Origin of the sequence: Pyrodictium occultum, from assembly GCF_001462395.1 — an archaeon.
In the GTDB taxonomy this organism is placed as follows: domain Archaea; phylum Thermoproteota; class Thermoprotei_A; order Sulfolobales; family Pyrodictiaceae; genus Pyrodictium; species Pyrodictium occultum.
The window spans coordinates 165,828-222,420 of record NZ_LNTB01000001.1 but is presented as its reverse complement, the minus strand read 5'-3'; the positions used below and the strand labels follow the sequence as shown (position 1 = coordinate 222,420).

Here is a 56,593-nt window from a genome sequence, read left to right as displayed (position 1 = left end):
GGCCAAACTCTTATACAGGGTCCCGGGTCCCGGTCACCGATAGGGATCCCCCGGGGACCTAGGAGGCTGTACCCGCCATGCCGCGTGGGTGGTGGAAGGGCTGGCGGCACGGCTGGGGGCGCTGGCCAGGCTGGGCCTGGTGGAGCCCGCCGGCCCCGCCCCTGGAGGCTAAGCCGAAGGCCAGGCCCGAAGAGGCTCTGCCCACGCCGCCTGTCTGGCCCGTGTGGCCCGGCCGGGGGCCGTGGAGCGGCCTGCCGCCCTGGATGAGGCCGGGCTGGGTGCTGGGCAAGGGCTGGTGCCGCTGGCTGGCCTGGCAGGCCTGGCTACGCGCCGTGAGCAGCGGTGAGGGCGGGAAGCGGGCCTAGCGCCACGGTGGCCTAGGCTATCCTCCTCCCGCAAGCCATCTTTTCACTCGCCACTGCCCCCGGGGCTATCCTGGCAGCACCCCTAGTAGTACTGGTCCCCGCCGGGACCCCGGATCCGGTAGAGGATGGGCTGGCGGAGCCCCGCCGCCTCCTCGGCGAGGAGCCTGGCGTTGCAGGTGTAGAACTCCTCGGCCAGCCTGAGCACGTTCTCGAGTGTAGGGCTGCGGCGGACGCGGTGGACCAGGCGGCGCAGCCCCGGGTTGGCCTCCTGGAGCACCCGGGCGAGCCTCTCGAAGAGCCTGCGGCCGTCGCTGTTCAGCTCCTCCCGGTGGAAGTAGCTGGGGTAGCCGCGGAGGAGGGCCTCGAGGAGCAGGCAGGCCTCGGCGGGATAGCCCTGCCTGCAGCAGCGTGTCATGGCTGCTCCTCCCCGGGCAGCTCGCCAGCTATCTCCACGCGGCGCAGCCTCTTGTAGCTAGCCACCCTGCTGTTGACCCAGTCGAGCAGCTCCTCCCTGGTCGCGGATGCGCCGCGGCGGAGCCAGACCCGGGCCACCGGCACCTGGCCGAGGTCGCCGGCGGGCTCGCCCTCGACGACCGCGCGGGCCACGGCGGGGTGCTGCTCGAGCAGTATCTCCAGGTCCCTGGGGAATATCGGGTAGCCCTTGTACTTGAGCATCCTCTTGCGCACCCCGCGGAAGTAGTAGTGGCCCTCCTCGTCCACGGCGAGTATGTCCCCGGTCCGGAGCCAGCCGCCGGGGAGGATAGCGCGCCTCGTCTCCTCCTCGTCCATGTAGCCTTTCATCACCATGGGGCCGCGGGCCAGCAGCTCCCCCTCGCGCTCCGCCCGCCTCGAGGGGTCGCCCGGGTCGGCGAGCCTCGCCTCGACCCCGGGCATCGGCCTGCCTATGCTGCCGGGCGGGTTGTCGCCGGGGAGGGTGGCCGTGAGGGGGGCCGCCTCCGTCATGCCGTAGAGCTGGAGCAGCTCCACCCCGGTGGCGCGGCCCCACTCCTCCTGCGTCTCCCTCGGCAGGGGGGCGCCGGCGCTCACCGCGTAGCGCAGCCCCTCGTGGCCCCGGTAGCCCGCGGAGAGGATTGCCTGGTAGAAGCCGGGGGCCCCGAGCACCATCGTGGCCCTGCTGGAGGCGAGCGCTGAGGCCGCGTGGCCTGGGTCGAGCCTGCCCCTCTTCGTGTAGAGCACCGCTGTGCCGCCGGCGTAGAGGGCGGAGAGCAGGGAGAGCTGGAGGCCGAGGGCGTGGCTTATGGGGGCGGAGGCGAACACCCGGTCGTCCCGGCTCAGGCCGTAGTGGGCCACGAGCGTGTGGGCTGAGGCCGCTATCCCGGAGTGGCTGTGGAGGACCGGCAGCGTCCGCCCCGCTATGCCCGCGTAGAAGTATATGATGGCCGTGTCCCAGGCCCTGGGCCTGGTGTAGCCCTCCCATGGGGCGCCGTGCCCGGCCTCCTCGACCAGCATCTCGGCCGGGAGGCAGCGGGCCCCCAGGCGCTCCGCCACGCCGCAGTGCAGCTCCTCCATCCCCCGGTGGGTTATCATGACGCGCGGGGGTTTCTGCCTCAGCTGCATCTCCAGGTCCATGCTGTGGCTCAGGGGGTCCAGGACCTCGGCGGCCGCGCCGGCGAGCCAGACAGCGTAGAGGGCCACCACAGCCTCTGCCTTGTTTACCGGGGCTATGGCGGCTACGCCGCCCTCGCCGAGCCCGTAGCGCTCGGTGAGGACGCGGGCGGCCCTGGAGGAGAGGGAGAGGAGCCGCTCGTAGGTGAGGCCGGCCCCCTCCGTATCCACCACCGCCTCGCGCTCGCCCTGGCCGCCGGCGTGGCAGAGGAGCACGTCAACCATCGTGCCCGGGTAGCCGCAGGCCACAGCCCGCCACACCTCCCCGGGGCCCTACTGGGGCCGCGGCCACCTTTGTGTACTGTCCAGCCACAACTAGAATGATAAAAAGATGCTTAAAAGGGCGTGTGCAACACGGGGACGCTGGAGCGGCACTACTCCGGCTGGGGTGCGGCGAGATGGTGCGTTTTGTTCTCCGCTGCTAAGGAGCATGGGAGGGTGATGGGCTTCGATTACCGCTCCCTCTGGCAGGAGGGCAGCCTGTACCGGGAGAAGCCCCAGGCTGGCATAGACTACATACTGGAAGTCGAGGACGTGAGGGTAGAGTTCGGCGGCGTAGTGGCTGTCGACGGAGCCGGCTTCAGGCTCCGCCCAGGCGAGATACTCGCGGTTATAGGCCCCAACGGGGCGGGGAAGACCAGTCTCCTCAACGTGGTCTCGGGCTTCTACAAGCCGAGGAAGGGCAGGGTGGTGTTCGAGGGCAGGGACATCACGAGGCTCCCGCCCCACGCGAGGGCCAGGCTGGGGCTCGCCAGGACCTTCCAGCACAGCGAGCTGTTCCGCCACATGACCGTCGTGGAGAACATAATGGCCGGGCTGGAGCCGTGGAGGAGCTACAGCATCATCGACGCCGCCTTCTGGACGCCGAGGGCGCAGCGCTGGGAGGAGTGGGCCAGGGAGAAGGCCGAGAGGGTCATAGACCTCCTCGAGCTCCACGAGTACCGTGACCGGGTTGTGGAGGGGCTCCCGCCGGGCGTGCAGAAGCGCGTCGACCTGGCGAGGGCGCTGGCCCAGGACCCGAAGGTAGTCCTCATGGACGAGCCCATGGCTGGGCTGAGCAGGGAGGAGAAGGAGGACCTGGCACGGGCCATAGTGGAGGTCAACGAGACCAGGGGCATCTCCTTCGTGCTCGTAGAGCACGACCTGGAGGTTGTCATGGACCTCTGCGACCGCGTCGTGGTGATGGACTCCGGCCGCGTTATAGCCGAGGGCCCGCCCTCCAAGGTGGCGAACGATCCCCGCGTGATAGAGGCCTACATAGGTGGCTGAGCCGTGGCGGAGGTGGGTAGGGGGGCGAAACCCTACGAGACGACCTTCCCCTGGCTCCTGGAGGCCAGGGCCAGAGAGTGGCCCGGCAGGGTGGCGTTCCGCTGGAAGCGGTACGGCGTCTGGCGCCGCTTCACCTGGAGCGACTACTACCGGCTCGTCCGCTGGGCGGCCCTGGGGCTCTACAGCCTCGGGATAGGGAGGGGCGAGAAGGCCGCCTTCATAATGGGCAACAGGCCCGCCTGGCCGATCTACGAGGTGGGGGCGCAGAGCATCGGAGCAGCCACCGTCGGGATCTATAAGGATAGCCTGAGCGACGAGGTAGCCTACATCCTCCAGCTTAGCGACGCCAGGGTGGTGCTCGTCGAGGGCCAGGAGCAGCTCGACAGGGTGCTGGAGGTCATAGACAAGACTAAGGTGGAGAAGATAATCGTCGACGAGGCCAAGGGCCTCCACATGTACAGGGACAAGCTGGGAGACCTCATAATCACCTTCGCGGACCTGCTTGGCATGGGGAGGAGGCTGGAGGAGCAGAGCCCGGGGCTCTACGACAAGCTCACCGGTGACCTGGACCCCGAGGATGTGGCCGGCCTGTTCACCACGAGCGGCACCACTGGGAGGCCCAAGCTGGCTATGCTGAGCCACCGGAACCTGCTGGCGATGGCTTACCAGCTGAACCAGCTGGACCCTGTGGAGAGGAGCTGGGAGTACGTCTCCTTCCTGCCGCCGGCCTGGGTCGGGGAGCAGATGATGAGCATAGCGCTCCACTTCATGGCCGGGTTCCGGTTGAATTTCCCGGAGAGCCCGGAGACGCTGTGGAGGGACTTCAGGGAGATAGCACCCCACTTCCTCTTCGCGCCGCCCAGGATATGGGAGAGAATAGCCAAGGACGTAATGGCCAGGATGGAGGACAGTGACCCGGTTAAGAAGGCGTTCTACCGGCTCGCCATGTGGGTGGGCTGGAGGGCGGCCCGGTCGAGGCTCCGCCCCGGCAGGAGGAGGCCCAGCCTCGGCTGGAGGCTGGCCTGGTACCTCGCCTACTGGCTGGCGCTCCGCGGCATACTCGACAAGACCGGGCTGAAGAGGGTGAAGAGAGCCTACACCGGCGGCGCCATGCTGGGCCCCGACTACGTGGAGTACTTCCACGCGCTGGGGGTCAACCTGAAGCAGATCTACGGCCAGACGGAGGTGGCCGGCATAGCAGTGGTCCACCCCGACGACGATGTTAGGCTGGACACTGTCGGGAAGCCCCTGCCGGAGACGGAGATCCGGATAGCCGAGGACGGGGAGATACTGCTACGCAGCCCGGCAGTGATGAAGGGCTACTACCGCAACCCAGAGGCGACCAGGAAGACCCTCGACCCCGACGGCTGGCTCCACACCGGGGACGTGGGGGAGCTGACCCCCGACGGCCACCTGGTGATACACGACCGCGCCAAGGAGATTATAACGCTGAGCGATGGCACAAGGGTGGCGCCGCAGGTGGTGCAGAACAAGCTGAAGTTCAGCCCCTACATAGCCGAGGCTGCCGTGGTCGGCGAGAGGAGGCCCTACCTGGCTGCGCTCCTCAACATAGACTACACCACTGTCTCCAGGTGGGCGGAGAGGAGAGGCATACCCTTCACCAGCTACAGCGACCTGAGCCAGAAGCCGCAGGTGCTCGAGCTGCTGAAGAGGGAGGTGGCCAGGGCTAACTCCAGGCTGCCGGAGCGGCTGCGTGTGAAGAGGTTCGTAAGCCTCTTCAAGGAGTTCCACCCCGACGACGGGGAGATGACGCGGACTAGGAAGCTGAGGCGCAGGGTGATAGAGCAGCGCTACGCCGGCCTAATAGAAGCCATCTACAGGGGCGAGGAGTGGTACGAGCTTACCGTGGAGATGAGGCTGGAGGACGGGAGGAGGGTGAAGGCCACGAGGAGGGTGAGGATACTCACAGCCGAGTAGCCCATCCCCCAGGGTTTCTCGCCCACCAGGGGCCATGCCGCAGCCCTGCCTAGCGGTGACCGGGTCCACGCGGGAGGGTGCATGCCTTGAGCGTGCTGGGGCAGCTCGCATCATATGCGGTGTCGGGCATAGTGATAGGCGTGGTCTACGCGGCGCTGGCGCTAGGCTACAATATAGTCTACCGTGTGAGCAAGTCGATAAACTTCGCCCACCCGGCGCTGGTCCTGCTCACAGCCGTAACCGCCTACCTCGCCGCGGTGAAGGCCGGGCTAGGGCTGGCGGCAGGAGCCCTCGTGGCGGCGGCGGTGGGCTTCGCCGTCGGCGCTGCGGTGGAGAGGCTAGTGGCCAGGCCCCTCCGCGGCAGGCCGCCGGCGGCGCTGATAGCAGCCACGCTCGGCGTCTACTACGTGCTCAAGGGCGTCTCGATGTACCTCGGCGGGGGTAGCGTGCCGCAGGCGAGCCTGCTCAACAGCAGCTTCAGGGTAGCGGCCGGCTCGGTGGTGCTCTCCGCCTCCGACCTGGCAGCCCTCGCCGCGGGGGCTGGCGTGGTCGCGCTGGTGGCCGCTGTACACAGGTTCACCAGGCTAGGGGTTGCAATGAGGGCTGCCTCGGAGGATGCCTACGGGGCCGCCGCCTACGGGATCCCAGTGAAGGCGTTGACCATGCTGAGCTGGGGGCTGGCCGGCGCGGCGGGGGGCCTGGCGGCGGTCGCGGTGGCCCTGGAGGCCAACCTGAGCCCCGTGCTGGAGGTCTACGCGATCAAGGCGCTGGCCGCCAGCCTGCTCGCTGGCCTCGACACCGTGGCCGGGATAATAGTCGGCGGCCTGGCGCTCGGGCTGTCGGAGCAGCTGGTCATGTTCCTCGAGCCCTACCTGCGGGCCGCCGGCCTGGACCTGGTGGGGGTCCACGAGGCCGCAGCGTACCTCATCATGCTGCTCGTGCTCCTGGCCAAGCCTTACGGGATCTTCGGCACTGAGAGGATAGAGCGCGTCTAGAGGGCGGGTGGCCGTGCCTGCCGGAGTGTTCAAGGAGACGTACCGCGGCCTCATGGCCCACCTCCGGTACCCGATCCACGTCTACTCCACAGCCGCGGCGTTGGCGCTGCTGCTGGCCCTGCCGTTCATCGCGGGCAGCTTCATAGTGGACAAGCTGGTGCTCTACATGGCGTTCCTGGTGGCGGCGATAGGGCTCAACATAACCACCGGGCTGGCCGGCCAGATATCCCTGGCGCAGGCCGCGCTGATGGGCGCCGGCGCCTTCACGGCCGCGTGGTTGACGCTCCACGGGGTGAACATCCTCCTAGCGATACCCGCGGGGGCCCTCGTGGCGGCGGCGGTGGGCACGGTGCTGGGCCTGCCGTCCTTCAGGCTGAAGGGCTACTACCTGGCGATGGCCAGCATAGCGGCGCAGGAGCTGCTCTACTACATCTACCAGCGCTGGGTAGCCTCCAACCAGTACATGCCGGTCAACGACTCCGCGAAGACCCTGCTGGGCGTCTACCTGGGCGGCGGGAAGCCCCTCTACTACACAGCGCTCCTCATCACGATAGCGGCGGCGTGGGCGGCGGCCAATATTGGGAGAAGCAGCCTGGGCAGGGCTATGAAGGCCGTACGCGACAACGACATATCGGCGGAGATAATCGGGATAAACGTGGCCAAGACCAAGGCCATCGCCTTCGCCCTCGGGAGCTTCTACGCCGGGCTCGCCGGCGGCCTGCTGGCACTCCAGCTCGTAGCCATAGACTACGGCAACTTCTCGCTGGAGCAGTCAATAAACCTCCTAGCAATGGTGCTGGTGGGCGGCGCCGGCCGGGTAATATGGGGCAGCGTGCTCGGCCTAATAGCGATAATGGCTACGCACAGCATCCTGGAGATGGTGTTCCAGGGCAACCCGGTATACGACTACCTGGTGCTCGGAGCAATCATAGCGTTCTTCGTGGTCGAGGAGCCGGAGGGCCTCATAGCAGTGCTGAGGAGGGTGAAGGAGTACTTCAGGCTATGGCCCTACAGCTACTGACAACCCTACGGTGCCGGGCCCCCAGGGCTCTTTTCCACGCTCTCAATCCGTATAAACAATATGTTGAAAAGATTTAAGTATGGCCGTAAAGGTTCGGAGGTGGGCCGGAGGTGAGCCTGATGTCCAGGAGCGCCGCGATAGCCGTAGGAATAGTAGTGATAATAATAGTGATAGCCGCGGCGGCCGTTCTCATGAAGGGTGGCGGGGGAGCCAAGCCCGCCCCAGCCGCGGCCAGCCCGTCCACCACGGCAGCCCCGGCGACCACGCAGACCACATCCACGACCACCGCGGCAACCACGGCCACAACGGGCACGGCAGCCGCGACCGCTACGGCCGGGAAGACCATGAAGATAAACGTGGGCCTCCTGGTGGACCTAAGCGGCCCCACCAGCGACGTCGGCAAGGACTATGCTAGGGGTGCAGAGCTGGCGTTCAAGTACTTCAACGAGAAGGGGATATACACGAAGGACGGGGTAAGGGTGGTGATAAACTACATCAAGAGGGACTACGGCTATCAGCCGCCCAAGGCCGCTGAGTTCTACAAGGAGTTCCGCGACCGCTACCATGTGATAGCCATAGTGGGCTGGGGCACCGCTGACACCGAGTTCCTCTCCAGCCAGGTGGCCAAGGACCGGATATTCTACGTGTCCGCCAGCTACTCCGCCAAGCTGGTGCCGCAGCCCTACAACTTCTTCCCGGCGCCCGACTACAGCACGCAGGCCTGCGCCGCGGTAGCCTGGATGGCCCAGAGGAAGCCCAATGCAACCCTGGTGCTGCTCTACGACCACAAGGTGGCCTACAGCAAGAGCCCGATACCCGCCATAAAGGCTATGGCCGAGAAGCTGGGCATGAAGGTGTACGATGTGGACCTACCGCTGAAGGCTAGCGAGGCCGACGCCACCAACGCCGTGAAGCAGGCCATGACCTACAACCCCGACTTCCTGTGGTGCGGCAACACTATAGGCAGCTGCAGCCTAGCCGCCCGCGCCATGGCCAAGCTCGGGCTGAACGCTGTGATGGTTGCCAACGTGTGGGGCTTCGACGAGAGGTTCCCGGAGCTCGCGGCCGCCGACATAAGGGGCAAGGCGGCGGGAGTGTCGCCCTGGATATGGCCGGAGTACGCTAAGGACAAGCCCGGCTACCAGGAGCTGTACGAGGCCGTGAAGCTCTACGGCAAGGACCTGGGCATCAGTGAGAAGGACGTCAACCTGAGGATAATGCAGGGCTTCATAAACGTGTGGCTCCTGGTGAAGGCGATAACAATGACCACCTCTAAGGACCTGCAGGAGAAGGGCGGCGAGGCGCTGAAGATGGCGATAGAGTCCAGCTGCAATGGCGAGCCCATAAAGCTTGGCGACATAACGCCGCCGATGAGGTACTGCCCCGGCAGCCACCTGCCCTTCAGAACGGCGTACATAGTGGTCTACGGCGAGGACGGGCAGTTCCACTTCGAGGGCCCGATAGAGGCTAAGGGAGTAGACTGCGTGAAGGCCACCCTTCAGGGCGGAGGCTAGGAGCCGAGCACCCCCGGGCCTCTTTTTCGCCCACCCGTGGGCCGTGCTGCCCACTCACCAGGCCCCTGGGGCGCGTAGCCTTGCCCGCAATGCTGGAGGTCAACAACATAGAGGTGGTGTATCACCCCTACATACTGGTGCTCAAGGGGATAAGCATAGAGGTTCCGGAGAAAAGCATAGTAGCGGTCCTCGGCCCCAACGGGGCCGGGAAGACCACGCTCCTCAAGGCGGTCTCGGGCCTCGTCAAGCTGGACCGTGGCAGGGTGACGAAGGGCTACATCAGCTACATGGGGGAGCGCATAGAGAACCGGGACCCCGAGGACGTGTCCCGCCGCGGCATAATCTACGTGGTTGAGGGCAGGAGGATATTCCGGGAGCTCACTGTCGAGGAGAACATAGAGGCCGTGGCCTACGCGTGGAGGAGCCGCCGGCCCGACCCGGAGCTTGTGTACAAGTACTTCCCGAGGCTCCGGGCGAAGAGAGGGACCAGGGCCGGCTACCTCAGCGGCGGCGAGCAGCAGATGCTGGCCATAGGCCTGGCGCTGCTCGCAAGGCCCAGGCTGCTCCTCCTCGACGAGCCGAGCCTCGGCCTAGCCCCCAAGGTGGTGAGCGAGGTCTACGAGTCAGTTAAGAGGATGCACGAGGAGGAGGGGGTCACCATTCTCCTCGCCGAGCAGAACGCCAGGAAGGCGCTGGAGATAGCGGACTACGGCTACATAATAGAGAATGGGAGGATAGTGCTCGAGGGGCCGGCGGAGAGGCTCCGGGAGGACAAGGACGTGAAGGAGTTCTACCTGGGCGTCAAGGGCGCCGAGGCCGGGGGCTACAGGAGGGCGAAATGGTACCGGAGGAAGAAGCGCTGGGTCTAGCCCCTCTTCCCCTCCTCCTTTCCCCCGGCCTCCGGGCCCCTCCTCTCCCCCAGCCTGGACGCCTTCTCCACTATTATCCAGTCGCGCAGCAGCGTCACAGCCGCCGCCGTGAAGGTGAAGCCTGCGAGCCCCGCCATCAGCCCCGCCGTCACCCTGGGAGGCTCCTCCGCCAGGTAGCCTATGCTGTAGAGGAAGAACCTGTAGCCCAGGTAGGCCATGGCCAGGCCCACGCCGAGGGATACTATTATCCTGGCCAGCTCCTTCACCGCCTGCACGCGCTGCAAGTCCCCGGCTCACCCCCACAGCAGCTCGGAGAGGAGCCTTAGAATGTACTCGGCCCGGTCAAGGTCCCTGCCGAGGAGCCTGTCGAGCTCCCGGGCTGCCGAGGCAAGCATATCCTCCCCGGGCAGCGGCGGAGGCTCCCTGCCCGTGGCTGTGCCGGCTGCAGCGCCCAGGAGCCTCTGGAGCGCCCCGTGGACGCCTGCGCCCTGGTGGATGAGGAGGAGCATGTAGGCCGCGAGGAGGGCTGCGAGCGCCGCGGCGGAGCCTAGGGCGAGCCTTCTCCACTCGATCCTGCCTGTTGCGAGGGCCTCTAGGAGGCGGCGGGCTGCCAGGTAGCCTGGGGTGGAGGCCGCTAGCCCCGGGAGGGTGCGGGCCAGGGCGGCCGCCCACCAGGGGGCGGCCTGGGGGAGCCTGGAGGCGAGCGGCTGGGCCGCGTGCGCGGCCAGGTAGCCTATAGCCGCTGCCGGCGCCGCGCCGGCCGCGGAGAGGCCGCAGCGGAGCATCCTGTGGTACCACTTCCTCATCGCCAGGGTCTCGCGGGCCTCCTGCTCCAGGAGCCTCTCCAGGCTCCGCGACAGCTCCTCCGGGGCGGCGGCGAGCGCGTAGACCATCGGGGCAGCCAGCCTCTCCACAGCGTAGTAGAGGACGTAGACCAGCACCGCGAGCACCGCCGCCCTCACAGCCAGCATGCCGCGGGCGGTGCTCCAGACGCCTGCAAGGGGCTCGGGGAGCCCGGGCCTGGGGCTGAGAAGGTACCGGTAGACGCTGGACGCCAGCAGCCCCCCGTAGACCGAGAGGGGTACGAGCAGCGTGTAGCCCGCCAGCAGCGAGACAGCCGTGGCGGCCACGCAGCGCCTGCCACACTCAAGCCTGCGCGACGCAGCACCCTCAGCCTCCAGGCTGTAGCGGAGGGAGAGCGTGTAGAGGGCGCTGGACGCCAGCAGCGAGACAGCCGGCCCGAGGGGGCCGAGGCCGAGGACGCCGGCGACCCCCACCGCTATGCCTGCGAGCGTGTAGGCCTGCTGAGCCCAGCCAGCCATAACCATGGCCGCGACCAGCACGGGGCCCAGGACGGCCAGCAGCCCGGAGGCCGGCACGCCGAGCCAGGGGGCCTGGGCCAGCGCCGGGGCCAGGCTGCCGGCTATAAGGTGGAACGCCGGGATAACGGCAAGGGCGGCCGCCAGGGCCGCCGCCGTGCGGACAGCTATGTATAGGGCCGCTGCCCTGGTCAAGACACGACTCCCCGCAGCCTCTCCAGCCTATCCAGCAGCGCCGAGACCGGGTCCCTGGGGCCCAGCTCCACCACCTCGACGCCGCCGCCCCGGAGCAGGGAGAGGGCGCTCCTAAGGGCCCTCAGCCTCTCCAGGGAGAGCAGCAGGTAGGCCGAGGCCCTGGAGCCCTCCAGGGCCGTGGACTCGAAGAGGACGGGGGAGAGGTGCACGAGGTAGACCCTAAGCCCCCTCAGGGCCGGGCGGAGCCCGGCCAAGGCCCCCGCGTAGGCCCTTGCAGCGCCGGGGTCCCCGCCCAGGTCGCTCACCAGTATCAGGGCGGCGCCTCCCCTGGGCAGGGCTGAGAGTAGCCCATTGCGGAGCGCTGAGGCCCTGGAGCCCGGGTCCGGCGCCCCCAGCCGCCCCCGGGGCCACGAGAGCCGCTCCGCTATGAAGCGGCGTGCGGTCGCCCCGCTCCCCCGCCCCCTGAGCCACGGGCTCAGGCTGGAGCCGCCGTCGGGGCCCAGGATGTAGAGCCGGTAGGCGTCGCCGCGGCGGGCCAGGTACTCCGCCAGCGTGGCGGCCAGCCTGGCTGCGTGCTCTATCCTTGTCCTGCCGAGCACGCCGGTGAACATAGAGGGCCAGGCGTCGATCACGAGCAGGACTCGGAGCGAGGACTCTTGCTCGAACACCTTGACCACGAGCCTGCCCCGCCTCGCCGAGGCCTTCCAGTCCACGAGCCTTATGTCGTCGTCGGGCGTGTACTCGCGTAGCTCGAGGAACTCGACGCCGAGCCCGCGGCGCCTCAGCCTCTCCACCCCACCCGGCTGGAGCACCGTGGGGAGCAGGGCGCGGCGGAGCAGGGCCTCCAGCACCCTGGGCTGCACCGCCACCTCCGGGAGCCCCTCGTAGACAAGCCTCTCCGCCCTGAAGAAGCCGAGGAAGTCCTCCGCGGCCAGGCGCAGCGGGCCGCCCCACCCGTGCCTGCCCACAACCGGGACGAGGGTGTACTCCACCACGGCCCTGCCCAGGGCCGGGAGGCTGACCACCGCCCTCGGGGGCTCCCTCCAGCGGAAGAGCCGGGGAGGCGAGTCGTAGACCTCCACGTGCTCCAGGGCCACCAGCGACCGGTTCTCGAGCACCAGCCTCACCCTCGAGGGCCTGCCCTCGGCCATCGGCGTCTCCAGCTCCCAGCGCACCCCGAGCCTCTGGAGCGCCGCCGCCTTGGCGAGGAAGAGGCTCCGCTCAGCCAGCACCAGGGCGAGAAGCGCCAGCCCCGCGGCCACCAGGGCCTCCGCGGCGCCGGGCCCCGCGAGGAGCCCCGCGGCCACCAGGGCGGCGGAGAGGAAGAGCGCCGCGTGCCCCCGCGGGGTGAGGGGGGCGGCCTCCGCGGCTATCTTCTCGAGCGGGCTCTCCCCGGGCAAGCTGGACCCCACGGCCTCCAGAGGCTAGGGGACGGGGACCCTCACGCGGCGTATGATCTCCTCCACCACCTCCTCGGGCCGGCGGCCCTCAGCCTCGGCCTCGGGGCTGAGGATGAGCCGGTGGGGGAGCACGTGGCGGGCAGCCCTTTTCACGTCGTCGGGTATAACGTAGTCCCTCCCCTCCATCGCGGCCAGGGCGCGGGAGAGCTGCTGCAGCGCTATAGCCGCCCTGGGGCTCGCGCCGAGCCTCACGTCCGGGTGCTGGTGGCTGGCCTCCACGATGTCTATTATGTAGTCGAGCACCGGGTCGCTCACCTCGACACCCCATATCGCTTTCCTCGCCTCGATCAGCTCCTCCCGGCCCGCCACCGGCTCCACCGGCCACCTCTCTATAGTCTCGAGGCCCCGGAGGATGCGGCGGAGCACCTCCCGGCCTGGCAGGGGGATCGAGACCTTCACGAGGAAGCGGTCCAGCTGGGCCTCGGGGAGCGGGAATGTGCCCTCGAGCTCCACCGGGTTCTGGGTGGCTATAACCAGGAAGGGCTCGGGGAGGGGGAGCGTCTCGCCCTCCACCGTCACCTGCCTCTCCTGCATCGCCTCCAGCAGCGCGCTCTGCGTCCTGGGCGAGGCCCTGTTGATCTCGTCGGCGAGAAGCACGTTGGTGAATATGGGGCCGCGGCGGAGCCGGAACTCGCCGCTCCTCTGGTCGTACACCATGGTGCCTATGATGTCGCTGGGGAGCAGGTCGGGGGTGAACTGGATCCTCCTGAACCCCAGCCGGAGGCTCGAGGCAAGCGCCTTGGCGAGCGTTGTCTTAGCCACGCCCGGGACTCCCTCGAGGAGCACATGGCCCCCCACGAGGAGGGCCGCCAGGATTATCCTGAGCTCCTCCTCCAGCCCGTAGACTACCTTCGAAACCTCCCCCGCCACCCTGTCAGCTATATCGGCCACCAGCCTGACCGACCGTCCCGCGGTCAATGCGCGTAGCCTCTCCGGGAGCCACTATGGCCTCGAGTAGGGGGCCCAGCCGCTCCAGCAAGTAGTATAGTCTACGCCTCCATGGCACGAGGCGGCTGAGGAGCCTGCTCCCCGCGAGCCTGTGGAGCCTCTCAAGCTCCGCCAGCAGCTCACGCAGCTCGCCCTGCCCGAGCCCCAGGGAGCGGGCCGCCTCCTCGAGGAGGGCGGGGTCGCCGAGGGCCTCTCTAACACCCCCGCCGAGGCGGCGGAGGGCCTCGTCCAGGAGCAGGTAGAGAGCCTCCAGGGCCTGGGCTGCCTCACGCCTCGTTAGATCGCCGGAGGCTATCCGTTGGAGGAGGGGGCTGGAGCCTACCGCCACAGGGGGCCTGGGCTGCCTGGGGGGCTTCTCGGAGGCCCACCGGCCGCCCGAGGCCTGGACGAGGGCGAGATAGAGGAGGGACGAGAGCGCGGTGGCTAGCAGCACCACGCCCAGGGGGTTGGAGAGGAGTGGTGCCAGCGCGCTCTTCTCCAGCTCGGCGAGCCACTCCACGAGGATGGATGCGATCAGGCCGGGCTGGAGGTACACCACCAGGGGCACCGAGGCGTTTACAGGCCTGTAAACCATGGGCGGGATCAGCACCAGGGGCTCGCCGCCGAGCCTCTCGGCAAGCACCGCCGCCAGCTCCGAGTTGCCCAGCCCGGTCTCGTTGGCGGCGCCCAGCACCCTGTTGCTGAACACATGGCTGTCGGGTATATAGACCACGTCCACCCGGCCCCGCCACTCGAGCGCCGCCGGGAGCCCCGGCGGGTATAGCGTGGCTGCCAGCGTCCTCCAGCCCTCGCCGGGGCTCACCAGGGCAACCGTGCTCATGGCGTAGAGGATGGGCTTCCCGCCCCGGTAGAGGGCTATAGCAGGGCCGCTCAGGGACCCCGGCTGGAGGCGCAGCGGGGGAGCACCGAGAGCCTCCAGCAGGCTGCTAGCGCAGCCGCTCTCATCAGCCACTACTACTCCCACCCGGTAGCCCTGGGAGGCGAGGCCCTGGACAAGCCCCGCAAGGCCACTCATTATGCTCGCGTTGCACTCCGTGGGCCCAGCGACAAGGTAGACTATGCTGGAGCCGTTCCATCCCCCCGGCGGGGCGGCGGCGTAGTAGACGGGGAGCCCGCTGCGGGAGAGGGCCTCCGCGAGCAGGCTGTGGCCCTGGGGCCCCTTGTCGAGCGGGGAGCCCTGGCGGGGGAGGAGCAGGGAGCCCAGCTTAACGGCCTTGGGGGCGGCGAGTATCGCCGCTACAAGCGCCACAAGGGCCAGGCCCGCCAGGAACGCCCTGAACCCTATCACCGCCCTCCACCCAGTAGCCTCGAGAGCCTTGAGGCCAGGCGGCGGCCCGCGCCGCCCAGGCCCCTCCTCGCCTCCTCCACGGCGCGCCGGAGCCTCTCCACGTCCTCCCCCGTCACCGGCTTGCTGCTGAACCTGGCCTTCTCGTATACGGCGGCCGCGGGGTTGTAGCGGCTCCTCTCAGCCTCCGGGAGCCTCCCGCCGTACTCCCGGTGGGTCTCGCTAGGCCTCCTGGCGCCGTAGACTGCCTCGTAGAGGTGGAGGAGCCTGCTGAACGCCTCCACCACGAGGCCCCGGGCCCCCTCGGGCCCAGGAGCCCGGCCCGCGAGCCTGCGCTCGGCGGCCACGAGCCGCGCCCTAGCCACCATAGCCTCTATCTCCCTGCCCCGGAGGACCAGGAGCGCCACTAGGAGAGCTGCGGCAGCCATGCCGGCTGCAAGGGCCAGGGGCCAGCCCGGGAGCCGGGCCCTGGGCAGCCTCGGCGCCGGTGGCCGCGGCGGCTGCAGCGGCTGCGCCCCGGGCTCCCGCCCCTCCTTCCGGGAAGTGTTGCCGCCGAGCCTGAGGGCTACCGGCGGCCCGCCGGCAGGCTGGGAGGAGAGGTTGCCGCCCGCGAGCGCCTGGTAGAGGAGCGAGACAAGGTCCCCGAGGCCGTGGACCTCGAGCACCCTGGCCGGCTGGCCTCCTGTAGCGGCGCCGGCGCCGCTGGAGCCCCTGCTCCGGCTGCTGGCGGCGCTGGCCCGCTTACGGTTGGCTGCCGACACCGACTCCAGAATGCTGCGCAGGACCGCCCGGCTCTGGTCCTTATAGGCATCGAGCAGCTTCTCGGCCAGCCTGGCGGCGTCGGCCAGGTCTACTGTGTAGCCGTTGCCGATCCTGATGCTGGCCGCCTCGGCTAGGGTTGATGCAGCCTCCCCTGGGCTCACCCCCTCCCTGGCCAGCGCCGCCAGCAGGCCGGCCGGCGGCTCGCTGGCGAGTATGTCGCGGAGAGCCCTGCTCGCCGCTGCAGCCTCGGCGTAGTCGCCGCTGCGGAGGCCCTGGGAGATCCGCCGTAGCAGCTCCGCCACCGCCTTGGCCTGGCCGGTGGCGTTGCTCTCCTCCACCTTCTCGGCGAGCTTCTCGAGGCGGTCGGCGAGGCCCTGGCCGGTGGCATTGCCCCCCGCCCCCGCTGGCTGCAGGCCCTGCCCCGTCTCCCGGGGCTTGCCGGGCTCCTCCCCGGCCGCCGTGGAGGCCGCGGGGGGCTCCAGGGTGGTTGAGTAGCCGAGGGCCCAGTAGAGCATGGTGCCCGGCTCCGGGGGCTGGCCCGGCGCTGGCGGCTTCTCGCCGCCGCGCAGCCAGGGGTACATGTGCACCACCAGCCAGGATACGGTGCGGGCCACCGCGTAGTCGATGACATAGCCCCCGCCAGTGGGGCGTGCCGCTGCGGCGCGAGCGAAGAGGCCGAGGCGCACGAGAGGGGGAGTAGCGTTGTCCCCCACGATGTCCTCCACCACCCTGGCCGGGTCCAGGGAGGCGAGCAGGGCGTCCCTGGGCGAGTCCACGCCCGCTGCCCTGAGGAGCCTCTCCGCCTCCATGCCGCTCGCGTTCACCAGCAGTGGGTTGAGGCCCTCCCGCACCGCCTCGAGCCCCGCGGACACGAGGACGTGGAGCAGCTCCGCCTCCCTGCCGGAGGGCGGGTTGAGGGCCTCTGCCTCGGAGAGCCTGCCGCTCCAGAGGAGGCTGGCGAGCCTCTCAGCGTAGCCCCTGACAGGGCCGCTGGCCCCGTGGAGCCGTGCTGCCTCGGCTAGAATCCAGGGGTCTATCTCGGCGAAGGGCTGGAGGACCAGTAGCAACTCCACTGGCTCCAGGGAGCCCGTCTCGGCGTAGCATAGGGCCGCGGCGGAGGCGGCCATGCTCCACCCCTGCTGCGTCTCAGCCGCGCCGGGCCCGAGGAGGCTCTTGACAAGCGCCTGGTAGACGAGGCAGTAGCCGGTGGAGCCGGGGGCCGCTGGCGCCCGGAGCCTCTCCGCGCGCACCAGCGCGGCGGAGGCGGCAGGGCTGAGGACTATTTCCCCGTCCATCCTGGCCAGGGAGGGGGTTATACCCTCCCGGATCGAGGCTGCCAGTAGGCGTAGACCGTCCACGCCCCCTATCCTGGAGGCGTTGGAGAGCGCCAGGGGCGGGGTGTAGCCGGCGGGGAGGGCGGGGAGCCGGTAGAGGGGAAGGATCCTCTCGACGTAGCCCCTGTAGGCGGCGTCGAGGAGGCTCGTGAGCGCAGCATAGCAGAACACGTCGCCGCGGCGGAGCGCGCCGGCAGCGAGGTCCAACACCGCGCCGGGGCCCCTGGCGTAGCCTCTACCCGCCGCTGCGGCGAGGGCGCTGCGGGCTGCGGTGCTAGGCACCGCGTCGGTGGAGGCGAGGGCGTAGATGAGGCAGAGCCCCCTGGCGCCGGCCTTAGCGTTCACCGTGGCCCAGTAGCCCGGGTCCGGGGTGCCCGCGAGCCCCGCGAGGAGGAGGCCCGCGTATGGGTCCTCCCGGGCCAGCCGCGCCGCCTCCGCGGCCAGGCTCCTGCTTCCCGTGGCGGCGTAGACCACGCTGCTGGCGAGCCTGGAGGCGGCCTCGGCAGGCAAGCCAGTGGCGTTGCCCGGGGGTATAAGGCCGAGAGAGGTCGGGGTGGAGAGGGCGAGGAGGAGGCTGCGGTACACCATGCTGGAGCTGCAGTGCTCGACCGCACCGGGGCTCTCAGCCACCGCGTCGAGGTAGGCTCTCAGCGCCTGCTCCAGACCGGGGCCCGGGGAGCCCGTGGCGTTGGCCTCCAGGAGGGCCTCCGCGGCGGCCGCCGCGGCCTGGGAGACCGGGGGCTGGGCGCAGCCGGCGACACCCTGGTAGATCTTGGCCGCCTCCCCGTAGCTGGTGGCTGAGCTGCGGAGCTGCTCGAGGATCTCGCGTAGCTGCCGGGCCAGGTTCCCCGCATCCCCGGCCAGTGCCCTATGGAGGGCGACGGGGAGGCTCGCCGCCAGGAGGGCTAGCAGCGCGGCCGCCAGCAGCCGGCGGGGCGGGTGCAACACGTGGCTCCTCCACCCCTCGGGACGCGGAATCACCAGGGATAAGGGCTCCGCCGACGGGCTCTATGGATTTAGCCTCGCGGAGGGCCGCGCCGCCTCCCGGAGGGTCCCGAGGCCGTGGGGGCAGGGGCTGGGCTCCGGCGGTGGGTGCCCTACGCCGCGGCCGGCGACCTCGCCTACGGGGGCAGGCTCCACGGGCTCATGGCCGGCGCGGTGTTCGCCGGGAGGGTGGGGCTGAGGGGCGCCTGCCTGGCGAGAGCCGGCGACCTGCTCCTCCTCTCGAGGTGCCGCGGCGGCCGGGTGGAGGCGGAGATCTACTACCACGACGCGCCCGGGCTACGGCAGCTGGACTCCAGGCTCTGGAGCCTGGTGGGCGCCCGGAGGGCCTCGCTGGAGGCTGTCCACGGCGACCTAGTGTTCCCCGTGGAGGCGCACGTGGTGGAGGCCCCGGCCACCAGCCGGGTGGAGAGGTGGGTCAGGCTCCTGCTCCTCATCCCCCCGGCCGCGCCCCCACCGGCGCAGCCGCTCGCAAGCTACCCGGTCGAGGCCCTAGGCGTCGAGCCCTGCGCCGACGGGAGGCTCTTCTGCAGGGGCGGGGAGGGGGAGGCGGTGGCCGCTGACCTAGTGGTTTCAGGGGAGAGGCTCTCCTCCTGGCTCGAGGAGCTGGGGGCGGCACTAGCACCCGTGGCTGCGAGGAGCAGGCCGCTCGGCCTCAGCCTCTACGCCCACGCCCCCGTGCAGAGGGGGCGCTGAGGCCCGGGGCTGGACGCTGGGCTTAATTCAGCCGATCCCAGTACCCCCGGGTTGGAGGAGCAGAGGACCCCTTGTCAGGCCGACGGCCCGCCGGGTGCAGCAGCCTACCCGGGGCGGCTGCGCTGAAGGACGGGAGCAGCGTCGAGATCACCGAGCCCGAGCCCAGGGAGGCGCGCAGGCTCCTCCTAGGCCTCTTCACCAGACTGGGGCCCGAGACTGTGCTGCTCCGCTTCCTCCGCCCGATCAAGTGCTGGGACACAGTGGTGAGGGAGATCCTGGAGAACGCCCGCCTAATCCTACTGGGGCTCCAGGGGGGCGAGGCGGCGGCGAGCGCCGAGGCCTACGACACCGGTATACACGGGGTGGCTGAGCTGGGGATAGTGGTCAGGGACGATCTCCAGGGCAGGGGCCTGGGCACGACGATGACCGCGCTTGTGGCACTCTGCCTCCTGGAGAACGGCTACAAGGCCCTCGAGGCCTACTTCGATCCAGGCAACATACCCATGAGGAGGATAATGGTGGACAAGCTGGGCGGCCGCGTGATCGGCTACGGCCGCGACATGGTCTTCACGCGGCTTGACCTGGAGCCGAACCGGGAGAGGATACTCTCCGTACTCTGGCAGCGCTACAGGCCGGCCCGCGGGAGCCTGGGCTAGAGCCCGTGCTAGAGCTCGTATACGTAGACGCTCCTGGACCTCACCTCCAGCCTGGCCGCGTGGAGCGAGCCCCTGTCCCCCTCCGCGGGGTAGTCGAGGCTTAGGAGGGGCGCGTGGAGCCCCCGGAGCGTGTCGAGGAGCCTCTGCACCGCCCTGGGGAGGAGGTAGGCGTAGACGGCATCCACCCTCCGGGGCCTAAACACCGACAGGTCGCCCACCACGGTGTCCGCCAGGAGGCCCCGGAGCCTCCTGGCAGCATCCGCCGCGAGGTACTCGTCCAGCTCGAGGCACACCGTGTAGAACCCCATCTCAGCCGCCTTGGACGCCACCCCGCCGGCGCCGCAACCCGGCTCGTAGTAGATGGGCTGCCGCTCCAGGCCCCGGGCCCGGAGCCTCCCCACAGCCATGGCGTGCAGGATGCGGAGAAGAGGCTCCACCATGTACTCCTGAGTTGGCACGTAGGGGGAGAGGCTTCCCCCCACGGCCTCAAGGGACTGGAACGCGTTGTAGAGTATCTCGATGGTCTTGCCCAGCTCCCTCTCATCGAGCCTAGGCTCCCGGCCGCCCAAAACCATGCCCCAGCCTCGGGCTGAGCGCCTCTAGCCGCTAACATGCACGCCGGCGAGCCTGCCCAGCGCGTCGCCGAACGCGTAGCTCCCTAGCGCGGTTGCCAGCAGCAGGCCGGCGCTCTCGACAAACTCGCGGAGGAACGGCTTATCCTCAACCACCGCGCTGTAGTAGGTGAAGCCGCCGCTCAGCAGCATAGCCATCGCCAGCGAGGCCGCGAACGCCAGGGCCATGCTGGCTGTCAGGAAGTAGGGGAGCGCCAGGAGCACCACCGAGAATATGTAGGATAGCCCTGTCACGAGAGCGCTGGCCGAGGGCCTCTCCTCCCCGCCGTGCTTCGCCTGCAGGTACGCCGCCCCCGCCATGGAGAGGGCCGCCGAGAACCCTACCACGAGGCCCGCAATGCCCGCCATCAGCGTGCTAGCGGTCGCGCCCAGGAAGCCGGCGTGCACGCCGGTGATCTCCACAATAGCATCGGCGAGGCCCAGGGCTATATAGCCCATATACTTCACCCTCAGGTCCTCTATGCCGCTCAACAGGGTCTTCTCATGCTCCTCTTCCTCCCTTATAATCTGCTCCAGAATCTCCCTAGCCTCGCCCCTCAACCGGTTCGCAAAACGGCGGTAATGCTCTATCGTAGACTTCTCGCCGCGCTCGAGCAGCCTAATCATGAACGAGGGGCCGAGAATCCTGTAGACCAGAGTGATCCACCCCAGCGAGGCCCGAGAAGGCTTGCACCCGTGGCCCAGAATACTGCTCCAGAACATGTAGTGTCTCCTCTCCTGCTCCGCCAGCCTCAGCAGCTGCTGCCTCCTCTCCAGGTCCCTCTCGGCAAGCCACCTGTAGATATGGTGGACCGTTATCTCCTCCCGGCAGAACCTCTCGGCAAGCCTACGGGCCTCCTCGTCCAGCACCCCTGTGGCGCCCACATCCATCCCCGGAGTATTACCTAGTTAGAATTAGAAACGGCATCCAATTAAAAATATGTCTGAACTCCCTGGCAAGCCGTAAGAATGAATACGGCCACGCCCGCGCGAAGCCCCCCAGGGGCCCGGCCATAGCGGCCGGGCAACACCCGGACTCATGTCGAACCCGGAAGTTAAGCCGGCCGCGCTGGGGGATGCTGTGGGGTCCGCGAGGCCCCGCAGCGCCCCCAAGCCGGGACCCCTCTCCTCGCTTCACTCCACATCCCCTCCCGGGTCCGAAAGGGGGCTCGGGCCCGGCTCCCGCCGATAAACAGTTTGTTGAACCGGCGGCAAGATCGCTGCCCAGCACGCAGGCCCCGTGGCGCGGCCCTGCCCCAGGTTTCTAGGGGGCTTGCAGAACCCCCTCCGGGGAGGGGGTTGAGGGGCCGGGTTGCGCGTCCCTCTATGGGTCGAGATGAGCGGCCGCCGCGTCCTAGTCGTCGGGGGCGGCGGCGTCGGGACCAGGAGGGCTCTCTGGTTCCGCAGGGCGGGCGCCATAGTGAGGGTAGTGGGGCTCCAGTTTAGCGGCGAGCTCGAGGACCGCGCCAGGAGCGACCCGGGCCTGGAGCTTATTAGGATGGATGCATCCGATGCCGAGGGGCTTCGCGGCCACGTGGAGTGGGCCGACATAGTCGTGGTGGCCACCGACAACCCCCGCGTGAACGAGACTGTGTGGAGGCTGGCCAGGAGCCTAAGGCGCTGGGTGAACGACGCTACCGACGCGGCGAGGACGGAGATCGTGGTGCCCTATACCCTGGACCTCTACGGAGGAGGGCTCCGCGTCGCGGTCACAACTGAGGGCCGCACCGGGGTGGCGGCGCGGCACGCCAGGGACAGGATAAGGGACTGCCTGGAGAGCGACGCGCGGCTCCAAGCCCTCTACGAGGCGATGTGGAGGGTCAAGCCGGTGCTTAAAACACTCATCCCGCGGGCCAAGGACCGCGTCCCGATCTACTACCGGGTGGAGGAGGACCCTGGCTTCAGGAGGGCCGTGGAGAGGGGCGACGTGGAGGCGGCGCTGCGCGAGGCATCCAGGGTGATAGCGGAGGAGGCGGAGAGACTGGGGATACGCGTGGATGCGGACACCGTGTATGCTATGCTGGAGAGGGTGGAGAAGCCCATAGAGCCGCTAGAGGGCTGACGGCCCGCCCAAGCAGCCTGCTCCGGGGCCCTTGGAGCCCCGATACCCCTCCAGCAGAGCGGGGGCCTGCCCCTAGCCGCTGCCGCACTTCATTTTCTCCACTACAACGTAGTGCCGGCCGCCCCTGGGATCCTCCCGGAAGTAGACCACGACCTCCGGCTTTACGCGGGAGCAGAGGTACTTCTTCATAGAGGGGTCCGCCAGCCACTGGGCACGGCGGCCGAGGGCCTCCAGGGCGCCCGCGATCGCCGCGAGAAGGGCTGCCCTGAGCGTCAGGGAGCCTGCCATCCTCTCCGCGCGCTCGCCCTCAGAGAGGAGCAGCATACACTGGTCCCAATCGCACTCGACGCTCCTGAATACCTGGAAGGGGTGGAGGAGGTTCCCGCCCTCCGGCTCGAGGAACACGCTGAGCCAGTGTTCGATCCTTACCCCGGTGGGCTCGAGGCCCAGGCTCTTCACGAACTCCTGGAAGCCGTGCCTGCTGCTGTTCTGCAGCATCCGCCCAACTAGTGCCACGCCCTGCCTCTCGCCGACCATGTTACCTATTACTCCGGGGAGGTCTTCTAGCACAAGCCTTTCAAGCATTGCCAGGAGGCTGCGTATTACGGCGTCCTTCACGCGCCGGTCCTCCGGGCTCGGCAGCCATCCGGCGGCCCGCTCCTCCACCTGGCCCAACGCTCCCTCCCCAGCCACCCACCAGTCACCAACGCGGTGCTCAGGATCAAGGCTAGGTTGAGGGAAGAGTGGAGGGTGGATGACTGGGTGTCTAGATCCTGGGGGAAGGTGGGAGAGTAATGGGATGAATTATAGTATTCTGTCGGATCCTAGTATCCGATGTTGTAGACGGGCTAGCTGCAGGGGTTCTTCTCGACTATGAGCCTGCAGGCCGGCGGCTCCACGGGCTCCATGTAGACTAGGAGGTCTGGAGGGTTCTCCCAGCAGGCGTGCCTCCGGGCTGAAGGCGTCGCGAGCCAGCGTACACGGTAGCCGAGGGCCTCGAGCACCCCGGCCACAGTGCCCACGATCACCGCCATTGTGCTGGGATGCTTCCTAGCCTCCTCGGCGTAGGGGCAGCCCCTGGCCTCCAGGATGCAGCGGTCCCTGCTGCAGCTGAGGCTTGTGAACACCTGGTAGGGGTGGCGCTGCTCCCGGCCCCCAGGCCTCACGAATATCTCGAGTATTCTGTCGGCGTCTATGCTGCCCGGCTTCACGCCCAGCTCCTTCATGAAGGCTGTGAAGCCCTCGCGAGCGCCGCGCTCGAGCAGCCTGGCTACAAGAAAGGAATCCCTGCTCTCCTAGCAGGTTCTCCGCCTCCGCCGGGAGACTCTCAACCAGGATCCTGTTGCACATGACTGAGAGGCCGCGGGCCACGGCCTCAACGTTCTCTAGAAGATGCGCCAAGACCCCCACCAAGTATTTCCCTCAATTACCGGGTACTGTAGTTTAAATGTGTTCCCATTCTTTTTAACCTGTGTTTGCTCGGATGCTGCGCCGTCATGGGGCCGCGCTAGCTTGATAGAATAGCTGGCAGACGCCGAGGGTACGCTGAGCCGGGGGGCCAGGGGGTAGTGGTGGAGGGTGAGGGCCTTGGAGAGCGCTGGCGGGGCGCTGGAGGGGCTTGCCAAGCGTGTATGGGAGGCTGTGGAGGCCGAGAGGAGGGGGAAGCCGAAGCTGGCGGTGCCGGCCAAGGGCCTCCGGATACTAGTCGAGACGGTTAAGGCGGCGGAGGAGTTCAAGCCAAGCCAGCATGCCAAGCGTATCGTGTTCCGGAGGCACGGGATACTCGGGACCGGGCTGGACAGGCTGCTCACATCACTATTCTATGATACCATGAAGAGGATTGGGCTCTTGGACCGTGTGGCCGCCGAGCTGACCGGGGTGGAGTCGCCGCTCATCCTCGACCCGTGGCTCCGTGCAGCGCTCCGCGTCGCCGCCGACATAGTGCTCTTCCACCAGCCCGATAAGGCTACGCTGAACAGGCTCAAGTGGAGCGTGGCGGACTTCCTCTCCGCCAAGACCCACCCGTACGTAGGCATGTACTACTGGAGGCTTGTCGACCGCCTCGCCGAGTACCGGCCGCGGCCGCGCAGCGTCGAGGAGGCGCTGGAGTGGCTCTACCTCCTCCCAGCCTGGTTCATAAGGAGGATGAGGCAGCTGCTGGGCCCCGGGGAGGCCGAGGAGCTGTTCAAGGCGTTGAACGAGAAGCCGTTGATAAGCGTCAGGGTCAACACTCTGAAGGCCACCGTGGAGGAGGTTGTGGAGGAGCTTAGGAGGGAGGGCAAGGACCCCATTGTAAGCGAGCGCGTACCCGTCGTGGTGAAGTTCAAGGGGCCCTACGACTTCGACCGCAGCAGGCTCTACAGGGAGGGGAAGATAGTGATCCAGGAGGAGGCTAGCGCGGCAGCCTCGCTCATCCTAGACCCTAAGCCCGGGATGACTGTGGTCGACCTGGCCGCGGCACCCGGGGGCAAGACGAGCCACATGGCCGAGCTTATGAGGAACCGGGGCAGGATATACGCTTTCGATATAGACGAGAAGAGAATTGAGCGCATGAGGATGATCCTGCGCCGCATGGGCATAACGATAGTGAAGATATTCAGGATGGATGCCCGCAAGGCGCCCCGGGTGCTGGGCGGGGAGGTAGCCGACCGGGTCCTCCTAGACGCGCCCTGTACAAGCACCGGCACCATTGCTAAGAACCCGGAGCTCCGGTGGAGGATCCGGGAGGAAGGGCTAGGGGAGATAGTGAAGCTTCAGAGGGAGATGCTGGAGGCAGCGGCCAGGCTGGTGAAGCCGGGCGGCCGGCTCCTCTACACCACCTGCAGCCTCCTACCCGAGGAGAACGAGGAGAACATAAGATGGTTCCTCGAGAGGCACCAGGAGTTCAGGCTCGTGCCGCTCCAGGGGCCCTACGACCCCTCCCCGCTGCTGCCAGGCACCATGAGGGCGTGGCCCCACCGGCACGGGACCATAGGCTTCTTCTACGCCCTGCTCGAGAGGATTAGGAGCCGCTAGGCCCTAGGGCCCGCTGGTTTACGGGCTAAGACTATTCTCACTAGGGCGCTGTCCTAAGCCTGCCACCCGGTGCCTCGGGGGCAGTATAGTTTTTGATTGTTGTTGGAAAGTTTATATTGGTTGATGTTTAAATGTTATACCTGAAAACCCTGGGGGGTGATGGGGGCAGTGCTCCAAGCCCCTCAGGGCATAAGATCTTGGATGGGAGCCCCGTGCCGTTGGGCTCGACAGCCACCCATGACCCCATAACTCTAAGGAAAGAGTTATGGGCGAGGTGGAACTCCCTAGATGCGAACATAAACCCATATAAAATTGGGATGAACATCTAGGGAGAAACGGTGGAGAAGGGCGCGTGGAGCGGGACGGCACTCAGCCTCGGGGCCGCCCTGATGGCGGCCGCCGGGTTCATGCTGGGCCTGAGCGGCTCGAGCCGGGCGGCTGGGCTCGCCGCCGGCATCGCTAGAGCGCTGATGGCGGGGCTGGGGTTCACCTCCTTAGCTGGGAGGGGTGAGCTGCCCGGCCTCGGCGCCTTCGCCGCCGGGCTGGCCGGGTTCCTGGGGGCGGCCGCCGGGCTGCTCGTGCTAGCAAGCGCCGTCACGGGCTCGGACCAGCCCCTGGGCCCCGCCGCCATGCTGCTCGTAGCCGCCTGGCTGTTGGGCTCGGCGGGGCTCCTTGTCCACGGCTACGGGGTGCTCGGCTCCCGGCGGGTCGTCGGCGGCCTCTACCTGGCCGCCGGCCTGCTGCTGCTGGCTACACCACTGCTCCACAGCCCGGCCCCCGGGCTGGCTTTGCTGGCCACGGCGGGTGCGGCGGCCTCTAGGCGCCGCGGCGGGGCGACGGGGGGCACGGGAGGCGACGGCTCCGAGGGGCGGAGGGGCTCCGGCCCCTCCTAGCTCCTCTCGGGCCGTGTCCTCCCAGCCGCTGGGCGGCGGGGCAGCTTAATGGCCTCGCCGAAGTACACTGCAATGTCCGGCTTATAAGGCGTCATAGAGCAACTCCCTCATGGAATACGATGGCTCTATTAGCCGGTACACCTTGTACCCCCACAGCCTCCGCCACACTGCTGGCACGCAGAGTATCACCCCCTCCAGGATGGGTGTCTACGCGCTATGGGGGTGTAGGGGCAGTTGCCCCCAACCATGTACATCCTCTCGCTGCAGCTTATCAACTCGATACTGGAAGGAGTACTAGAGCCCGTGGCCAGGCGCTGGACGGATATTCGAAGCGACCCTCGAGCCCCAGGGCTCCCTAGGTCGATGCCGTGCTCCCACGCGAGCTCTCCGAAAACTCTCAACTCTCACGGGCTCTCCGGCGAGAACCCCTGGCTACCAGTTGACTGCGCAGTGCGGCCCAGCAATGTCCCCCGCCATTGAAACCGTGTCTTCCATTACTGGTTTCCAGGGCATCACTAGGTTACGCGGGAGCGCTCACCGCTCGGGGAGGGGGCCTCCACGATGGACGCCCTTTCCTGCCTGATTTATCGTGGGAATCCAAGAGCATAAATTTCTTAATAAGTTGACTTAATAGTTAACTGTGTAAGGTATGATATGTAGTATCTGCTGCCGGCGCCGCCGGGGCACCCAGCCATGCCCCTGCGCCGGCGCGCGGCCCTCACGCGCTTTTACTCCGGGCCAGGAGGGGTGCCGGCCCGGGAAGGGGCGCGGGAGGCTGGATCCCCTCTTGCTGCTTGCAGCCGTGGTTCCGCGTGGCAGGGTTGACGTTCTCCTGGAGGCCCTCCGGGGGCTTAGAGGGGGCGGGTTCCTCGTGATGGCCTACCGCGAGCGCGGCGGCCCCCGCGAGTGGAGGCTGAGGGTGTACGAGGGGGCCGGGGTCCGCGAGGCTCTCGACGCCGCCTCCTGGCTGGCCGGGGGCTCCCTTGGGGTCTACGCCCTCTGCGGGGGAGTCCACACGCTGATGGCGGGGTTCACGAAGGCTGGCTTCTACGCTAGGACGCTGGCCTGCAGCCTCCGGAGGCTCGGCCGGCAGCGGTGGTCACGGGGTCTCCCCCGGCCCCGGCTAGGAGCGTCCCGGAGGCGGTGCTCTACGCCTACGCTGCCCGCCTGGCCCGCGACGGAGCGGGCGCGGAGAGGCTGGCGGCTAAGATCGCTGAGAGGGCCGGCGGCGGGGCCGGGATGATTGTCTCGCTGGTGAGCAGAGGCCAGAGGGTGGCGCCGGCAGCGGTGGTGGCGGCGGGCGGGGGGCGGAGGCTCTGCAGCCTCTACCGGAGCGGCGCCGCCGTGGCCGCCGTGGCCGGCGCCGAGGGGCCGGGCTGGAGCTGCCGGGAGGGACTGGTGGCCGTCCTCTACCCCTCGGGCGGGGTGGCGCGGCTCGAGGCCAGGGGGATCGACCGTGTCCTCTACGGGTGAGCGCCTGGGGCCGGCGGGTGTTACTAGGCCAGGGGCTTCTAGGCTCCTCGGGCTCGGGTGAAGCATACGAGCCCGGGGTCGTGGCCGTGGATGCTAGCCGTGAGAGGCTGGCCGCTATACTCGAGGCCATCGTGTCCAGGGACGTGGTCTCGCCGGGGGACGTGGTGGTTAGGACCGGGCTGCCCCGCTACCTGGTGCTAGCGGCCTTCCAGTGCCTGGAGGCCCTCGGGGTCGTGGAGCCCGTGTTCGCCAAGGGTAGCTATAAGGCCTACACCGCCACCGTGTACGCGAGGAGGCTCCTCGAGGCACTTCGCTCGGGGGCTGAGAGGCCCCTGCTGGCAGCCGTCTCCACCCCGGCGGCGGGCGCTGTCTCCAGGCAGGAGGCCGAGGCCACCGCCTAGCCGTCCTAGAGGGACCCCTTCCCTCCGGCCGTAGCCCCGCGCGCCTCCCGCGGCGCCGGGCCCCGCCAGCCATGGTTCTCGCCGCCTCCACCATGTAGAGGAAGCCCACCACCTCGAGCCTGCCCAGCGTCATGAGCGCCATGAGCACTGCCTTGGCGAGCCAGGGCGTGGAGGCCGAGGTCACTCCAACGCTTAGCCCTGTTGTGGCGAGCGCGCTGGCGGCCTCGAAGGCCGCGTCCGCTAGGCTGCAGCGGGGGAGTATGACCAACAGGGCAAGCGTGCCCGCCGCATGGGCCGCGGCGAAGAGCGTGGCCACGCTAACTATACTCCGGAGCTCGTCGTCGGTTATTATACTGCCTCCAACCCTGCGCACTGTTATCCTGTCCGCCCCATGGACGGTCTCCCTCACCGTCCAGGCTATGTTCTTGAAGAGCACTAGCAGCCTGTACTGCTTTATCCCGCCCGCCGTGGAGAACGCCGCGCCGCCCACCAGCATCAGTACTGTGAGGAAGGCTTTCCAGGCGATCGGGGCCTTGGATAGATCGCTTATCCCGAAGCCCGTGGTTGAGACCGCGGAGGCCACGTCGAAGGCTGCCTCGCGGAGCGGGGCGTAGGGGTGCCATCCCAGCCGCCCGAGTATCAGCGCCCCCAGCAGGGTTGAGGCGAAGGCTATCACTATGAGGGATGCGGTTTCCTCGCTGAGCCTCCTGGGCACCCCCCTGATGATCGCGTAGAGGTCGGCGAAGTTAGCGGCGCCCAGGAGCATCACCACCATCGTGGCCAGCTCCACGGCCACAGAGTGGTAGTGGGCTATGCTGTCGCTGTAGGGGCTGAAGCCGCCGGTCGCGATGCCTGTCATCGAGTGGTAGAGGGCGTCCGCGGGGCGCATGCCGGCGAGGTGGAGTAGTATCGCGCCGAGGAGCGTTAGGAACGCGTAGAGGCCCATGAGGGCTCTTATGCTCCTGGCTATACTGGGCTCGAGGCGCTCGAAGCGGCCCTCCGCAAACCCGACCAGGTGGGGCGGGAGCCCGCCGAGCCTGGCGAACACGAGGAACATGACCACTATGCCGAAGCCGCCGAGCCACTGCGTCACAGCCCGCCACCAGAGGATGCTCGGGGGCAGCTGCTCCATGGAGGGCACGTAGACGCCGAAGTCCTTGTCCACTCCCCCGGTGAAGATTGTGAGCCCGGTGGTGGTGTAGCCGCTTATCGACTCGAACCACGCGTCCACCAGGGGGACGCCCAGCGCGTAGGCGACGGGTATAGCTGATAGAAGGGGGGTTACGACCCAGCTGTAGCCGACGAGCACCAGGGCCTCCTCCTTGGAGAGGCTGCGGGAGGGCTTGAGGGCCAGCAGCCAGGCCGCGGCCACGGCAAGGTAGAGCACCGCCCACAGGCCGAGCACGGCAGAGTACTCGGTGTCGCCCTCGAGGAGGCCCGCCATGGAGGAGAGGAGGTGGGTGAGGCCAGCCATCGCCGCTGGGAGGATACTGTAGTGGAGGAGGGGGGACACTCTTACCCCGGGCTCCCTGCCCGCCTCCAGCCTCCCAACGGCCTGGCGCTTCACGGCTGCTACTCCACCGCCAGGCCCTGGGGACCCGGGATGCCAGGGTTATACCGGCTCCTGCACCCACTCGCCAGCCCTGCCGCCGTCGAGCAGCGCGTAGACCCTAGCCGGGGCGCCGCTTCCCCCGCTGAGGCGGAGAGGGGCCACTATCAGCGTCACCTTCTCGCCGTCGAGCCAGCGGGGTATCTCGAGGTTCTCGACTATCACGGCCCCGCTGGAGAGGAGGACCCGGTGCACCGGGTAAGGCGGCCCGTCGGGGCTCGGCGCGTCAACCCCCAGGCCCCCGAGGCCTAGGCGGGCCATCCACTCGGCGGCCTCCACTGACACGCTCCTGCAGCCGCGGCCTATGCGGAGGAGCAGGTACCAGCCGCGCCGGGGCAGGGGCAGGCGGCGGAGCCGGAGCCCCGCTATAATCTCGCGGCTCGAGACGGCCCCGCAGGCGTTGGAGAGGTCCATCGCCAGCGCCGGGGCTATGAGCCTGGAGGCCTCAACGCTGTCCACCGGGGCGCCGCCCTCCACCATGTGGGCCGGGGCGTCCACGTGGGTCCCGCTGTGCTCGCCCAGGCAGACCCTACGGTTGTAGAAGCCGTCCCTGGGTATCACAGCCACGGTCTCCACCATCACCGGAGGGTCGCCCGGGTAGACCGGGGTGCCGGGCCCCAGGGGCCTTGTTAGGTCCACCACACGGAGCGGCAAGCCCGTTTTCACCGCACAGCCTGCCCAGAGAGGCCCGGTGAGCGGGCGCTGGCCCCGCAGGCTGGTGCTAAGAGGCTTACCCCGGAGAGCCTCGACGGGCTGGTGCTGGTCTCCAATCCCGCGGTGGCGGGCAGCGGAGGCTACGTCCTCTACACCGTTGCCAGGGTCAGCCTGGAGACGGACAGCTACGAGTCCAGCATAGAGGCTGTGAAGCTGAGCGACGGCGAGAGGCTGGTGCTCCAGAGCGGGCCCCGCGACTCCTGCCCGGTGCCCGCGCCGGCCGGCAGCCGCTACGTCTTCACAAGGAGGGCTGAGGCCAGGAGGGGCCAGAAGCAGAGGCTCCCAGGCCTAGAGCTGAGGACTGCCAGCATCGAGGCCCCGGGCGCCAGCAGGCTCCTCGCCAGGGTGGATGGGCTGGTCTCCCTCTCCTGGAGCCCCAGCGGCGACCTAGCCGCTGCCGCCATCCCGGTGGGGAGGCCGGACGAGGACGTGAAGGAGGTCGAGACGCTCCCCGTCTGGTTCAACGGGAAGGGCTTCGTGTACAGGACGCGTGTGGAGCCATTCATACTCGACGCGGACTCCGGGGCTATGGAGAGGATGGAGCTGGGGCTGGACTGGCTGCAGGTCTCCGACGTGGCCTGGAGCCCGGACGGGAGGAGGATAGCGATCAGCGTTGCAACGGACATGCTCAAGCCATACCTCCTGGACGTCTACATATACGACGTGGAGAAGGGGGATGCTAGGAGGATAGCGAGCGGCCTCATGGGCTACGGCGAGCTCGCCTGGAGCCCCGACGGGAGGATGCTGGCCTATCTGGGCCACCGGGGTGAGAGGGGGTTCGCGAGCCACCAGAAGGTCTGGCTCCTCGACCCCGAGACGGGGAGGATGGAGTGCCTCACCTGCAGCCTCGACCGCAACGCCGCCAACACGGTTAACAGCGATGTCAGGTTCCAGAGCTGCTTAAAGCACCTCCAGTGGACCAGCCGCGGGATACTCTTCCAGGTGAGCGACGCGGGCAGGGTGCTCCTCTACCGCGTCCAGCCCGGGATGAGGCCGGAGCCCGTGCTCGACCCCGGGGAGGCAGTGGTCGACGAGTTCCACGCCGCCGGAGACGGCTCGGTCATAGCCTACACCCTTATGACGCCGGTGGAGCCCAAGGAGCTCTACGTGCTGCAGGGCGGCGGGCCGCGGAGGCTTACACGCTACGCCGAGGCCTGGAGGAGGCGCTACCGGCTCGCGAGGCCTACGGGCTTCAGCTTCCGCGCCAGCGACGGCGCGGTGGTGGAGGGCTGGGTGCTCCGGCCCCCCGAGGGCGTGGAGGCGAGGGGCTGGGTGCTCTACATCCACGGCGGCCCGAAAACCATGTGGGGCTACGGCTTCATGCACGAGTTCCATGTGCTTGCCTCAAACGGCTACACCGTCGTCTACATCAACCCCCGCGGGAGCGACGGCTACAGCGAGGAGTTCGCCGACATACGCTGCGGCTACGGCGAGCGGGACTACATGGACCTCATGGAGGCCGCCAGGTACGCTGTGGAGAGGCTGGGACTCCCCAGGGACAAGGCGGCGGTGATGGGAGGGAGCTACGGGGGCTTTATGACCAACTGGATAATAGGCCACACAGACTTCTTCAAGGCGGCGGTGACCATGAGGAGCATATCAAACTGGATAAGCATGTATGGCACCACCGACATAGGCTGGTTCTTCGTAGAGGACCAGCTCTGCTGCACCCCCTGGAGGAGCCCGGAGACCTGCTGGGAGAAGAGCCCCCTCAGATACGCTGACAGGGCCAGGACCCCGACGCTGATAATCCACTCGAGCGAGGACTACCGCTGCTGGCTCGACCAGGCCCTCCAGCTCTACACCGCGCTGAAGGTCCACGGCGTGGAGACGAAGCTCGCCATATTCCCCGGCGAGAACCACGACCTATCCCGCAGCGGAAAGCCTAGGCATAGGGTGAAGAGACTGCAGCTGATACTAGACTGGCTGGACCGCCACCTCGCGGGAGAGAAGCCGGGAGGAGCCGGGGCCGGCGGGGGCTAGCCCCCGCCCTCCCGGTAGTCCCCCAGCACCGCGCCTGTGTCAGCGTCCACCAGGAGTATCCTCTGGAACCCCTGAGCCCGGAGGGCCTCCCTCGCAGCCTCCACTATCTTCGCCCAGGCGACGCTGCTTATGAACCGGCAAGTGCTGCAGCCCGGGTCGCTCTTCTTGTAGCCCAGCACGACCATTACGCTGTAGCCGTCGTAGCTGACGCGTATCCTCTCGACAAGGCCTCCAGACACTATGTCGACGTCGTAGCCTGGTATCATCACGCTCTGGAGCGCCTCCTCGGCGGCCCTAATCCTCTCGGCTAGCACGCCGGGCGCCCCGCCGGCGGCACCCCCGGCCCCGCTGGAGCCGGGGCGGCGGACCACCAGGCCGCGGAGGAGGCTCGAGAATAAACCCACTCTAGGCCCACCCTCGCCCCGGCCCATGGGGCCGGGGGTTAAGAGGGTTGCTCTGCCCCGCGGGGCTGCGGGTACGGGCTAGGGGCTAGATGTCTATGACGAACTGGACCCTCCAGCAGCCGTTCTCCTTAACTATCTCCATCATGGCGTAGGTCATGGCCTTCACTATGGTTCTGTGGAGGTGCTTATCGGGGTTGAACTTCTCCCCCCAGGCACGGGCCCTCAGCTGGTACTCCGCCTCATCTCCCTCGCCGACACGCTTTATCTCCTCAACCTTGAACCTGGAGAACACCAGGCCCTCGCTGTCGGTGTAGAAGAGCAGGTCCTCTATCCACCGGTAGAGCAGCTGGTATAGGTCCATGCCGCTCGTCTCCACCCGTCTCTCCACCCGGGGCTCGACCTTGCTGGTGTCCGTCACCACCTCGTAGACGCCCAGCGCCGCCTGCTCGAAGGCCTCCTCGAGGCTCCGGCCCCGCGCCACTATCAGCACGTCGGCGGTGTGGGGCGCGTGGGCGAAGCCGGGGCACGGGAGCTCGGCGAGCACCTTCCGCAGTTCCTTCTCGATATCCTCGTAGGGGCCTTCGCCCGCCGCCATACTCTCCCCAGGGGTGCCGAGGAGACAACAGCACTGAGGGTCTTAGATGGTTACCCGGGCTGGCCCCTGAGGAGAGGGACTCCGGAGGGCCTGGCCGCGGAAAACTGTGGAAGAGGGGGCAGGGCCTAGCCCTTAGTCACGGCTATGGGGCGTAGCCTGGCCACTATCTTGGCTATGCCTACCTTCTCGGCCACGAAGGCCACGCGGTCCACGTCCTTGTAGGCCTCGGGCATCTCCTCAACAACGGTGGCGCGGTTGCTGGCGCGTATAAGTATGCCCCTCTGCTCCAGCTCCTGGACGACCTGGTGGTAGCTCTTCGTCCTCTTCGCGGCTGCGCGGCTCATCCAGCGGCCGGCGCCGTGGGGTGCTGTGTACCAGGCCTTGACGCCCGTGGGCACGCCGGCTAGGATGTAGCTGGCGGTGCCCATGCTGCCGGGTATTAGGACGGGCTGGCCCACGCTCTGGTAGTCCTTAGGTATCTCGGGGTGGCCGGGTGGGAACGCCCTGGTGGCGCCCTTGCGGTGGATTATCATCTTCATCCTCTTCCCGTCCACCTCGTACTCCTCGAACTTGGCTATGTTATGCGCGACGTCGTAGACTATCCTCATGCCGAGCTGGTCGGGGTCGCGGTGGAACACGTTGCGGAAGCTCTCGCGGGTCCAGTAGGTGATGAGCTGCCGGTTGGTCCACGCGAAGTTGGCGGCGGCGGCCATAGCGCGTATGTAGTCCTGGGCCTCGCGGCTGCTGTAGGGTACGCTGGCCAGCTCGCGGTCCGGCGGCCTTATGCCATACTTCCTCATAGCCCGCTCCATTATCATGAGGTAGTCGCTGGCCACCTGGTGGCCCAGGCCCCTGCTGCCGGTGTGTATCATGACCACTACCTGGCCCTCATGCGTTATACCCATGGCCTTGGCCTTCTCCGGGTCGTATATCCTGTCCACCACCTGTACCTCTAGGAAGTGGTTGCCGCTGCCGAGGGTACCCAGCTGCTCGGCGCCACGTCTCTTAGCGCGCTCGCTCACCTTGCTGGAGTCCGCCAGGCCCCAGCTCCCCCTCTCCTCTATGTGCTCCGGGTCCTCTGCCCAGGCGTAGCCCCTCTTGACCGCCCACTGGACGCCCTCGTCCAGCACCTTGTTCAGCTCCTGCACGCTCACCTTGATCTTGCCGGTGCTGCCGAGCCCGCTGGGCACATTGCGGAACAGCTCGTCTATCAGCTCGCGCAGCTTGGGCTTGACCTCCTTGATGTCGAGGTCTGTCCTTATTACGCGCACGCCGCAGTTTATGTCGTAGCCGACGCCGCCGGGGCTTATCACGCCGTCCTCGTCTATCGACATAGCCGCGACGCCGCCTATCGGGAACCCGTAGCCCTGGTGGCCGTCGGGCATCACGATGCTGTACTTCTGTATCCCGTGGAGGCAGGCCACGTTAGCGGCCTGGACCAGGGTCAGGTCGCCCTTCATCTTCTCCAGGAGGAACTCGTCGGCGAAGATGAGCGCGGGAACCCTCATGCAGGGCTTGGCGCCCTTAGGTATCATCCACTCGTAGTCCCCGACCCTCTTGAGGGGCATCCTAGCGCTCATGCCTGTTTGCACCTCCTACCTGCCCGTCCTCGGCCGAGTAGACCCCAGAACCTCTTTCGGGGCTCAGCCCCGTATTATAGCGTGCGTCCCTCCCGGCAGCTCGGGGGCCCCCGGGGGGCCTCCAGAGGCCCCGGGGGGACAGAACCCCTGGAGGGGGCTGCGCGTTGCCCGGCCTGCCGAGCGGCTACGTGGATGCCGGCGAGAAGTGGTACCGGGTCCTCTCGCCCCGCCCCGTCTACGTCCTCGTGGCCGAGGCCCGTGGCAGGGTTAACCTGATGCCCGCATCCTGGGTCTCGCCCTTCAGCGAGGAGCCCCCGAGGATAGTGGCGGCGCTCGACAAGGAGGCCTATACTACCGAGCTAATACTCGAGTCCAGGCTCTTCACGGTCAACGTGGTCACCGTGGGCGAGGTGTACTTCGTCTACACGGCGGGCACAACCAGCGGGAGGAGGGTCGACAAGCTGAGGCTCCTGGGCGCCGAGGTCGTCCGCGACACTGTGACGGGGGCGCCCCGGCTGGCCAAGCCGAGGCCCATAGGGGTGGTGGAGGCCAGGGTGCACCGAGTGCTCAGCGACCTGGCGGAGGACGTGCACCTCGTGGTCGCCGACGTCGAGGCCGCCTACACCGACCCGGGGCTCTACAACCAGCGCTACGGCTGGGAGCTTGGGAAGGCGAGGATACTCCTACACAGCGCTGGCAGAGCCTTCACAACGGTCTGCGGGGTGTACACGCCGAGGAGGAGCAGGGGTAATGCCTAGGCGCAGGGGCGAGCTGGAGGAGGCTGTGGCCAGGTTCTTCCACACCCGGGCCAGGGGCTTCATAGTGGTGGCCGAGAGGGGGACGGCGACCGGGCTGAGGAGGATACCGCGGGAGCGGGTAGCCAGGGTCACGAGCAGCCACATAGTGCTTGATGACGGCACCGTTATACCGCTCCACCGCGTCGTGGCGCTCGAGGACGAGGCGGGGAGAACCATCTGGCGGCGCTACCGGCGGGCAAAGAGGGACTAGCCCCGGGCCCTCACCTCCCGGAGCGTCCTGTACACGGGGCCGCGGGGGGTGAGGATGCTCTGCTTCAGCCTCACGCTCTCCAGCACCACCTCCCCCGCCTCGACGTCAGCCATCTCCTGGAGAAGCTTAACCACCCTGTCCAGGTTCCTGGAGCCCTTCAGCCTCGCGAGGGTAACGTGCGGGACGAACTCCTCCCTCTCCGGCCTGAAGCCAAGCCTCCGAAGGCCCCGCTCTATCTCGCGGTAGAGCCTCTCCAGCTCCTCGGCACCCTCGGAGACGCCCACCCATATCACCCGGGGCCTGGCGACGCTGGGGAAGGCCCCGACGCCCCGGAGCCGGATCACCACCCGCCTGGGCGCAGCCTCCGCTATCACCTTCTCAATCTCATCGGCCATGCTCAACGGTATATTGCCGAGGAACCTGAGGGTTATATGCATATTCTGGTCCTCGACGGGCTTCATAGGGGCCCCGGTGGCGACGAAGGCGTCTCGTATCTGGACAAGCCTGGCGACAACCCCCGGCTCCTCGATATCAACCGCTATGAAGGCACGAACCCTCTCAACGCTCAAGGCCCGAGCCACGCCCCTCCCGGGGCCCCGAGAGAGCCGGGAAACCCTATAAACCCCGGGACCAGGGTATGGGGCCATCCTAACGGAGCGGCCGGGCACAGGCCCATGCGGGCCTAGACGGGAGCGGCGGTCGTCTAGCCTGGACTAGGACGCCGGCCCCCCAAGCCGGTGATCCCGGGTTCAAATCCCGGCCGCCGCACCAACCATCTTCCCCCGATCCTCCCCGCGTGCCCGCCAGGCAGTGCCTGGGGCCGTAGACGGGGCCTGTCGTCCACCGTGGTTATAATGCAGGGGCTCCCACCGCTCCCGGCTGCAGGCTTGATCTCCACGCCCAGCCTTCCGGCGGGCTCCCTGGCCTCCGGATCCACCAGGCCCGCCCAGCGTCACCAGTAGATCTCCGCTACGTCGCTCCCACTCACCCAGGGCTTGACCTCCACCAGTATGTGCCCCATCCCTGACCACCACTTCAGCCTCAACCACCGCCAGGCGGCCGTAGACTAGGCCCTCGCTGTCGAGGCCTCCACCTGGACACTCTCGCCGCGCCGGGAGCCCCTCCATGACATGCCTCATCGCCTCCCCGAATGACTCCTCGCTTATCACGCCGGGCCTATGCGCTATGGCTGCCGGCACGCTGCGCGTCTCGGCCATCTCCCTCTCGAGCCCCTCCTGCCTCTCCCCGAGCTCCAGGAAGCGCTCCTCCAGCCTCGCAAGCCTCTCCTCAAGCTTCTGCCGCATCTCGTATAGCTCTGCAAGCCTCTTCTCGAGCCTCGTTATCTTGTCCAGGATCTCCTTGTAGCCTAGCAGCCCCATTAGGGCGTAGCGGGGCTCCCTGCCCCTCGAGGGCTCTAAGGATCCTCCCTCCTCCCTACCGAGCACAGAGTCACCCGAGGCCCTCCTAGCCCGGAGGGCTGGCCGTCTCCTCATCGTAATAATCCTCTGGGCATCGCCGAGGCGGCTGGGGCGCCGTTTGGAGGGCTATGTCTCGCCTAGGGCCCGGGTGCTCGGGAGGCTTGGGCCCGGCGCGGTGGTGCTAGGCCCGAGCACTGTTGGCGAGGGGAGCCTGGTCGACGGCGGCGTGGTGATCGGGTACCCCGTCCGGCGGGGGCTCCGGGGCCTCCTCGGCAGGAGCGGCTCGGTAGGGTGGGGCGAGCTCGACGCAGCCAGCAGCGGGGCCAGGATTGGGAGGGGCTGCGTCATCCGCCGGGGCAGCGTGGTGTATGAGCGGGCCGTGCTCGGCGACGGGGTGGAGACGGGCCACAACGTGGTGGTGAGGGAGGACACCATCGTGGGCGAGGGGACGGTCATAGGGACCGGGGTGGTTGTGGATGGGAGGGCCAGGATAGGCCGGGGGGTGAGGATAGAGACAGGGGTCTACATCCCCCCGGGCACGGTTATAGGGGACAGGGTGTTCATCGGCCCCAGAGCCGTGTTCACCAACGACCGGTACCCTCCCTCGAGGAGGCTCGCCGGCGCGGTGGTTGAGGACGAGGCGGTGATCGGCGCCAACGCGACAATCCTCCCCGGGGTCCGGGTGGGCCGCCGGGCGGTGGTCGCCGCCGGGAGCGTGGTCACCAGGGACGTGCCGCCGGAGACCGTTGTGGCGGGGGTTCCGGCGAGGCCAGTGGCGTCGAGGGAGGAGTACGAGGAGAAGAGGAGGCGCTGGGAGGCCGGGGGCTAGCCACGGCCAAAAAGTATTACTATGCTCTATCATGCGGATACTGGGCGGAGGGCGGCGGACCATGTGCCTATGGGTCCCAGAGGTGACCGTTGTCAAGAGGGACGGGAGCAGGGAGCCCTTCATATACGAGAAGGTGGTTGTCTCCTGCCTCAAGGCGGGCGCGACCCTCGAGGCGGCCCGGAGGATAGCAACCAAGGTCCTAGCCAGGCTGATAGCCGAGGACCGGAAGGAGGTAGCAGCCAAGGAGCTCACACGCTGGATCCTGGGCATGCTCCGCGAGGAGAACGAGGAGTGGTACCGCAACTGGGTAGTCTTCGACCGCGCGGTGAAGAGGAGGAAGACGGAGGAGGAGCTCAAGCAGAGGGAGGAGAGAGGCTAGAGAGGGCGCCCAGGAGCCGGGCCACGCTACTGTTTTCCTCTCCCCCCGGGGGCCTGGCCCCCTGCACCCCCGATGCCCAGGGCCTCCTAGCCCCCGTCGAGCGGGACTACTCTACCCCTCCTCCGGTAGCCCTCAAGGTCCTCTGACCCTATGATGTGAAGCTCCACGGGGGCGTAGAGGGGTAGCCCCTGCCTCTCCGCCTCCTCTAGTATCCTCGCCCGGAGCTCCACTGCCTCCGTGTAGGAGGGCCTCCGGGGGAGGACCACTAGCACGTCTATGTCGCTGGCCACAGTGAGCCTGCCCTCCGCGGCGCCCCCAGCCAGGTAGAGGCGTGCCCCGGGCACGGTCTTCTCCACGGCCCTGCGGACCGCCTCGATGTAGCTTCTCCAGCCCGCCAGCAGCCTCAGCGGGGCCGGCCTAGCCCCGCGGCTCCTGGAAGACTCTCTCCTCGACACGACGGGCCAGCCCCACCACCTTCCTCGCAGCCTCTAGTATGGCTTCAGCCTGGCTGCGGGAGTACTCGAAGGGACCGTAGACTGCACGCACGCGGGCCTCCTCCAGCTCGGCTAGGATCCTCCGGCTGGAACGCACGAAGTCCTCCACCATGCCCGCCAGCTCGTCGAACCCGCTCCCGCGGAGGACGAGGGCTAGGGCGCCCAGTAGGCTCCGGATGCTGTGCCCCCTCCACTCCTCCCCGGTGAGCCTGTAGAGAAGGGCCTTGAGGTAGAGCTGGGCCGCGTACTCGGCGTTCAGCACGGCCAGGTCGTGCTCCCCCTCGGCCTGTAGCCTCTCGGCGTTCCGGAGCATCGCCTCCGCCCGCCTAGCTAGGAGCCTGGGGTACTCGCCGCTCAACCCCCTGCCCACCTCCGGGGACGCCGCTCCCCGGCCTCCCGGAGCACCTCCTCCACGGTCTCCGCTATCCAGCGGGCCTGGTCGACCGTGACCCCTGGGTGGACGGGGAGGCTTAGCACCTCCCTGGCCGCCCTCCGGGCCTCCGGGCAGCCCCTGGGGCAGTCTATGCCCAGCCTCCTGTAGAGGGGCTGGTCGGGTATCGCCCTGGGATAGTGCACCGCCGTTCCTATCCCCCTCCTCCTCAGCTCCTCTGCTAGCTCGTCCCTGCCGAGGGGGGCCTCGGGGGTGACGCGTACCACGTACTGGTGGTAGACGTGGCGGGCCCAGGGCATCTCTACCGGGGGCTCCACCCCCTCCACGCGGCTGAGTATGCCTGTCATTGTCCTGGCGTTCTCCCTCCTCCTCTCGTTCATCCACTCGAGCTTGCGGAGCTGGACCCTGCCTATAGCGGCCGCTATGCTCGTCATCCGGAGGTTGTAGCCCAGCTCCACGTGGAGGTACTTGGCCGCCTGGCCGTGGTCGCGGTGCATCCTAACCTTCTCCGCCACCCTCCTGTCATTAGTTGTCACCATGCCGCCCTCGCCGGTCGTCATGTTCTTGGTGGCATAGAAGCTGAATGCAGCCGCGTCGCCGAGGGAGCCGGTCCTCCTGCCAGCGTAGAGGGCCCCGTGGGCCTGCGCGGCGTCCTCTATGAGCACCAGGTGGTGGTCCTCGGCTATCTCTCGGAGAGGCCTCATGTCCGCCGGGTGGCCGTAGAGGTGGACTGCTATAATCGCCCTGGTCCTCGATGTGACCAGCTCCACAACCCTCTCGGGGTCCAGGTTGTAGGTAGCCGGGTCTATGTCGGCGAAGACCGGCCGGGCGCCCTGGTGCAGGATCGCGTTAGCGGTGGCCACGAAGCTGAACGGTGTGGTTATCACCTCATCCCCAGGGCCGACTCCGTACGCCCGGAGTATAAGGTCCAGCGCCGCGGTGCCGCTGGAAACGGCTACAGCATAGTCCACGCCGACGTACTCGGCGAACTCGCGCTCGAACTCCTCCACCTCCGGGCCGTGGGCCAGCACCCCGGAGCGGAGGACCCTGGCTACAGCCTCCAGCTCCTCCTCCCCGATGAAGGGCCTGGCCACCGGTATCAACACTGGAAGCCTCCGTCAAGGGTCATGGAGGCCTCCCCGAGGAGTTAAAGCCTCCGGCCCAGGGGCCCCGAGAACCCCCCGGGGGCTTGCAGAGGGGGAGTCGAGGGCCGCAAAACCAGGAGGATGGATCAGATAGGCCGCCTAGGGGCCAGGGGAGAGCGTCTCAAGCCTCCTGGCCCGCCGGCTCGCCGGGCTCCCCGGCCTCAAGCCACTCCTCCAGCTCCCGCTCCTGCCTCTCCAGCTCCTCGAGGTTCCCGGGCATCTTCCTGACCCTGAACACTCCTATCCTGTAGTCGTAGAACTCCTCGCTGCTCGGCGGCTCCACCACCGCGACCAGCTCCGCCTCCGCTCCGAGGTCCTCAAGCACGTAGCGGAAGTCGTCCACCCAGTCGTTTATCCCGCAGGTCTCGCAGAAGCTCCCCTCGAACACCACATAGGCCGTGTCGCCACGCACCTTCAACACCCTGGCCCTGGCCTCGGCGCCCCGGTACCTGTTGTACCGCCTCACAGCCAGGTCCAGGAGCCTCCGCAGCCGGTCCTCGAACCCCTTTTCCCTCGGCGCAGCCAGCACCATGGCCGAGAAGCCACCCCCGGGTGACAAGTAGTACACACTTTGAGAGCGCTGAGGACCGCCCCAGGGTTATAAGCATGCGTTCAAGCCCCCGGGGGCCAGCAGCACGATACTTATACAAGAATCATATAATACCCATGCTAGTGCTAGACTAAACAACCCGGGGACCCGGCGCTATGACCGAGCCCCAGGAGGCCAGGGCAGAGCTGGCCTCCACGGAGGAGGCGGGAGAAGGCCTCTACACAGCAAGGCTGCTCATAAGTTACAGGGGGAGACGCTACACGGTGGAAGCCAGGAGGCTCATCCGCCGCCCCGCAGCCGCGTCGGCAAGACAGCAGGGAGACTACCTACTCATAGAGCTCTACGACGACCAGGGCAAGCCAGTGGCAACATGCTGCATCCACCGGGGGCACCTGGAGAAAGGCTGCCTAGACTGCCCAAGCCTCCTAAACCCGCCACGAGAGAGCCAATAAACCCCACAGCAGGGCTAGACGCCAGAGAGACGCGGGAGCCGAGGAGAGCCCCTCCAGGCAAGGGGGCTCCCCCGGCCCCGCCCCGCCGACAGGGCCGCGTACACGGCCCAGGCGTGGGAGGACGCGGGGACCGGCAAGGCCGGCAAACCCCTCCCACCCCCTACTCGCCCCAGCCCACCGCCCGCGCAAGGCGTGGGGGGATGAGGCAAGGGCGAGGGACCAGGGGTACACGAGGAGGCGCCGTTACGGCAGCTGCGTGAGAGGCCCGTTTCTACATTGGGCTTACCTCTCGCCACGGAGACCTCCAGGTTGACTCCGTCGAGGGGCTTGGCGGCCTGTCTTCCCCCATGGCCTTCCTCGGGTGCCGCCAGGACTGCGCGGAGCTAGAGGTGTGTAGGGTAGCGGGGGAGATCCGGGCTGGGGGCCCCGGATCCCATTCACGCATAGGATCCCCGGCCTCTATTAGACCAAGCCTTCTCAGGTCATTGACGAGCAGCGGGTAAGAGGAAGCGGCTACGTACCTGGCATGCCTAGCTAATCCAGCCTCGTTCAAGGAGATCTTTAAGATCTCAACAGCTTCACTCCTTGGATAGCTCCCTGGCCGAGGCTTTAGCCGGCCTCAGCGCTGCCCTGCTCAAGACTTCCAGCAGCTCCCCGGCGTCAAGCCTCTTAAGCGGCCGCAGCAGGTACGGGTTATACCTCTGGCTCAAAACTCGTCAGCCCTTCCTGAGCAATCGTTGCTCCCAGCCCTCCAAGCCCCCGGAAGCATCAATATTAGCATCATCAATATTAGCATGAGGCCCAGGGGATTCCACCGGAAAAGCCTCATCAGGGAGGGCTAAAACCGGCGCCGCCCCGAAGAGCTGCCATGAGCCTTGGACGGCTCTCCAGCAGGCATAGATCCATAGATCGCTGTCCGGGGTGCTGTGCTGGTCTTGGATGCCCGTGTCAGGGGGGCCTTGGAGGGGTTTGCCGAGGCTGTGCGGGGATCGGGGTACCGGGGGCTCGTTGTGCTCCACTCCCGTAGCCCGGGTGGTGTTGCTGCCGAGGTTGTCGAGCTCCTGGGTGCCAGCGGCGGCTGCGTGGTTGTCGCCCCCCGCAGGCTCGTGCCGTCCTGCCCCGGTGGGTGCCGGTGCTTCTCGCCCGGCGGCTTCCGGCGGGCTCTCGGGCTTGGAGCCGGGCTGGTAGTTGTCGCCACTGATGGGCTTCTCCGCCCCAGCCTTGTAGCCGGCGTCTCGGGCATAGTCTCGGCGGGCGGGCTGCTCGTCGTCGCTGCTCCCCCGCTGGAGGAGTGGGACCCGGGGGTTGGGGGTGGAGGTTACCGCGGGTACCTCCTGTCCAGGCTGAGAGCTGCCCGTGTCCTCTTCTGGGCTGACGCCGACTCCGGAAGGGTCTACGCCCACCGCTCTCCCCGCGGCCGCGCCGGCGGCTGGGCCCGGGGCCCCGGGGGCTATCGTCCCCGGGGCCCGGTTCCCCGCGGGCTGCTGGAGCTGGCCGCCACGCCTGGCCAGGCCAGGGCGCTTGACGAGTTCTCCCTGTTCCTGGGCTCCCGGGCCCGCAGCTTCCTGGTGACGGGGGACCGTGGGAGGGGGAAGAGCTTCCTCCTGGGGCTCGCGGTGGCGCTGGCTGTGAGGCGCGGCGCGGTGGGCGAGGCTGCCGCGGTCGCGCCGGAGCCGTGGGCTCTCGAGAGCTTCTTCCGGGGCCTCGTGGAGGGCCTCGGGGCGCTCGGGGTCGGGTATCGTGTCCGCAGGCGCGGCGGGGACGTGGTGGCTGTGACGGGGCCCTGGTTCCGGGTGGCCTACTATCCACCGGGGGAGGCCCGGGCCGCGGGCATGCTCGTGGTAGATGAGGCTGCGGCGGTGGGGGCTGCGAGGCTGAGGAGGCTCTCCTGGAGGAGCGGGAGGACGCTGACGGCCACCACGGTGCACGGCTACGAGGGGAGCGGGATGGTGTTCGCCCACATGGTGGGGGAGATCCTACCCAGGCCCCTGGTGCGGGTCGAGCTTGCCGAGCCGGTCCGCTACCCGCCGGGGGACCCGCTGGAGGAGTGGGTCTACGAGACCTTCCTCCTCCGCGCCGAGCCCGGCGAGCCCCCGCCGCCCGAGAGGCTAGGCGGCGTCGCCTACGAGAGGCTCGACGCGGGGAGGCTCTCCCGCGACCCGGGGCTGCTCCGCAAGGCCTACGGGCTGCTGGCGCTAGCCCACTACCGTACCGAGCCCGACTACCTACTGGTCCTCCTCGAGCCCGGCGGCCACACGCTCCACATGCTCCGCGCCGGCGGCAGCCTGGTGGCCGTGGCCGACACCGCCACCGAGGAGCCGGGGGCCGGGGGCGGCGGGAGGCTGCTCCATAGCCTGCTCCGGCTCCACGCAGAGGGGGCCGCCGAGGCCCGGGCCGTGAGGGTTGTGAGGATAGCCGTCCACCCCAGTCTCCAGCGCCGGGGGCTCGGCTCCACGCTGCTCCGCCGTGTCGAGGAGTGGGCCCGGGGCCTGGGGGCGGACCTTGTGGGGGCTGTGTTCGCGCGCCACGACGTGCTGGGCTTCTGGCTCCGGGCGGGCTACACGCCGTTCTACGTGAGCCCCCGGTACAACAGGTTCACGGGGGAGAAGAACATCGCTGTGGCGAAGCCTCTCACGGGCCTGGGGGAGAGGCTTGTACTGGAGGCTGCTGGGGAGCTCCGGCTGAAGCTCCTCCTCTCCAGCCACAGCGTCTACAGGGACCTGGCGGCGGAGAAGATAGCGGCTATGCTGGAGAGGCTCCCCCGCGTGGAGCCCCCCGTCAGCCTGGCGAGGGGGCAGGCGAGGAGGCTCTGCCTCTACCTCCGCGGCGCACTGGAGGCCGAGCAAGCCATGGACGCGCTCTACCTGGCGGCCGTCATAGCCCTCTCCAGGCCCCGCGGGGTGGAGAGGCTGCGGGGCAGCCTCCTGGTGCTGGCGGTGGCTAGGCTGCTGCAGGGCAAGCCCCCCGACGAGGCCGCGGAGGCGGCAGGGCTGGGCCTGGAGGAGCTGCCCGCCGCGCTCCGGGAGGCTGCGGGGCTGCTCGCCGGGGAGGCAGGGCTGGACTGCGGGGGCACCCAGCCCCGGGACGGCGGTGGAAAAGGGTGGAGGGGAGGAGGCCTCTAGGGGCCCGAGGGGCTAGTGCATGTAGTAGTAGCCCGGCAGCGCCAGGAACACCAGTATCGACACTACCAGCAGCACCGCGCCCAGCGTCGTCGTGATCCTGCCCCACTTGAGGCCTGCGATGAAGCCGCCGAAGGTGAAGGCTATAATGTCCAGCACGTACGCCACCGCCGCGTACTTCGTCGCGCCGAGCGGCAGGGCTGCAAGGGCTAGGATGAGGCCTATCACGAAGACCGTGGCTGCGAGAGCCCTCTCGCCCACCGGCCATCACCAGAAGCCGCACAATCCATACTGTTTAACCGCAGGCCCCTGAACTATTTCTCTCCTCCGCTCTGGGCCCGCTGGCCCCGAGGGGTGAGCAGTATAGGCCGGTGGAGCCTCCCGGAGGCCACCCCACGGGGCCCGTGAGGAGGCACCTCCACACCCCGGCGCGGCAGCCCCCTAGAGGGGAGGGGCTGTGGCGACTGGGCAAGGTGCCGAGGCCCCTGGTTTAATTGCCGGTTCGAGAGCCGTCTAGCCTCCCCGGGGGCCGCGCTGTGGAGCCCAGCGGCTGCAGCTACAGGCACGCGCTGGTGGGATTAGACCTATCCAGGGTATCGGATCTCCTCGTCTCCTGGCTCCCGAGCCTCCAGAGGGTGGGCACGAGAGTGCTCACCCTCGTCCACGCCATACCCCTGGAGGAGGTCGAGCACGTCGCCGCCGGCTACCCCGTGGACAGGCTGGAGGAGGAGTTGAGGCAGGAGGCCTTGGAGAGGCTTAAGGCCTACGCGGCCGAGCTGAGGAGCCGGGGCTTCGAGGTCGAAATCCTCAGGCCCGTGGCCGGTGTGCCCGCTGTGGTGCTGGCCGAGGAGGCGGCGAGGCTCGGCGCCGACTACATAGTGGTGGCCGAGCGGGGCCAGGGCTGGCTCCGCCGCATCCTCCTAGGCAGCACGAGCGAGGAGGTGGCCCAGATAGCCGACCGGAGCGTCCTGGTCTCCAAGCCCTACGTCAGGGCCGAGGGGGAGAGGAGCCTCCAGGCCCCCGGCGACCCCTGGGGCGGCCCCCTCCTCGCCGCCCTGGCCCTGGACGAGGGCGACGAGCCGGTCCTATGCAGGGCCGTGGAGGCCGCCTCGAGGACGGGGGCTAGGCTGGTCCTGCTCCACGTGCTCGAGGAGGGCGAGGACGAGGAGGAGGCCCGCAGGAGGCTCGAGGAGCTGGCCGAGAGGGCCCGCTCGCGGGGAGCGGGGGAGGTGGAGGCCATGGTAGCCAAGGGTAAGCCTTCGCGGGCGATACTAGGCGAGGCGGCCAGGCTGGACGCCAACATCATATTCATAGGCGCCGGCGGCGAGAGGGGCAGGGAGCTGGGCACGACGGCTGAGGCCGTGCTCCGGCGCGCCAAAGTGCACGTGCTAGTCTGCAAGTAGGTAGCCCGGCGAGACCGCCACCCCCAGGCCCGCCAGCCTGGCGGCGCAGCGGCTGCAGTACCTGGGCTCCTTCGCGCCGACCTCCACTATGCTGTTGCTGAAGCTCATCACGCAGCGGGGGTTGCTGCAGTGGCCGAGGCCCAGGGCGTGGCCTAGCTCGTGGAGCGCCTCCTTCAGCAGCCTCAGCCTGTAGAGGGCCTCGTCGGGCGCATGGCCGTAGAACTCGGGGCGGAGCCTGGCGGTGTAGACCACGGCCGCGCCGCCGCCGAGGACGGCCTGGCCGAAGACGAAGTTGAGCCCGGGGCTGTAGGCATCCGTCCGGGCGACGAGGAGCAGCAGGTCCGCCCCCGTGGCGCGGCGGAGCCTCACCGCCTCCTCGAGCAGGGCCTCGCTGAGGTACTGGCCCCGCCCCGGGTCGTAGGCCCCTGGGGGCAGGGGGACCTGCCTCTCGAGGACCCTGGCCGCAGCCCCCGTGTAGGCCTCGGAGAGCCTGGCGGCGAGCCACTCCAGGCTCTCCCACGGCTCCCCCGCGGCCCCTGCGACGAGTATCATGAGTCCCATGGAGGCGCCCTCTGGCTACCTAGCCGCCCTCCAGGCGGCGTAGTGGAGGCCTATGGCTAGGAGGAAGAGCAGGAGCCCCACCACCGCTGCTGCTAGCTGGCGGCGCGTCAAGCCCGCCGCCCCAGGGCCCCTCTGGGAGGAGCCCTGGTTAAAGGGGGCCCCGGCGGCACCCGGGCCCTGGGGCAGGGTTATGGGCGTCTACCGGCTGCCGGGCTGGCTTCTCCGCGAGAAGCTCCTCGAGGGCGAGATAGACCCGGGCGAATACGTGGCGTCCGTCTACGAGAGGATTGAGAGACTTAACGGGAGGCTTAACGCATACATAACGGTGAGGCCCCGGGAGGAGGTGGAGAGGGAGGTTAGGAGCAGGCTGGAGGAGGCCAAGAGCAGGGGAGGCCTCCCCCTGGCGGGGCTCCTGGTAGCGGTCAAGGACAACATCCATGTCAGCGGGCTCCCGGTTACCTGCGGCTCCAGGATGCTCGAGAAGTACATAGCAGTCTACGACGCCACCGTGGTGGAGAGGCTGCGCGGGGCCGGGGCCGTGGTGGTGGGGAAGACCAACATGGACGAGTTCGCCATGGGCTCCACCGGGGAGACCAGCGCCTACGGCCCCGCGAGGAACCCCTGGAACCCTGACAGGGTGCCCGGGGGGAGCAGCAGTGGCACCGCCGTGGCGCTCGCAGCCGGCATGGCTACGCTGGGGCTCGGGAGCGACACCGGCGGGAGCATAAGGATGCCCGCGGCCTGGACGGGGGTTTACGGGCTGAAGCCGACCTACGGGCTGGTCTCCCGGTACGGCCTCGTCTCCTACGCCGACAGCCTCGAGCAGATAGGCCCGATGGCCAGGAACACCCGGGACCTCGCCGCGGTGCTCGAGGCGATAGCGGGGTTTGACCCGAGGGACTCCACCAGCCTCCGGACCAGGCCCCAGGGGCTGGTGGAGGCGGCTGAGAGGGGTCTACGGGAGGGCGCCCATGGGCTGCGGGTGGCGGTGCTCCAGGAGTTCATGGAGCACCCCGGTGTAGACGAGAGGGTGAAGGGCCTCGTAGAGAGGGCCGCCGGGCTGCTCCGGGATGCCGGGGCCGTGGTGGGGGAGGCCAGGCTGGGCAGGGAGGTGGCTGAGTACAGCCTCCCGGCCTACTACGTGATAGCCATGGCGGAGGCGAGCAGCAACCTGGCCCGCTACGACGGGGTCCGCTACGGGCCCCGGGAGCCGCCCAGGCCCTGGGAGGGCTGGAACACCTACTACTCGAGGATACGCGCCAGGTACCTCGGCGCCGAGGTCAAGCTACGCATAATGCTCGGCTCCTGGATGCTGAGCGCCGGCTACCGCGACCAGTACTACATACGCGCCCTCAGGCTCCGCCGGCTGGTCCGCGACCGGCTGCTCAGGCTGCTCGAGGACAACGATATCCTGCTCGCCCCCGCGGTTATAGCGCCCCCGCCCAGGCTGGGCGAGGTGGCGGACGACCCGGAGAAGATGTACGCCCTCGACCTGGCGACGGTGGTGGCAAACCTCTCCGGCGTGCCCGCTGCAGCCGCGCCGGCCGGCTGGGTGGAGGGGGTACCGCTCGGGGTACAGCTGATAGCTAAGCCTTTAGCCGAGGACAAGCTGTTGCAGGCGCTCGGGGCCCTGGAGGCCGCGAGCGGGCTCCACGACCTGGTGGCGGAGCCCGCCGGGTAGCACGAGCCCCCTGGCCCATCCGCCCCTCCGGAGGGGAGATCTGATATAGGGGGAGCAGAGTGGGGCAGCCCGCCCCGGGGCGCCTCCCCGGGCCCCTCCCGAAGCACCCTGGTGGAGGGATCTTGGTGGCTAAGGAGCTGAATGGAGGCTCCAAGCCCAAGAGCTGGAGCCCCTCAACCCTGCTCGAGGCCCTACGCACAAGCTTCGACGACCTAGAGGCCTACGCGTACATAAACGGGGGTGACCTCGTACTCCGCTCGGAGTACGAGGTCCTCGTCATCCGTGTCCCGGGCAGCCTCGTCTACTGGGACCTCGAGGCCTACCTCTACAAGCTAGGTGCCCAGGTCTACGAGTGCAGGAGGGGCCTGGGCTTCATCCTACCCACGTCCTCGGGGCCCAGGCTGGTCTTCCACGCTAGGATGATACACCGGGAGAACGGCATGGCCTACATAGCTATAGAGCCGAGGGGCGTCGCCGCCCGGGGGGAGAGGCCCAGGCTCTGCTAGCTCCACCATCTCCTCTTTTCAAGGGAGGCGGGGCCGGCCCCGGGGCTCTAGGAGGACCCGCCCCTGCCACCCTCCCCGCGGTAGCGCTCGGCTATCCCGGCCAGTATCCTCGTCTTCTCGAGGGCGTACTCCAGGGGTATCAGGTCGAGCCAGGCGCTGGTTGTTATGAGCAGCTTCTCCGCCCCGGCAGCCTTCACGGCCCGGTCGAGCACATCCCTAGCCTTCTCGTAGCTGTCCGGGTATATGTCGCGGGCCTGCACCACTCCAGCCCCGAGGCCGTGGCCCCCGATGCCCTTTGCCTCTAGGAGCCCCAGGGCCTTGGAGGGGTTGTCTGCCATATCCAGCACTATGTAGTCTGCCCTCACGTCTAGGAGTTTCTCGTACACCTGGGGCTCCGGCACGTTGTAGGGTATAGCCAGCCTCGTGGCGGCGCCCTTGGAGGAGGCCTCCGAGAGTATCCTGGAGTCCAGCTCGGCCGCCAGGGCTGCGTCGTCCGGGCCAGCGTCCAGGTCCGCGAGGAAGGGCTCGTCCACCTGCACCACCGCGGCGCCTGCCTCGGCCGCCTTGGACGCCTCCCTCGCCAGTATCTCCGCTATAGCCTCTGCTAGCTCCTCCAGGCTCCTACCAGTATTGTTCCTGGAGAGCCTGGCGAAGGTCACGGGGCCGGGGAGGACCACCTTGAGCCCCGCGAAGCCGGGGAGGACCCTGCGGATCTGGATCACCCTGGGGGCCAACACGAGCCTCTTAGGGTCAGGCATGTCCGTGAAGACCGGGATCCTGTAGAAGAAGTTGTTGTCGAACCAGCGCAGGAGGCCATCAACCGCCACACCCCTCCACGCCTCGGCGAAGGGGCGGAGAGGGTCGTGCCAGTCCACCACCGGGTCAACGACCGTCCGGAGCCCGGCGCCCAGCTGAGCCCCAAGTATCATGACTGTGTCCTCCCAGGCCACGCGGAGAGCATCCATGAAGCCCTCCTCGGCCCTCTCCTCCAGCCTGCGCAGGGTCTTACGGAGCCTCTCGCTCCGGGGGTAGCCGCCCAGAACCTCAGCCTCCACAACCAGGGCCACGGCCACGCCACCCGAGACGCAGAAGCCCCCGGGGCCTGGAGGATTAGAAGCACTTCCCCAGAGCCACGGGAGAGGACACAGCCGGGCCCTCCAGCGCACGAAACCCACAGTGCCCCGGCTCCTGGCCGGCCCCCGGGGCCTGGGCGGGATGCTTGCCGCTATGGCTGGGGCGGTTTGCCGGTGCTGCTTCCGCCTGGTGGAGAGGCTGGGGTCTCCCCGGGGGCTGTGGCTCCTCTGTTAATCCTGGCTGCACCCTCTGTGGGCGGGGCTAGAGGGGGGTGTAGAGGAGCAGGAAGAAGATGGCTAGCAGCGCTATGCCGAAGGGTATTCCTATCCGGGCCCACTCCTTGGAGGTTATCCCAAGCCTGCCTGCGGCGACTATGTTGGGTATGTTTCCTGGTATCAGCATGCCGCCGGAGACTATTAGGCCTAGGAGCGCTGCCTTGATCTGGCTCAGGGTTAGGAAGGGCCCTATCTCCGCGGCAGTGAGGGTTGCGTTGTCCACCACCGCTGAGATCATGTTGACCCAGTAGAGGATGTAGGGGGGTATCCTGGTGAAGTACCACTTGACGAGGGGTGTGAAGCTGGTGCCCAGCAGCTCCAGCGCGGCCACGAAGATGTAGACGCGGACCGCGCGTATTATCACCGTGTAGAGGGTCTCCCCGTACACCACGCCGCCCACCATGCTCTCCCTGGCCTCCTCCCCGGCGCCCCTGGAGACCCGGAGCGCCGTGTAGGCCGCCACCGCGACCACCGCGGGGACTATGTAGGGGCCCAGGAGGCGGAGGAGGAAGTCGAAGCCCGCATGGTATGGCGGGCCGGAGAGCTTGCTCACGGCTATGGTGGCCAGGGGCTCGCCCACCGGGGTCAGCGCGGCCCCCATGCCCAGGGCGAAGGCTGCCAGCACTGTGGCCTCCACCTTCCTCTCCCGGGGGAGGGGTACCGCGGCCATTATCTCTGCGAACACGACGGCAGCCACTATCACCGATATTATGCCACTGGTTAGGCCGAGCAGCGTTATCATAACGAAGAGGAATCCGCGGAGCCCCAGCCTCTGCAGCAGCCCGCCTATCCCACGGTATATGGGGTCGTGGTACCGCCAGAAGATGAGGCCGGCGATGAGCACGACCTGGGTTATCCCTATGGGCACCCCGTGGAGCATCACCGGGGTTAGGAGCGCCTTCTTAGCCAGATCCGCGAGCCCGCTCGCCGGGAGTATGCCTGCAGCGTAGATGGCTGCCACGGCTATTATACCCATTACCAGGAAGAATGGCTCCAGGTTCTCCTCAACCCTCTTGGAGACCATGGGCAGGGCTAGCACTGCCAGGAGTATCGAGACGAGGACGCCTACCACGCCCGCCACTGGCTCCTGGGGGATGTGGAGCACTACCTCCTCCACGGAAGACACCTTGACAGCCTTTCGGGTCCCCGGGCTCCTCGGCCTCAGAGTGGCTCTAACCTACGGCCAGGGCCTGGGGGTAGAAAAGCAGCTGGGGCCAGAGGGGCTCGGGGAGTGCAAGGGATCATCAGCCCCGCGGGCGGTCAGGAGGCTCAGGCGGTCCTCACTGCCGCCGCGCCCGAGGATGGCCCGCCGGGTGTTTTTGACTCCTACAGGCCGGGCCGGGGCAGCATCATTAGCGCCCCTCCGGCCCCTGGGGCAGCCCGGGGGGCTAGGGGCTGTGGCGGTGAGGGTGCGGATACTCGGCCAGGGGGAGAGGCTGGTGGAGCATCGTAGGGGCATGACCGTGGGGGATGTCTTGAGAGAGCTGGGGCTACTTAGCAACGAGTACGTGGTGGCCCGCAGGGGGAGGGTTGTGACTGAGGACGAGCACGTGGAGGACGGGGACGAGTTGATCCTGTACCCGGTGGTGTCTGGTGGCTAGGTGCAGCGTCTGCGGCAGGCGCGCGGTCTACGTTAACCGTGCGGCGGGCGTGGCCTTCTGCGAGCGCCACTTCCTAGAGTACTTTGACAGGAAGGTGCGGAGAACGATAAGGAGGTATAGGCTCTTCCGCCCCAGGGAGCACATAGTTGTAGCGGTCTCGGGCGGCAAGGACTCGATGGCACTCCTCCACTACCTCCGGGGGCTCGCCAGGAGGGTGCCGGGCTGGAGGGTTACGGCGCTCCTCGTGGACGAGGGTATAAGGGGCTACCGTGAGTACACTGTGAAGAGGCTCGTCGAGTACGCCGAGGAGCACGGGGTCGACTACCATATAGCCAGGTTCAAGGACTACATAGGATACACGCTCGACGAGATAGTGAGGAGGGGGAGGGAGAGGGGGCTCCCCTACCTGCCATGCACTTACTGCGGCGTCTTCCGCCGCTACATAATGAACAAGGCTGCCCGGGAGCTTGGGGGCACGGTGGTGGCCACGGCCCATAACCTGGACGACGTGGTGCAGACCTACTTGATGAACATTATCGGGAACGACTGGGAGAAGGTGGTTAGGCTCGGCCCGGTCTCAGGGCCGGCCAGCCACCCTAAGTTCGTCCGCAAGGTCAAGCCCTTCTACGAGGTTCTCGAGAAGGAGACAGCGCTCTACGCTGTGATCAACGGGCTCTACACGGGGTTCGAGGAGTGCCCCTACGCCAGGCTCAGCATACGCTGGAGCGTGAGGAGGATGATAAACGAGCTGGAGGAGAGGAGCCCGGGGGTCAAGTACTCGCTGCTGAGGAGCCTGGAGACGGCGATAAAGCTACTCCGCAGCCAGGGAGCCGGGGAGGCGGAGAGGCTCTACACCTGCGCCCTCTGCGGCGAGCCTTCAGCCCACCCGGTGTGCAGGGCGTGCCAGCTGAGGCTGCAGCTCGGCATAATGGAGGTTAGCAGGGAGAAGCTGGAGAGCCTGCCGCCCGAGGCCCGCAGGATGGTCGAGGAGTCGCTGCGGCTTGCGGAGAAGAGGAGGCCCGGCGGACGGGGAGACGGGGGTGGCGGGAGCGGTGGCCGGTAGCGGGGGCTGCTTCTACCGCCTCCCCCGCCTCATGGACGTGAACGTGGCCTCCCGCTATATCCGGGGGAGGAGGAAGCTGCTCATAGTCGGGAGGTGCATCGAGGCCGAGAAGCCCTGGGCCCTCGAGAGGTTCCCCGAGGAGGAGTACGTGAGGCTGAGCGTCTGCCTCGAGGACGACCACGTGAACATGGCGGGCTTCAAGCTGGCCGGCATACTCGGCCGCCTCGAGTTCGAGGAGGTGGCTGTGCTGACCACAGATGGGAGCATGCACTGCATCCAGCTCCACTTCATGGTGGAGGAGGTGTTCCGGCTCCTACGCCCCCGGGCCCGGAGGCGCCACTTCGTCGTGGAGGGCGGCCGCGTTGTAGAGGTGCCTCCGGAGGCCGTGAAGACCGCCCGCTACCTGTCGCGGGTCGCGCGGCTGCTCTCCCGGAGCCGCGGCGAGGGCTCCTAGGGGCCTCCCTGCCCCTCTCGGGGACCAGGACCACCAGGGCCCTGAGGATCTCCGGTATCTCGTGGACAAGGAGCCTGGCTATTCTCATAGCCTCCCGGTGGGCCTCGCCGAGCGTCATGTCTGGGGGCGCTTCCAGCCAGAGCTCCACCTCGCGGAAGGTGCCGTAGCTCTCGACGCGGAGCCTCCTTATACGCTGGTGCCTCGAGTAGCGGCGGAGCACCGCCTCAACCTTCGAGAATGTGGAGAGGTACTCGCTCCTAGGCACCACGCCCACCAGGTGCATTGCTGCCTCCCTGGCGGCGCCCAGGAGGCTGTAGGCGACGTAGACGCTCATAGCGGCCACAGCGGCCTTCTCGGGCAGGACTGTGCCAATCATGTTCGAGGCGACCACCGCCAGGCCGCCGGAGACCTCGAACACGGTGTCGAGACCGAGCTTCTTGGCTATCATCCTCACGGCCACCATGTCTATGCCGGCGCGGTCTAGGCTGCGCAGCGAGAGCCTCTCGAGGAGGTAGCTGGCAGCGCCGCTCGCCAGCGGGTAGGCCGCCAGGAGCAGCGGCGTGGGCCCCGAGCTATCGTGGAATAAGTTGCGGGTGGCTGCCGCGAGCGAGACCGCTAGGGACGCCAGGGCTGCCAGGAGGACGGCCAGCGACTCTATCCGGAGTATCTCGTAGCGGGCACGGTAGACGATAGTCCTTGAAGCCGCGACCTTGAAGGCCAGGGCGAGCCCGCCGAAGCTCATAGCCTCCACGAGCCATACAAAGGACTCCATAAGCACTACGCCGGAGGGCCTCCAAGTGTAGAGGGCCAGCCCTGCGGCCGAGAGCAGCAGCGAGGCCAGGGACACGGTATAGGCTGAGCGCAGCGCGGCGGTAGCAGTCAGTATCTTCCTGACAGCAATCCTCCTCGCCATCCCCACCACCCCTCCCCTATGGCCGCGGGAAGGCGAGGAGCCATGCAGGGCCCCGGAGGCGCCCCCTGGAGCTGCAGAACCGGTGGACGCTCAGTGACGACGCGGGTCGAGAGAGGCTCCCTCTTTAGCCTTGCCCTAGCACCTGCCCGGCCTGCACCCCTACAGGCCCCGAGGGGCTGCGTTGATTTATCCCGGCAGAGCCCCGAGAGCCCAGGCCCTAGGAAGGGGAGCAGGGAGGCTTCATGGAGGCGCCGTGCATCCTCGAGAACCCCCACACGCTGCCACCAGAGGAGGCTGCCAGGAGGCTCGGCGTGGACCCCTCCCGGGGCCTAAGCAGCGAGGAGGCTCGGGAGAGGCTGGAGCGCTGCGGCCCCAACGTGATCGAAGCCGGCAAGAAGAGGGGGTTTCTCGAGACATTCCTGGAGCAGTTTAAGAACATGTTCGTGGTCATGTTGCTTGTAGCCACCGCGTTCAGCTTCTACGTTGGCGAGACCGTCGACGCGCTGCTCATACTAGCCATAGTAGTGTTCATGGCAGTGATGGGCGCGGTGCAGGAGTACCGGGCGGAGAGGATCCTCGAGGCGCTGCGTAGGCTGGCCTCGCCCCGGGCTAGGGTGCTCCGCGACGGGAGAGTTGTGGCTGTGGACGCATCAGAGGTGGTGCCCGGCGACATAATAGTTGTGATGGAGGGTGACAGGGTGCCCGCCGACGCCAGGCTGCTGGAGGCTAAGAGCCTCTACGTGGACGAGTCAATGCTCACCGGGGAGAGCGTACCGGTCGCCAAGAGGGCTGACGTGACCCTGCCGGGTGACACAATAGAGCCCGAGCGCGTCAACATGCTCTACGCCGGCACCTTCATCGTGAGGGGGGCCGGGAGGGCCGTAGTCACGGCCACCGGGCGGAACACCTACATGGGCCGCATAGCCCGGATGGTGGCCGAGGCAGGGGAGGAGAGGACCCCGTTCCAGCTGGAGCTCGACAGGCTAGCGAAGAGGATAGCAGTGATGGTCACCGCCATAGCGGCGGCCGCCTTCACTGTGGGCTACCTCCTCCGCGAGGCGAGCCTCGTCAACCTGCTCCTTACCAGCATAGCCCTAGCCGTTGCCGCCGTGCCCGAGGGGCTCCCCGCCATAGTGGTCATAGCGTTCTCCATCGCAGCCTGGAACATGGCGCGGAGGAACGCTCTGGTGAGGCGCCTCGCAGCGGTGGAGGCGCTGGGGTCCGCCAGCGTGGTGGCCACGGATAAGACGGGCACGCTGACTATGAACGAGATGACGGTGAGGCAGCTACACACCCCCGACGGCGGAGTCTACACGGTGACAGGGGAGGGCTACAGCCTGGAGGGCGGCGTCTACGAGGGCGATAGGAGGGTCACAGTGGAGGACAGCCCCCTACTAAGGCTGGCGGCGCTGGTGGCAGCTCTCAACAACAACGCGGCCATAGAGGACGGGAGGGTCCACGGAGATCCTCTCGAGGCAGCGCTGCTCGTGCTGGCGCACAAGCTTGGCCTGGACCCGGGCGACGCCCGGAGAAGGTATAGGAGGCTCCGCGAGATAGGCTTCAGCAGCGAGAGGAAGCGGATGACAGTGGTGGTAGAGGGGCAGGAGGGCATACTGGTTCTCTCCAAGGGCGCGCCCGAGGTTATAATCGAGAGGTCGTCGAGCTACATGACCCGCGGGGGCTCGGTGAAGCCCCTGGGCGTGGAGGAGAGGAGGGAGCTGCTCCGCCGCGTAGAGGAGGTGGCGGCAAGGGGGTTCAGGCTGCTCGCGCTAGCCTACCGGAGGGGCGGCGCGGAAGACCTGGAGGCGGGCGAGGACGAGGTGGAGTCGAGGCTCACCCTGCTGGGCTTTGTAGCAGTCATAGACCCGCCTAGGCCCGAGGTGCCGGAGGCCGTCCGGAGGGCCCTGGAGGCCGGGATCCGGGTGGTGATGGTTACCGGCGACCACCCCTCGACGGCGAGGGCTGTGGCTGAGATGATAGGGCTCCCCAGGGGCAGGGTTGTCACTGGCCAGGAGCTGGAGAGAATGAGCGATGAGGAGCTGAGGGATATTGCAGAGGAGGTGGCCATCTTCGCGCGTGTCACGCCGGAGCACAAGGCGAGGATAGTGAAGGCCTACAAGGAGAGGGGCCACATAGTGGCTGTGACCGGGGACGGTGTGAACGACGCGCCCGCGCTGAAGCTCGCGGATATAGGGGTCGCGATGGGGAAGAGGGGTACCGAGGTGGCAAAGGAGGCGGCCGACATTATACTCCTCGACGACAACTTCGCAACCATAGTTGCGGCTGTGGAGGAGGGGAGGAGGAGCTTCGACAACGTGAAGCGTACAGTGCTCTACCTGCTCTCAGCCAACCTGGCGGAGGTTGCCACAGTCTTCTACGCTGCTGTGAGGGGGATAGGCGTGATATTCAACGCCGCCATGCTGCTCTGGCTCAACGTGGTGACAGATGGGTTCCCCGCCGCGGGCCTGGCCTTCGAGCGGGCCGAGCCAGACGCTATGAAGCGGCCGCCCCGGCGCCGGGGGCAGCCGATACTCGGGAAACCCCAGTTCACCTACCTGGCCCTGCTAGCCACCGTGGAGACGCTGCTGACGCTGGGGCTCTACCATCTCTACGCGCCACGGGGCCCCGGCTATGGCAGGGCCGCCGCCTTCCTGGGCCTCATGTACGCCGAGCTCGCCCAGAG

Annotated in this window: 56 protein-coding genes, 1 tRNA gene, 1 rRNA gene and 1 pseudogene (1 of these 59 running past the window's edge); 30 read left to right on the top strand and 29 right to left on the bottom strand. The window is 67.9% G+C overall.

Annotated features, from left to right (window positions below; translation table 11 throughout):
- Window positions 1-77: 77 nt before the first annotated feature.
- Window positions 78-365, top strand: a complete 288-nt coding sequence (locus CF15_RS01245) for a hypothetical protein (RefSeq protein WP_058370174.1) — start codon at window positions 78-80, stop codon at window positions 363-365.
- Window positions 366-447: 82 nt separating this feature from the next.
- Here the strand turns inward: CF15_RS01245 and CF15_RS01240 are convergent, their stop codons facing one another.
- On the bottom strand, window positions 448-780 hold the full coding sequence (locus CF15_RS01240; protein WP_058370173.1) for a hypothetical protein: 333 nt from the start codon (window positions 778-780) through the stop codon (window positions 448-450).
- A complete protein-coding gene (locus tag CF15_RS01235; RefSeq protein WP_058370172.1) occupies window positions 777-2,240 on the bottom strand; it encodes a class I adenylate-forming enzyme family protein in 1,464 nt (487 codons plus the stop codon). Before CF15_RS01235 ends, CF15_RS01240 begins: the two co-directional genes overlap by 4 nt.
- A 159-nt stretch (window positions 2,241-2,399) precedes the next feature.
- Here CF15_RS01235 and CF15_RS01230 point away from each other — a divergent pair, with 159 nt between their 5' ends.
- The 6 genes from CF15_RS01230 (at window position 2,400) to CF15_RS01205 (ending at window position 9,597) form a co-directional block, all read left to right on the top strand.
- Window positions 2,400-3,260: an ABC transporter ATP-binding protein gene (locus CF15_RS01230; RefSeq protein ID WP_236698085.1), complete on the top strand. Its 861-nt coding sequence runs from the start codon at window positions 2,400-2,402 to the stop codon at window positions 3,258-3,260.
- A 3-nt stretch (window positions 3,261-3,263) separates the two neighbouring features.
- Window positions 3,264-5,198 carry an AMP-dependent synthetase/ligase gene (locus CF15_RS01225; protein WP_201783066.1) on the top strand — a complete coding sequence of 645 codons (1,935 nt, stop codon included), beginning with the start codon at window positions 3,264-3,266 and terminating at the stop codon, window positions 5,196-5,198.
- Window positions 5,199-5,290: 92 nt separating this feature from the next.
- The gene (locus tag CF15_RS01220) at window positions 5,291-6,193 is read left to right on the top strand and encodes a branched-chain amino acid ABC transporter permease (protein WP_236698184.1); all 903 of its coding nucleotides are present in this window, start codon (window positions 5,291-5,293) and stop codon (window positions 6,191-6,193) included.
- Between the two features lie 13 nt (window positions 6,194-6,206).
- Window positions 6,207-7,214, top strand: coding sequence for a branched-chain amino acid ABC transporter permease (locus tag CF15_RS01215; protein WP_168371196.1), 1,008 nt, complete (start codon window positions 6,207-6,209; stop codon window positions 7,212-7,214).
- Window positions 7,215-7,333: 119 nt separating this feature from the next.
- On the top strand, window positions 7,334-8,728 hold the full coding sequence (locus CF15_RS01210; RefSeq protein WP_058370169.1) for an ABC transporter substrate-binding protein: 1,395 nt from the start codon (window positions 7,334-7,336) through the stop codon (window positions 8,726-8,728).
- An 89-nt stretch (window positions 8,729-8,817) separates the two neighbouring features.
- On the top strand, window positions 8,818-9,597 hold the full coding sequence (locus tag CF15_RS01205; RefSeq protein ID WP_058371321.1) for an ABC transporter ATP-binding protein: 780 nt from the start codon (window positions 8,818-8,820) through the stop codon (window positions 9,595-9,597).
- Here the strand turns inward: CF15_RS01205 and CF15_RS01200 are convergent.
- From CF15_RS01200 to CF15_RS01175, 6 genes are read right to left on the bottom strand one after another with little or no spacing between them, the layout of a single operon-like run.
- Window positions 9,594-9,881 carry a hypothetical protein gene (locus CF15_RS01200; RefSeq protein ID WP_058370168.1) on the bottom strand — a complete coding sequence of 96 codons (288 nt, stop codon included), beginning with the start codon at window positions 9,879-9,881 and terminating at the stop codon, window positions 9,594-9,596. The genes CF15_RS01205 and CF15_RS01200 overlap by 4 nt on opposite strands.
- A 9-nt stretch (window positions 9,882-9,890) precedes the next feature.
- Window positions 9,891-11,111, bottom strand: coding sequence for a hypothetical protein (locus CF15_RS01195; RefSeq protein ID WP_058370167.1), 1,221 nt, complete (start codon window positions 11,109-11,111; stop codon window positions 9,891-9,893).
- Complete coding sequence (locus CF15_RS01190; RefSeq protein ID WP_058370166.1) at window positions 11,108-12,511, bottom strand: DUF58 domain-containing protein; 1,404 nt, start codon at window positions 12,509-12,511, stop codon at window positions 11,108-11,110. Before CF15_RS01190 ends, CF15_RS01195 begins: the two co-directional genes overlap by 4 nt.
- A gap of 24 nt (window positions 12,512-12,535) precedes the next feature.
- Window positions 12,536-13,489 carry an AAA family ATPase gene (locus CF15_RS01185; protein ID WP_083494406.1) on the bottom strand — a complete coding sequence of 318 codons (954 nt, stop codon included), beginning with the start codon at window positions 13,487-13,489 and terminating at the stop codon, window positions 12,536-12,538.
- The gene (locus tag CF15_RS01180; protein ID WP_058370164.1) at window positions 13,446-14,807 is read right to left on the bottom strand and encodes a hypothetical protein; all 1,362 of its coding nucleotides are present in this window, start codon (window positions 14,805-14,807) and stop codon (window positions 13,446-13,448) included. The genes CF15_RS01185 and CF15_RS01180 overlap by 44 nt, the downstream gene beginning before the upstream one ends.
- Complete coding sequence (locus CF15_RS01175) at window positions 14,804-17,845, bottom strand: DUF4129 domain-containing protein (protein ID WP_058370163.1); 3,042 nt, start codon at window positions 17,843-17,845, stop codon at window positions 14,804-14,806. Before CF15_RS01175 ends, CF15_RS01180 begins: the two co-directional genes overlap by 4 nt.
- Before the next feature lie 117 nt (window positions 17,846-17,962).
- Between CF15_RS01175 and CF15_RS01170 the strand changes: the two genes are divergently transcribed.
- Window positions 17,963-18,598, top strand: a complete 636-nt coding sequence (locus CF15_RS01170) for a hypothetical protein (RefSeq protein WP_168371195.1) — start codon at window positions 17,963-17,965, stop codon at window positions 18,596-18,598.
- A 71-nt stretch (window positions 18,599-18,669) separates the two neighbouring features.
- Window positions 18,670-19,254: a GNAT family N-acetyltransferase gene (locus CF15_RS08725; protein ID WP_058370161.1), complete on the top strand. Its 585-nt coding sequence runs from the start codon at window positions 18,670-18,672 to the stop codon at window positions 19,252-19,254.
- A gap of 8 nt (window positions 19,255-19,262) precedes the next feature.
- On the opposite strand, the gene CF15_RS01160 is transcribed toward CF15_RS08725, so the two are convergent.
- Entirely contained in the window at window positions 19,263-19,823 is a 561-nt protein-coding gene (locus CF15_RS01160; RefSeq protein ID WP_058370160.1) for a class I SAM-dependent methyltransferase, read from the bottom strand.
- A gap of 30 nt (window positions 19,824-19,853) precedes the next feature.
- The gene (locus CF15_RS01155; protein WP_058370159.1) at window positions 19,854-20,756 is read right to left on the bottom strand and encodes a VIT1/CCC1 transporter family protein; all 903 of its coding nucleotides are present in this window, start codon (window positions 20,754-20,756) and stop codon (window positions 19,854-19,856) included.
- 112 nt (window positions 20,757-20,868) lie between these two features.
- Here CF15_RS01155 and rrf point away from each other — a divergent pair.
- A 5S ribosomal RNA gene (rrf, locus tag CF15_RS01150) occupies window positions 20,869-20,988 on the top strand.
- A 189-nt stretch (window positions 20,989-21,177) separates the two neighbouring features.
- Window positions 21,178-21,927 carry a precorrin-2 dehydrogenase/sirohydrochlorin ferrochelatase family protein gene (locus CF15_RS01145; protein ID WP_058370158.1) on the top strand — a complete coding sequence of 250 codons (750 nt, stop codon included), beginning with the start codon at window positions 21,178-21,180 and terminating at the stop codon, window positions 21,925-21,927.
- 72 nt (window positions 21,928-21,999) lie between these two features.
- Here CF15_RS01145 and CF15_RS01140 read toward each other — a convergent pair whose 3' ends face one another.
- Together CF15_RS01140 and CF15_RS01135 are read right to left on the bottom strand one after the other, a co-directional pair.
- Window positions 22,000-22,602 carry a hypothetical protein gene (locus CF15_RS01140; RefSeq protein ID WP_058370157.1) on the bottom strand — a complete coding sequence of 201 codons (603 nt, stop codon included), beginning with the start codon at window positions 22,600-22,602 and terminating at the stop codon, window positions 22,000-22,002.
- Between the two features lie 173 nt (window positions 22,603-22,775).
- Complete coding sequence (locus CF15_RS01135) at window positions 22,776-23,153, bottom strand: hypothetical protein (protein WP_058370156.1); 378 nt, start codon at window positions 23,151-23,153, stop codon at window positions 22,776-22,778.
- Window positions 23,154-23,568: 415 nt separating this feature from the next.
- Here CF15_RS01135 and CF15_RS01130 point away from each other — a divergent pair, with 415 nt between their 5' ends.
- From CF15_RS01130 to CF15_RS01115, 4 genes are all read left to right on the top strand, one after another.
- Window positions 23,569-24,942, top strand: coding sequence for an RsmB/NOP family class I SAM-dependent RNA methyltransferase (locus CF15_RS01130; protein ID WP_058371320.1), 1,374 nt, complete (start codon window positions 23,569-23,571; stop codon window positions 24,940-24,942).
- 338 nt (window positions 24,943-25,280) lie between these two features.
- Complete coding sequence (locus tag CF15_RS01125) at window positions 25,281-25,835, top strand: hypothetical protein (protein WP_058370155.1); 555 nt, start codon at window positions 25,281-25,283, stop codon at window positions 25,833-25,835.
- 787 nt (window positions 25,836-26,622) lie between these two features.
- Window positions 26,623-27,078 carry a hypothetical protein gene (locus CF15_RS01120; RefSeq protein ID WP_058370154.1) on the top strand — a complete coding sequence of 152 codons (456 nt, stop codon included), beginning with the start codon at window positions 26,623-26,625 and terminating at the stop codon, window positions 27,076-27,078.
- Window positions 27,075-27,308 carry a hypothetical protein gene (locus CF15_RS01115; protein ID WP_058370153.1) on the top strand — a complete coding sequence of 78 codons (234 nt, stop codon included), beginning with the start codon at window positions 27,075-27,077 and terminating at the stop codon, window positions 27,306-27,308. The genes CF15_RS01120 and CF15_RS01115 overlap by 4 nt, the downstream gene beginning before the upstream one ends.
- Window positions 27,309-27,476: 168 nt before the next feature.
- Here CF15_RS01115 and CF15_RS01110 read toward each other — a convergent pair whose 3' ends face one another.
- Window positions 27,477-29,276 carry a TrkH family potassium uptake protein gene (locus tag CF15_RS01110; protein ID WP_058370152.1) on the bottom strand — a complete coding sequence of 600 codons (1,800 nt, stop codon included), beginning with the start codon at window positions 29,274-29,276 and terminating at the stop codon, window positions 27,477-27,479.
- Window positions 29,277-29,321: 45 nt separating this feature from the next.
- A complete protein-coding gene (locus CF15_RS01105; protein WP_058370151.1) occupies window positions 29,322-29,972 on the bottom strand; it encodes a cyclase family protein in 651 nt (216 codons plus the stop codon).
- 123 nt (window positions 29,973-30,095) lie between these two features.
- On the opposite strand from CF15_RS01105, the gene CF15_RS01100 reads away from it, so the two are divergent.
- Window positions 30,096-32,015 carry a S9 family peptidase gene (locus CF15_RS01100; protein WP_201783064.1) on the top strand — a complete coding sequence of 640 codons (1,920 nt, stop codon included), beginning with the start codon at window positions 30,096-30,098 and terminating at the stop codon, window positions 32,013-32,015.
- Here the strand turns inward: CF15_RS01100 and CF15_RS01095 are convergent.
- From CF15_RS01095 to CF15_RS01085, 3 genes are all read right to left on the bottom strand, one after another.
- Window positions 32,012-32,419: an iron-sulfur cluster assembly protein gene (locus CF15_RS01095; protein ID WP_058370149.1), complete on the bottom strand. Its 408-nt coding sequence runs from the start codon at window positions 32,417-32,419 to the stop codon at window positions 32,012-32,014. The genes CF15_RS01100 and CF15_RS01095 overlap by 4 nt on opposite strands.
- Before the next feature lie 85 nt (window positions 32,420-32,504).
- Window positions 32,505-33,014 (bottom strand): archease, encoded by a 510-nt coding sequence (locus CF15_RS01090; protein ID WP_083494403.1) that lies wholly within the window; start codon window positions 33,012-33,014, stop codon window positions 32,505-32,507.
- A 125-nt stretch (window positions 33,015-33,139) separates the two neighbouring features.
- Complete coding sequence (locus tag CF15_RS01085; RefSeq protein ID WP_058370148.1) at window positions 33,140-34,594, bottom strand: RtcB family protein; 1,455 nt, start codon at window positions 34,592-34,594, stop codon at window positions 33,140-33,142.
- Window positions 34,595-34,758: 164 nt separating this feature from the next.
- Here CF15_RS01085 and CF15_RS01080 point away from each other — a divergent pair, with 164 nt between their 5' ends.
- Both CF15_RS01080 and CF15_RS01075 read left to right on the top strand, forming a co-directional pair.
- A complete protein-coding gene (locus tag CF15_RS01080) occupies window positions 34,759-35,352 on the top strand; it encodes a flavin reductase family protein (RefSeq protein ID WP_058370147.1) in 594 nt (197 codons plus the stop codon).
- Window positions 35,345-35,602, top strand: coding sequence for a DUF504 domain-containing protein (locus tag CF15_RS01075; protein WP_058370146.1), 258 nt, complete (start codon window positions 35,345-35,347; stop codon window positions 35,600-35,602). Before CF15_RS01080 ends, CF15_RS01075 begins: the two co-directional genes overlap by 8 nt.
- Here CF15_RS01075 and thpR read toward each other — a convergent pair.
- Complete coding sequence (thpR, locus tag CF15_RS01070; RefSeq protein ID WP_058370145.1) at window positions 35,599-36,171, bottom strand: RNA 2',3'-cyclic phosphodiesterase; 573 nt, start codon at window positions 36,169-36,171, stop codon at window positions 35,599-35,601. The two genes, CF15_RS01075 and thpR, sit on opposite strands and share 4 nt — an antisense overlap.
- Window positions 36,172-36,294: 123 nt before the next feature.
- Here thpR and CF15_RS01065 point away from each other — a divergent pair.
- Window positions 36,295-36,373 (top strand) — tRNA-Gly (locus CF15_RS01065).
- Here CF15_RS01065 and CF15_RS08480 read toward each other — a convergent pair.
- Window positions 36,352-37,047 carry a DUF3782 domain-containing protein gene (locus CF15_RS08480; RefSeq protein WP_168371193.1) on the bottom strand — a complete coding sequence of 232 codons (696 nt, stop codon included), beginning with the start codon at window positions 37,045-37,047 and terminating at the stop codon, window positions 36,352-36,354. The genes CF15_RS01065 and CF15_RS08480 overlap by 22 nt on opposite strands.
- A 91-nt stretch (window positions 37,048-37,138) precedes the next feature.
- Here CF15_RS08480 and CF15_RS01060 point away from each other — a divergent pair, with 91 nt between their 5' ends.
- The gene (locus CF15_RS01060; RefSeq protein WP_058370144.1) at window positions 37,139-37,849 is read left to right on the top strand and encodes a DapH/DapD/GlmU-related protein; all 711 of its coding nucleotides are present in this window, start codon (window positions 37,139-37,141) and stop codon (window positions 37,847-37,849) included.
- A 61-nt stretch (window positions 37,850-37,910) separates the two neighbouring features.
- Complete coding sequence (locus CF15_RS01055; RefSeq protein WP_058370143.1) at window positions 37,911-38,228, top strand: ATP cone domain-containing protein; 318 nt, start codon at window positions 37,911-37,913, stop codon at window positions 38,226-38,228.
- A gap of 86 nt (window positions 38,229-38,314) precedes the next feature.
- On the opposite strand, the gene CF15_RS01050 is transcribed toward CF15_RS01055, so the two are convergent.
- From CF15_RS01050 to CF15_RS01035, 4 genes are all read right to left on the bottom strand, one after another.
- Window positions 38,315-38,683 (bottom strand): nucleotidyltransferase domain-containing protein, encoded by a 369-nt coding sequence (locus CF15_RS01050; protein ID WP_236698081.1) that lies wholly within the window; start codon window positions 38,681-38,683, stop codon window positions 38,315-38,317.
- Window positions 38,646-39,080 (bottom strand): HEPN domain-containing protein, encoded by a 435-nt coding sequence (locus tag CF15_RS01045; RefSeq protein WP_058370142.1) that lies wholly within the window; start codon window positions 39,078-39,080, stop codon window positions 38,646-38,648. Before CF15_RS01045 ends, CF15_RS01050 begins: the two co-directional genes overlap by 38 nt.
- On the bottom strand, window positions 39,077-40,216 hold the full coding sequence (locus CF15_RS01040; RefSeq protein ID WP_058370141.1) for a DegT/DnrJ/EryC1/StrS family aminotransferase: 1,140 nt from the start codon (window positions 40,214-40,216) through the stop codon (window positions 39,077-39,079). The genes CF15_RS01045 and CF15_RS01040 overlap by 4 nt, the downstream gene beginning before the upstream one ends.
- Window positions 40,217-40,379: 163 nt before the next feature.
- Complete coding sequence (locus CF15_RS01035) at window positions 40,380-40,817, bottom strand: hypothetical protein (RefSeq protein ID WP_201783062.1); 438 nt, start codon at window positions 40,815-40,817, stop codon at window positions 40,380-40,382.
- 146 nt (window positions 40,818-40,963) lie between these two features.
- Between CF15_RS01035 and CF15_RS01030 the strand changes: the two genes are divergently transcribed.
- Entirely contained in the window at window positions 40,964-41,260 is a 297-nt protein-coding gene (locus CF15_RS01030) for a hypothetical protein (protein ID WP_058370140.1), read from the top strand.
- Between the two features lie 578 nt (window positions 41,261-41,838).
- Here the strand turns inward: CF15_RS01030 and CF15_RS09245 are convergent.
- Window positions 41,839-41,970 carry a hypothetical protein gene (locus tag CF15_RS09245; RefSeq protein ID WP_269082794.1) on the bottom strand — a complete coding sequence of 44 codons (132 nt, stop codon included), beginning with the start codon at window positions 41,968-41,970 and terminating at the stop codon, window positions 41,839-41,841.
- Between the two features lie 225 nt (window positions 41,971-42,195).
- Here CF15_RS09245 and CF15_RS01025 point away from each other — a divergent pair, with 225 nt between their 5' ends.
- Window positions 42,196-44,382 (top strand): GNAT family N-acetyltransferase, encoded by a 2,187-nt coding sequence (locus CF15_RS01025; RefSeq protein ID WP_058370139.1) that lies wholly within the window; start codon window positions 42,196-42,198, stop codon window positions 44,380-44,382.
- A gap of 12 nt (window positions 44,383-44,394) precedes the next feature.
- Here CF15_RS01025 and CF15_RS01020 read toward each other — a convergent pair whose 3' ends face one another.
- Entirely contained in the window at window positions 44,395-44,640 is a 246-nt protein-coding gene (locus tag CF15_RS01020; protein WP_058370138.1) for a hypothetical protein, read from the bottom strand.
- 233 nt (window positions 44,641-44,873) lie between these two features.
- Here CF15_RS01020 and CF15_RS01015 point away from each other — a divergent pair, with 233 nt between their 5' ends.
- On the top strand, window positions 44,874-45,782 hold the full coding sequence (locus CF15_RS01015; RefSeq protein WP_083494400.1) for a universal stress protein: 909 nt from the start codon (window positions 44,874-44,876) through the stop codon (window positions 45,780-45,782).
- Here the strand turns inward: CF15_RS01015 and CF15_RS01010 are convergent.
- Complete coding sequence (locus CF15_RS01010; RefSeq protein WP_083494399.1) at window positions 45,768-46,343, bottom strand: archaemetzincin family Zn-dependent metalloprotease; 576 nt, start codon at window positions 46,341-46,343, stop codon at window positions 45,768-45,770. The genes CF15_RS01015 and CF15_RS01010 overlap by 15 nt on opposite strands.
- 190 nt (window positions 46,344-46,533) lie before the next feature.
- On the opposite strand from CF15_RS01010, the gene gatA reads away from it, so the two are divergent.
- Complete coding sequence (gene gatA / locus CF15_RS01005; protein WP_058370135.1) at window positions 46,534-48,024, top strand: Asp-tRNA(Asn)/Glu-tRNA(Gln) amidotransferase subunit GatA; 1,491 nt, start codon at window positions 46,534-46,536, stop codon at window positions 48,022-48,024.
- Window positions 48,025-48,149: 125 nt separating this feature from the next.
- On the top strand, window positions 48,150-48,530 hold the full coding sequence (locus CF15_RS01000; protein ID WP_168371192.1) for a hypothetical protein: 381 nt from the start codon (window positions 48,150-48,152) through the stop codon (window positions 48,528-48,530).
- A gap of 47 nt (window positions 48,531-48,577) precedes the next feature.
- On the opposite strand, the gene CF15_RS00995 is transcribed toward CF15_RS01000, so the two are convergent.
- Both CF15_RS00995 and CF15_RS00990 read right to left on the bottom strand, forming a co-directional pair.
- Window positions 48,578-49,603, bottom strand: a complete 1,026-nt coding sequence (locus CF15_RS00995) for a uroporphyrinogen decarboxylase/cobalamine-independent methonine synthase family protein (RefSeq protein WP_058370133.1) — start codon at window positions 49,601-49,603, stop codon at window positions 48,578-48,580.
- A gap of 262 nt (window positions 49,604-49,865) precedes the next feature.
- Window positions 49,866-50,996 carry a DUF1646 family protein gene (locus CF15_RS00990; protein WP_236698079.1) on the bottom strand — a complete coding sequence of 377 codons (1,131 nt, stop codon included), beginning with the start codon at window positions 50,994-50,996 and terminating at the stop codon, window positions 49,866-49,868.
- A gap of 280 nt (window positions 50,997-51,276) precedes the next feature.
- Between CF15_RS00990 and CF15_RS08475 the strand changes: the two genes are divergently transcribed.
- From CF15_RS08475 to CF15_RS09115, 3 genes are read left to right on the top strand one after another with little or no spacing between them, the layout of a single operon-like run.
- Window positions 51,277-51,480 (top strand): MoaD/ThiS family protein, encoded by a 204-nt coding sequence (locus CF15_RS08475; RefSeq protein WP_058371317.1) that lies wholly within the window; start codon window positions 51,277-51,279, stop codon window positions 51,478-51,480.
- On the top strand, window positions 51,473-52,543 hold the full coding sequence (locus tag CF15_RS00980; protein WP_058370131.1) for a TIGR00269 family protein: 1,071 nt from the start codon (window positions 51,473-51,475) through the stop codon (window positions 52,541-52,543). Before CF15_RS08475 ends, CF15_RS00980 begins: the two co-directional genes overlap by 8 nt.
- Window positions 52,533-52,997 carry a 4Fe-4S ferredoxin gene (locus tag CF15_RS09115; protein WP_236698077.1) on the top strand — a complete coding sequence of 155 codons (465 nt, stop codon included), beginning with the start codon at window positions 52,533-52,535 and terminating at the stop codon, window positions 52,995-52,997. The genes CF15_RS00980 and CF15_RS09115 overlap by 11 nt, the downstream gene beginning before the upstream one ends.
- Before the next feature lie 55 nt (window positions 52,998-53,052).
- Here the strand turns inward: CF15_RS09115 and CF15_RS09330 are convergent.
- A pseudogene (locus tag CF15_RS09330) lies at window positions 53,053-53,910 on the bottom strand (cation efflux transmembrane domain-containing protein); the annotation flags it as partial.
- Between the two features lie 242 nt (window positions 53,911-54,152).
- Between CF15_RS09330 and CF15_RS00965 the strand changes: the two are divergent.
- Window positions 54,153-56,593: the 5' portion of a cation-translocating P-type ATPase gene (locus tag CF15_RS00965; protein ID WP_058370128.1), read on the top strand. 238 nt of this gene lie beyond the right edge of the window; only the first 2,441 of its 2,679 coding nucleotides appear in the window; its start codon is at window positions 54,153-54,155; the stop codon falls past the right edge of the window.

Coding starts and splice junctions, on each gene's coding strand:
- CF15_RS01245 (WP_058370174.1), top strand. CDS start 78: ATGCCGCGTGGGTGGTGGAAGGGCTGGCGGCACGGCTGGGGGCGCTGG.
- CF15_RS01240 (WP_058370173.1), bottom strand. CDS start 780: ATGACACGCTGCTGCAGGCAGGGCTATCCCGCCGAGGCCTGCCTGCTC.
- CF15_RS01210 (WP_058370169.1), top strand. CDS start 7,334: ATGTCCAGGAGCGCCGCGATAGCCGTAGGAATAGTAGTGATAATAATA.
- CF15_RS01205 (WP_058371321.1), top strand. CDS start 8,818: ATGCTGGAGGTCAACAACATAGAGGTGGTGTATCACCCCTACATACTG.
- CF15_RS01155 (WP_058370159.1), bottom strand. CDS start 20,756: ATGGATGTGGGCGCCACAGGGGTGCTGGACGAGGAGGCCCGTAGGCTT.
- CF15_RS01135 (WP_058370156.1), bottom strand. CDS start 23,153: ATGAAGGAGCTGGGCGTGAAGCCGGGCAGCATAGACGCCGACAGAATA.
- CF15_RS01115 (WP_058370153.1), top strand. CDS start 27,075: ATGATTGTCTCGCTGGTGAGCAGAGGCCAGAGGGTGGCGCCGGCAGCG.
- CF15_RS01090 (WP_083494403.1), bottom strand. CDS start 33,014: ATGGCGGCGGGCGAAGGCCCCTACGAGGATATCGAGAAGGAACTGCGG.
- CF15_RS01085 (WP_058370148.1), bottom strand. CDS start 34,594: ATGAGCGCTAGGATGCCCCTCAAGAGGGTCGGGGACTACGAGTGGATG.
- CF15_RS01075 (WP_058370146.1), top strand. CDS start 35,345: ATGCCTAGGCGCAGGGGCGAGCTGGAGGAGGCTGTGGCCAGGTTCTTC.
- CF15_RS01055 (WP_058370143.1), top strand. CDS start 37,911: ATGTGCCTATGGGTCCCAGAGGTGACCGTTGTCAAGAGGGACGGGAGC.
- CF15_RS01030 (WP_058370140.1), top strand. CDS start 40,964: ATGACCGAGCCCCAGGAGGCCAGGGCAGAGCTGGCCTCCACGGAGGAG.
- CF15_RS01010 (WP_083494399.1), bottom strand. CDS start 46,343: ATGGGACTCATGATACTCGTCGCAGGGGCCGCGGGGGAGCCGTGGGAG.
- gatA (WP_058370135.1), top strand. CDS start 46,534: ATGGGCGTCTACCGGCTGCCGGGCTGGCTTCTCCGCGAGAAGCTCCTC.